The 57,671-nt window shown below is 42.1% G+C and carries 55 protein-coding genes, 1 other RNA gene and 1 pseudogene (2 of these 57 running past the window's edge); 41 read left to right on the forward strand and 16 right to left on the reverse strand.

From position 1 onward, the window contains the following. Positions 1–860: the 3' portion of a KPN_02809 family neutral zinc metallopeptidase gene (ypfJ, locus tag OFN67_RS05625; RefSeq protein ID WP_270868723.1), read on the forward strand. 22 nt of this gene lie to the left of the window's left edge; 860 of the gene's 882 nt are visible here — the last part of the coding sequence; its start codon lies beyond the left edge, outside the window; it ends in the stop codon at positions 858–860. Between the two features lie 68 nt (positions 861–928). Here the strand turns inward: ypfJ and OFN67_RS05630 are convergent, their stop codons facing one another. The 3 genes from OFN67_RS05630 to gltX are packed head-to-tail and all read right to left on the reverse strand — an operon-like array spanning position 929 to position 4,165. Further along, positions 929–2,587, reverse strand: a complete 1,659-nt coding sequence (locus OFN67_RS05630) for a transglycosylase SLT domain-containing protein (RefSeq protein ID WP_270868722.1) — start codon at positions 2,585–2,587, stop codon at positions 929–931. Next, entirely contained in the window at positions 2,584–2,871 is a 288-nt protein-coding gene (locus tag OFN67_RS05635; protein WP_270858206.1) for a YggT family protein, read from the reverse strand. The genes OFN67_RS05630 and OFN67_RS05635 overlap by 4 nt, the downstream gene beginning before the upstream one ends. Beyond that, entirely contained in the window at positions 2,858–4,165 is a 1,308-nt protein-coding gene (gene gltX, locus OFN67_RS05640; protein WP_270868721.1) for a glutamate--tRNA ligase, read from the reverse strand. Before gltX ends, OFN67_RS05635 begins: the two co-directional genes overlap by 14 nt. Positions 4,166–4,289: 124 nt before the next feature. Here gltX and mscL point away from each other — a divergent pair, with 124 nt between their 5' ends. The 6 genes from mscL (at position 4,290) to OFN67_RS05670 (ending at position 9,721) form a co-directional block, all read left to right on the forward strand. Further along, complete coding sequence (mscL, locus tag OFN67_RS05645; protein ID WP_270858204.1) at positions 4,290–4,688, forward strand: large-conductance mechanosensitive channel protein MscL; 399 nt, start codon at positions 4,290–4,292, stop codon at positions 4,686–4,688. Between the two features lies 1 nt (position 4,689). Continuing rightward, positions 4,690–5,328 carry a Crp/Fnr family transcriptional regulator gene (locus OFN67_RS05650; RefSeq protein ID WP_270868720.1) on the forward strand — a complete coding sequence of 213 codons (639 nt, stop codon included), beginning with the start codon at positions 4,690–4,692 and terminating at the stop codon, positions 5,326–5,328. Between the two features lie 12 nt (positions 5,329–5,340). Next, entirely contained in the window at positions 5,341–6,465 is a 1,125-nt protein-coding gene (locus OFN67_RS05655; RefSeq protein WP_270868719.1) for a metallophosphoesterase, read from the forward strand. Then, on the forward strand, positions 6,465–7,358 hold the full coding sequence (gene asd, locus OFN67_RS05660) for an archaetidylserine decarboxylase (RefSeq protein WP_270868718.1): 894 nt from the start codon (positions 6,465–6,467) through the stop codon (positions 7,356–7,358). The genes OFN67_RS05655 and asd overlap by 1 nt, the downstream gene beginning before the upstream one ends. A 63-nt stretch (positions 7,359–7,421) precedes the next feature. After that, positions 7,422–7,859 (forward strand): type II secretion system protein, encoded by a 438-nt coding sequence (locus OFN67_RS05665; RefSeq protein ID WP_270868717.1) that lies wholly within the window; start codon positions 7,422–7,424, stop codon positions 7,857–7,859. Beyond that, positions 7,847–9,721 carry a primosomal protein N' gene (locus OFN67_RS05670; RefSeq protein WP_443101023.1) on the forward strand — a complete coding sequence of 625 codons (1,875 nt, stop codon included), beginning with the start codon at positions 7,847–7,849 and terminating at the stop codon, positions 9,719–9,721. The genes OFN67_RS05665 and OFN67_RS05670 overlap by 13 nt, the downstream gene beginning before the upstream one ends. On the opposite strand, the gene ybeY is transcribed toward OFN67_RS05670, so the two are convergent. Then, the gene (gene ybeY, locus OFN67_RS05675) at positions 9,718–10,137 is read right to left on the reverse strand and encodes an rRNA maturation RNase YbeY (RefSeq protein ID WP_270865130.1); all 420 of its coding nucleotides are present in this window, start codon (positions 10,135–10,137) and stop codon (positions 9,718–9,720) included. The genes OFN67_RS05670 and ybeY overlap by 4 nt on opposite strands. Positions 10,138–10,192: 55 nt before the next feature. On the opposite strand from ybeY, the gene queC reads away from it, so the two are divergent. Then, on the forward strand, positions 10,193–10,870 hold the full coding sequence (gene queC, locus OFN67_RS05680; protein WP_270865129.1) for a 7-cyano-7-deazaguanine synthase QueC: 678 nt from the start codon (positions 10,193–10,195) through the stop codon (positions 10,868–10,870). A gap of 111 nt (positions 10,871–10,981) precedes the next feature. Here the strand turns inward: queC and tsaD are convergent, their stop codons facing one another. Next, positions 10,982–11,989 carry a tRNA (adenosine(37)-N6)-threonylcarbamoyltransferase complex transferase subunit TsaD gene (gene tsaD / locus OFN67_RS05685; protein ID WP_270868715.1) on the reverse strand — a complete coding sequence of 336 codons (1,008 nt, stop codon included), beginning with the start codon at positions 11,987–11,989 and terminating at the stop codon, positions 10,982–10,984. Between the two features lie 161 nt (positions 11,990–12,150). Here tsaD and OFN67_RS05690 point away from each other — a divergent pair, with 161 nt between their 5' ends. The 15 genes and pseudogenes from OFN67_RS05690 (at position 12,151) to OFN67_RS05760 (ending at position 28,393) form a co-directional block, all read left to right on the forward strand. Continuing rightward, positions 12,151–13,101, forward strand: coding sequence for an NAD(P)-binding domain-containing protein (locus tag OFN67_RS05690; protein ID WP_270861987.1), 951 nt, complete (start codon positions 12,151–12,153; stop codon positions 13,099–13,101). After that, entirely contained in the window at positions 13,098–13,808 is a 711-nt protein-coding gene (locus tag OFN67_RS05695; RefSeq protein ID WP_270868714.1) for a tRNA1(Val) (adenine(37)-N6)-methyltransferase, read from the forward strand. Before OFN67_RS05690 ends, OFN67_RS05695 begins: the two co-directional genes overlap by 4 nt. After that, the gene (locus tag OFN67_RS05700; RefSeq protein WP_442868081.1) at positions 13,798–14,160 is read left to right on the forward strand and encodes a YkgJ family cysteine cluster protein; all 363 of its coding nucleotides are present in this window, start codon (positions 13,798–13,800) and stop codon (positions 14,158–14,160) included. The genes OFN67_RS05695 and OFN67_RS05700 overlap by 11 nt, the downstream gene beginning before the upstream one ends. Next, positions 14,139–15,572, forward strand: a complete 1,434-nt coding sequence (locus OFN67_RS05705; protein ID WP_270873985.1) for a tetratricopeptide repeat protein — start codon at positions 14,139–14,141, stop codon at positions 15,570–15,572. Before OFN67_RS05700 ends, OFN67_RS05705 begins: the two co-directional genes overlap by 22 nt. Further along, positions 15,569–16,360, forward strand: a complete 792-nt coding sequence (gene trpC / locus OFN67_RS05710; RefSeq protein ID WP_270873986.1) for an indole-3-glycerol phosphate synthase TrpC — start codon at positions 15,569–15,571, stop codon at positions 16,358–16,360. Before OFN67_RS05705 ends, trpC begins: the two co-directional genes overlap by 4 nt. Positions 16,361–16,370: 10 nt before the next feature. Next, positions 16,371–16,862, forward strand: a complete 492-nt coding sequence (locus tag OFN67_RS05715; RefSeq protein ID WP_270873987.1) for an HIT family protein — start codon at positions 16,371–16,373, stop codon at positions 16,860–16,862. A gap of 2 nt (positions 16,863–16,864) precedes the next feature. Then, entirely contained in the window at positions 16,865–17,860 is a 996-nt protein-coding gene (locus tag OFN67_RS05720) for a bifunctional 3,4-dihydroxy-2-butanone 4-phosphate synthase/GTP cyclohydrolase II (protein ID WP_270873988.1), read from the forward strand. Next, positions 17,857–19,134 carry a DNA polymerase Y family protein gene (locus tag OFN67_RS05725; protein ID WP_270873989.1) on the forward strand — a complete coding sequence of 426 codons (1,278 nt, stop codon included), beginning with the start codon at positions 17,857–17,859 and terminating at the stop codon, positions 19,132–19,134. Before OFN67_RS05720 ends, OFN67_RS05725 begins: the two co-directional genes overlap by 4 nt. A gap of 9 nt (positions 19,135–19,143) precedes the next feature. Then, entirely contained in the window at positions 19,144–19,683 is a 540-nt protein-coding gene (locus OFN67_RS05730; protein ID WP_270861978.1) for a hypothetical protein, read from the forward strand. A 31-nt stretch (positions 19,684–19,714) separates the two neighbouring features. Continuing rightward, positions 19,715–20,533: a prolipoprotein diacylglyceryl transferase gene (lgt, locus tag OFN67_RS05735; protein ID WP_270861977.1), complete on the forward strand. Its 819-nt coding sequence runs from the start codon at positions 19,715–19,717 to the stop codon at positions 20,531–20,533. Between the two features lie 96 nt (positions 20,534–20,629). Continuing rightward, positions 20,630–21,331, forward strand: a pseudogene (locus OFN67_RS05740) (fumarate reductase cytochrome b subunit); the annotation flags it as partial. Between the two features lie 28 nt (positions 21,332–21,359). Continuing rightward, on the forward strand, positions 21,360–23,378 hold the full coding sequence (locus OFN67_RS05745) for a fumarate reductase flavoprotein subunit (protein WP_270868707.1): 2,019 nt from the start codon (positions 21,360–21,362) through the stop codon (positions 23,376–23,378). Next, entirely contained in the window at positions 23,371–24,093 is a 723-nt protein-coding gene (locus OFN67_RS05750) for a fumarate reductase iron-sulfur subunit (protein ID WP_270858184.1), read from the forward strand. Before OFN67_RS05745 ends, OFN67_RS05750 begins: the two co-directional genes overlap by 8 nt. A gap of 113 nt (positions 24,094–24,206) precedes the next feature. Further along, positions 24,207–26,564: a dynamin family protein gene (locus OFN67_RS05755; protein ID WP_270868706.1), complete on the forward strand. Its 2,358-nt coding sequence runs from the start codon at positions 24,207–24,209 to the stop codon at positions 26,562–26,564. Beyond that, entirely contained in the window at positions 26,558–28,393 is a 1,836-nt protein-coding gene (locus tag OFN67_RS05760; RefSeq protein WP_270868705.1) for a dynamin family protein, read from the forward strand. The genes OFN67_RS05755 and OFN67_RS05760 overlap by 7 nt, the downstream gene beginning before the upstream one ends. 15 nt (positions 28,394–28,408) lie before the next feature. On the opposite strand, the gene OFN67_RS05765 is transcribed toward OFN67_RS05760, so the two are convergent. Further along, complete coding sequence (locus tag OFN67_RS05765) at positions 28,409–28,822, reverse strand: hypothetical protein (protein ID WP_270868704.1); 414 nt, start codon at positions 28,820–28,822, stop codon at positions 28,409–28,411. Next, positions 28,815–29,690 (reverse strand): EamA family transporter RarD, encoded by an 876-nt coding sequence (gene rarD / locus OFN67_RS05770; protein ID WP_270868703.1) that lies wholly within the window; start codon positions 29,688–29,690, stop codon positions 28,815–28,817. Before rarD ends, OFN67_RS05765 begins: the two co-directional genes overlap by 8 nt. Before the next feature lie 172 nt (positions 29,691–29,862). Here rarD and OFN67_RS05775 point away from each other — a divergent pair, with 172 nt between their 5' ends. Further along, complete coding sequence (locus OFN67_RS05775) at positions 29,863–31,203, forward strand: class II 3-deoxy-7-phosphoheptulonate synthase (RefSeq protein WP_270868702.1); 1,341 nt, start codon at positions 29,863–29,865, stop codon at positions 31,201–31,203. A 136-nt stretch (positions 31,204–31,339) separates the two neighbouring features. Here OFN67_RS05775 and OFN67_RS05780 read toward each other — a convergent pair whose 3' ends face one another. Both OFN67_RS05780 and ssrA read right to left on the reverse strand, forming a co-directional pair. Further along, positions 31,340–32,098 (reverse strand): metallophosphoesterase family protein, encoded by a 759-nt coding sequence (locus OFN67_RS05780; protein WP_270868701.1) that lies wholly within the window; start codon positions 32,096–32,098, stop codon positions 31,340–31,342. Positions 32,099–32,161: 63 nt separating this feature from the next. Beyond that, positions 32,162–32,522: a transfer-messenger RNA gene (ssrA, locus tag OFN67_RS05785) on the reverse strand. Between the two features lie 103 nt (positions 32,523–32,625). Here ssrA and panB point away from each other — a divergent pair. The 4 genes from panB to OFN67_RS05805 all read left to right on the forward strand — a co-directional run bounded on the left by panB (position 32,626) and on the right by OFN67_RS05805 (position 36,958). Next, entirely contained in the window at positions 32,626–33,420 is a 795-nt protein-coding gene (gene panB, locus OFN67_RS05790) for a 3-methyl-2-oxobutanoate hydroxymethyltransferase (protein ID WP_270868700.1), read from the forward strand. Between the two features lie 28 nt (positions 33,421–33,448). Then, entirely contained in the window at positions 33,449–34,090 is a 642-nt protein-coding gene (locus OFN67_RS05795; RefSeq protein ID WP_270868699.1) for a hypothetical protein, read from the forward strand. A gap of 21 nt (positions 34,091–34,111) precedes the next feature. Continuing rightward, on the forward strand, positions 34,112–35,125 hold the full coding sequence (ruvB, locus tag OFN67_RS05800) for a Holliday junction branch migration DNA helicase RuvB (RefSeq protein WP_270868698.1): 1,014 nt from the start codon (positions 34,112–34,114) through the stop codon (positions 35,123–35,125). An 84-nt stretch (positions 35,126–35,209) separates the two neighbouring features. Further along, on the forward strand, positions 35,210–36,958 hold the full coding sequence (locus OFN67_RS05805; RefSeq protein ID WP_270868697.1) for a phosphoethanolamine transferase: 1,749 nt from the start codon (positions 35,210–35,212) through the stop codon (positions 36,956–36,958). A 300-nt stretch (positions 36,959–37,258) separates the two neighbouring features. Here OFN67_RS05805 and OFN67_RS05810 read toward each other — a convergent pair whose 3' ends face one another. Then, on the reverse strand, positions 37,259–37,909 hold the full coding sequence (locus OFN67_RS05810) for a Crp/Fnr family transcriptional regulator (RefSeq protein ID WP_270868696.1): 651 nt from the start codon (positions 37,907–37,909) through the stop codon (positions 37,259–37,261). 90 nt (positions 37,910–37,999) lie between these two features. On the opposite strand from OFN67_RS05810, the gene hcp reads away from it, so the two are divergent. The 3 genes from hcp (at position 38,000) to OFN67_RS05825 (ending at position 41,984) form a co-directional block, all read left to right on the forward strand. Next, the gene (hcp, locus tag OFN67_RS05815; RefSeq protein ID WP_270868695.1) at positions 38,000–39,631 is read left to right on the forward strand and encodes a hydroxylamine reductase; all 1,632 of its coding nucleotides are present in this window, start codon (positions 38,000–38,002) and stop codon (positions 39,629–39,631) included. A gap of 98 nt (positions 39,632–39,729) precedes the next feature. After that, the gene (locus tag OFN67_RS05820; RefSeq protein WP_270868694.1) at positions 39,730–40,221 is read left to right on the forward strand and encodes an EexN family lipoprotein; all 492 of its coding nucleotides are present in this window, start codon (positions 39,730–39,732) and stop codon (positions 40,219–40,221) included. A 695-nt stretch (positions 40,222–40,916) separates the two neighbouring features. Next, on the forward strand, positions 40,917–41,984 hold the full coding sequence (locus OFN67_RS05825) for an AI-2E family transporter (RefSeq protein ID WP_333720334.1): 1,068 nt from the start codon (positions 40,917–40,919) through the stop codon (positions 41,982–41,984). Here OFN67_RS05825 and OFN67_RS05830 read toward each other — a convergent pair. The 4 genes from OFN67_RS05830 to OFN67_RS05845 are packed head-to-tail and all read right to left on the reverse strand — an operon-like array spanning position 41,978 to position 44,547. Further along, complete coding sequence (locus OFN67_RS05830; protein ID WP_270864443.1) at positions 41,978–42,958, reverse strand: DUF3137 domain-containing protein; 981 nt, start codon at positions 42,956–42,958, stop codon at positions 41,978–41,980. The genes OFN67_RS05825 and OFN67_RS05830 overlap by 7 nt on opposite strands. Then, entirely contained in the window at positions 42,955–43,311 is a 357-nt protein-coding gene (acpS, locus tag OFN67_RS05835; RefSeq protein ID WP_270864444.1) for a holo-ACP synthase, read from the reverse strand. Before acpS ends, OFN67_RS05830 begins: the two co-directional genes overlap by 4 nt. Further along, complete coding sequence (locus OFN67_RS05840) at positions 43,312–43,800, reverse strand: peptidylprolyl isomerase (protein WP_270862590.1); 489 nt, start codon at positions 43,798–43,800, stop codon at positions 43,312–43,314. A gap of 9 nt (positions 43,801–43,809) precedes the next feature. Further along, complete coding sequence (locus OFN67_RS05845) at positions 43,810–44,547, reverse strand: YebC/PmpR family DNA-binding transcriptional regulator (protein WP_270858167.1); 738 nt, start codon at positions 44,545–44,547, stop codon at positions 43,810–43,812. A gap of 136 nt (positions 44,548–44,683) precedes the next feature. Here OFN67_RS05845 and OFN67_RS05850 point away from each other — a divergent pair, with 136 nt between their 5' ends. The 10 genes from OFN67_RS05850 to OFN67_RS05895 all read left to right on the forward strand — a co-directional run bounded on the left by OFN67_RS05850 (position 44,684) and on the right by OFN67_RS05895 (position 56,705). Next, the gene (locus OFN67_RS05850) at positions 44,684–44,893 is read left to right on the forward strand and encodes a heavy-metal-associated domain-containing protein (RefSeq protein WP_442867897.1); all 210 of its coding nucleotides are present in this window, start codon (positions 44,684–44,686) and stop codon (positions 44,891–44,893) included. Positions 44,894–44,899: 6 nt separating this feature from the next. Continuing rightward, positions 44,900–47,068 (forward strand): heavy metal translocating P-type ATPase, encoded by a 2,169-nt coding sequence (locus OFN67_RS05855; protein WP_270873990.1) that lies wholly within the window; start codon positions 44,900–44,902, stop codon positions 47,066–47,068. A gap of 132 nt (positions 47,069–47,200) precedes the next feature. Beyond that, positions 47,201–49,750, forward strand: coding sequence for a bifunctional aconitate hydratase 2/2-methylisocitrate dehydratase (locus OFN67_RS05860; protein WP_270868691.1), 2,550 nt, complete (start codon positions 47,201–47,203; stop codon positions 49,748–49,750). 85 nt (positions 49,751–49,835) lie between these two features. Beyond that, positions 49,836–51,080 carry an ankyrin repeat domain-containing protein gene (locus OFN67_RS05865; RefSeq protein ID WP_270868690.1) on the forward strand — a complete coding sequence of 415 codons (1,245 nt, stop codon included), beginning with the start codon at positions 49,836–49,838 and terminating at the stop codon, positions 51,078–51,080. Between the two features lie 21 nt (positions 51,081–51,101). Further along, positions 51,102–52,805, forward strand: coding sequence for a Na+/H+ antiporter NhaC family protein (locus OFN67_RS05870; protein ID WP_270868689.1), 1,704 nt, complete (start codon positions 51,102–51,104; stop codon positions 52,803–52,805). Beyond that, positions 52,792–53,901, forward strand: coding sequence for a tRNA (uridine(54)-C5)-methyltransferase TrmA (trmA, locus tag OFN67_RS05875; RefSeq protein WP_270868688.1), 1,110 nt, complete (start codon positions 52,792–52,794; stop codon positions 53,899–53,901). Before OFN67_RS05870 ends, trmA begins: the two co-directional genes overlap by 14 nt. Beyond that, a complete protein-coding gene (locus tag OFN67_RS05880; RefSeq protein WP_270868687.1) occupies positions 53,898–54,287 on the forward strand; it encodes a CoA-binding protein in 390 nt (129 codons plus the stop codon). Before trmA ends, OFN67_RS05880 begins: the two co-directional genes overlap by 4 nt. Before the next feature lie 2 nt (positions 54,288–54,289). Then, positions 54,290–55,501, forward strand: a complete 1,212-nt coding sequence (ilvA, locus tag OFN67_RS05885) for a threonine ammonia-lyase (protein WP_270868686.1) — start codon at positions 54,290–54,292, stop codon at positions 55,499–55,501. Between the two features lie 22 nt (positions 55,502–55,523). Next, positions 55,524–56,240, forward strand: a complete 717-nt coding sequence (locus OFN67_RS05890; protein WP_270858159.1) for a DUF4230 domain-containing protein — start codon at positions 55,524–55,526, stop codon at positions 56,238–56,240. Positions 56,241–56,249: 9 nt separating this feature from the next. Beyond that, positions 56,250–56,705, forward strand: coding sequence for a hypothetical protein (locus tag OFN67_RS05895; RefSeq protein ID WP_270868685.1), 456 nt, complete (start codon positions 56,250–56,252; stop codon positions 56,703–56,705). A 1-nt stretch (position 56,706) separates the two neighbouring features. Here OFN67_RS05895 and OFN67_RS05900 read toward each other — a convergent pair whose 3' ends face one another. Continuing rightward, positions 56,707–57,447, reverse strand: coding sequence for a DUF3108 domain-containing protein (locus OFN67_RS05900; protein ID WP_270862601.1), 741 nt, complete (start codon positions 57,445–57,447; stop codon positions 56,707–56,709). After that, positions 57,444–57,671, reverse strand: the 3' portion of a protein-coding gene (pyrF, locus tag OFN67_RS05905) for an orotidine-5'-phosphate decarboxylase (protein ID WP_270868684.1). 459 nt of this gene lie beyond the right edge of the window; 228 of the gene's 687 nt are visible here — the last part of the coding sequence; its start codon lies beyond the right edge, outside the window; its stop codon occupies positions 57,444–57,446. Before pyrF ends, OFN67_RS05900 begins: the two co-directional genes overlap by 4 nt.

The raw sequence follows: 57,671 nt of genomic DNA on the forward strand, positions 1-57,671 counted from the left end.
AAAGCTCAAATATCGACGATATGAGAGCTAGTAGCGGTGGTGGCGGAGGCGGAGTAAATCTCGCGCTTTTGATTCCTGTGGTGAAATTTTTGGTAAAAACGAAATTTGGCAGAATCGTCCTAGCCCTTGGCGTGGTGGCGGCGTTTATGGGTTATAATCCGCTAAATTTGCTAAATTTCACCTCTGCTGGCGGTGGAGCTGCGGCTAGTAAATTCGAAAACAACGAAGCAGCGCAGGAAGCCAAGGATTTTGTTTCTACCGTGCTAAGGCAAACCGAAGATGTTTGGGGCGCGATTTTTGCGAAATACGGCGCGAAATACTCTGAGCCAAGACTACTTTTATTCCACGGCGCGACAAGAAGTGGGTGCGGGTATGCTAGCTCGCAAGTTGGGCCGTTTTACTGCCCGGCTGATACTAGGATTTATTTGGATACGGATTTTTTCTCTGATTTGGCGAAAAAACATCACGCAGCGGGCGATTTCGCGCAAGGCTATGTCATCGCGCACGAAGTGGGACACCATGTGCAAAACCTGCTAGGAATTTTATCTAACGCCGATAAATTAAAGGCCAGAACAAACGAAGCTGGGGCAAACGCGATTCAGGTTAGAGTGGAGCTTCAAGCCGATTGTTTGGCGGGTATTTGGGGACATCATCAATACAAAATTTTAGAAGATGGCGACTTGGAAGAGGCGCTAAATGCCGCTACGATGATAGGCGATGATACCTTGCAAAAAAAGGCGCGTGGGTATGTGGTGCCGGATTCTTTCACGCATGGAAGTGGCGCACAAAGAAAAGAGTGGTTTTACAAAGGCTTTAAAAGCGGTTCGCTAGAAGCGTGCAAAAGCGGATTGGAAAGTTAGTGAATTTGGCGAAATTTAAAATTTCGCCAAATTTTGAATTTTAATAAATCCGCTAAATTTGGTTAAATTTAGCGAATTTTATCACTCTTGCTTGGGATTAAGAGCTTATCTAGCTCCTCACGCACGCTTACTTTTGAATTTGGGTTTAAAATATGCGAGTAAATCACATAATTTGCCAAAACCTTTTTGCCATAATCCCTGCTCTCAGCAAATGTTACTAGCTCCATTGACAAAAACGGCTCGTATTTTCCCCTCTTAAACAAATCTGCGCGTTTTAAAAGCTTGCTCGTAAATCCAAGTCCGCCATTGTATGCGTATGCGATAAAAACGGGGCTAAGTAGCTTGGTTTCGAGTGTGTCGATATGGATATTGGCGAATTTATAGGCGATTTTTGGATCAAACATCATATCTTGATCCCAGCCCTCGATACTAACCTGCTTTTTGGCGATATCGTTTGCCACAAATGGCATAAACTGCATCATACCAAGCGCATACGAGGTCGAAACGGCGCTTGGGATAAAGCGTGATTCTTGGCGGCCAAGGGCTAAAATCAGCGCTTGGCGGTGCAAATCAGTAGTGCCGATATGCTCCATAAATGGCGTTAGATAATAGTTATCGCGCCCGCCATTAGCCTTATTCATTATATACGCCCACTCGCCAAGACTCTCTTTTGTGTCGAATTTCTTCGCAAACTCCAAAAGCTCTGCTTTGCCCATTTTATCGGCTTTGGCCTTGGTACGAACCCAGTTAAATGGGTTTTTGATATCATAGTTTGAAATTTTATCGCGCGCTGGGGTTGGATTTATGATATTTAGGCTTTTATCGCCCAAAATTTCCTTTGCGTAGAGCGAATAGAGGCTATAATAGTTGCTTTTGGCAAGCTCGCGCAAGATATTTTCGTCTTTGCTTAGCAAATATACCCAAAATTTCGCATTGTGCGAGTTATGCACGCTCTCTATCGTAGCTGCTGCGCGCCTAAAATACGCCAAAGCCTGCGCCTCATCGCCATAAGTTACGGCATTTACGCCGAGCAAAAACGCGATTTCTTTATCCACTTTTTGCGGATTAATTCCTAGCATGGATTGGCGCAAATTTGGATATTTGCGCTTGATTACAGCATCTTCTACGACCGTTTTAAAGCCAGAGAGTTGCGCCATATCTGTGATAAAAGCGGGGCTTGCGTTTATGTTTAGTAAGCTCTCGTCGCCCTTAAATTGGTAGTATGAAAAATAATTTTGCGCATTACCGCTCTCTTTAAAATACTGCGCCGGCGAGCCTGAATTAAAGCCTTTTAGCAAATTTATCGCACTCATCGCGCCCAAATTTCCACTATTTTCAAATTTGCTAATTAACGCCGAGCGAGTTTTGGGGCTTAGCTTTGCCACAAATGCTGGATAACTTCTAGCCTTTTGGCAGGTTAAATTTGCGTCTAGTATATTCGCGCTCGTTACCCCTGCGCACTTATCTGGCTTTGGCAGAGCTTTAAACGCGCCTAAAATTTTATCAAGTTCCTTTTTTATCTTGCCACGATAACGGTAAATTCCAGCCTTTCTAAGGGCTTTTAGCTCGTTTTTGTCGTATTTGGTTTCTGTGGCTAGGCGGTAAATATAATAATCTTTCGCCAAAGATTTTGGCTCGTTTTTTATCTCTTCGTAGCTTTTGACATTTGCTGCGGCAAAACTCGCGCAAAGTGCCACCGCTAGGCTAAATTTAAATAAAATTTTCAAAAAACACTCCTTTGTAAGGCATAAATTATCGCATTATCAATCACGCTAAGGCCGATTAAAATCACAAGCGGGGCGAAATCAAACCCGCCAAGCGTGGTTGGGATATACCTGCGCACGAGCTTGAAAGCCGGGGTTGTAAGCTTATAAATCGCTTGGACAAATTTATTAAACGGATTTGGGCGTATGAAGCTAAGCACACACGCGACAAATACAAGCAAAATGTAGGCTTGTATGGCGTAGTGCAGAGTGATTAAAACGCCGTAAATTAGGCTATTTGCTAGCATTTAGGATTTCCTTGATTGATGATTTTATGAGCGGGTAAAGTTCATTTAGTTCTGGTCCGTGATGCGCGCCTGTAAGAAGCAATCTAAGTGGCATAAAAAACGCCTTACCTTTGAGAGCGGTTTTTTCCATAAGGATTGTTTTTAACTCGTTAAATTCGGCTGGAATTTGGGCTAAATTTAAAATTTCATTTCGCAAAATTTCAGCGTTTTGGCTAAATTCGCTTGGAATTTCTTTTTGGCTAAAAATTGCGCTTATTTTTGCTTTGATTTCTGGGATTAGGCTGGATTCTTGGGTGTAAAATTTCACTAACTCTACCTTGCTCTCATCTACGCCAAAAAGCTCGCAAATGCGCTTAGCGCTTGCCCTTTTGATATGTTCGCGGTTGATAAATGCAAGCTTGTCGATGTCAAATTTCGCCGGAGCCTTTGAAATTTTAGCGATATCGAAAAACTCCACCGCTTCTTCGATACTAAAAACCTCGCACGGGGTTTTATTTCCAAGCAAAACCAAATAATTCGCAATCGCCTCAGGCAAAAATCCAGTATCTAGCATCCATTTTACGCTACTTGCGTCGTCGCGTTTGGACATTTTCTTGCCATCAGGCCCCAAAATAATCGGCAAATGCGCGTATGAAATCTCGTCTGTGTATCCCAAACACTCCCTAATCCAGTTTTGTTTCGGGGTGTTGCTGACATGATCCTCGCCCCTGATCACAAATGTTACACCCTCTAACATATCATCAGTGGCGCACGCAAAATTATATGTCGGGGTTTTATCCGCGCGCATAATGACGAAACTATCGATATTTTCTGGTTCGAAGCTAATCTCGCCTTTGATAGCGTCTGTGAATTTCAAAACTCTGGTTGGTTTTTTAAGTCTAATTGTAAATGGCTTTGGATTGTCTATGACCTCAGCGTCACTTAAATGCTCACAAGTCCCGTCATAGCGATACGCTACGCCTTTTTCTTTGGCTTTTTCTTTTTTGGCAGCAAGCTCTTCTTCGCTACAAAAGCAGCAAAACGCCTTACCCTCTTGCAGAAGCTTAGCGGCGAATTCTTGGTGAAATTTTAAATTTTTGCTTTGATAATATAGCGTTTGCCATTTGATACCAAAAAGGGTTAAAATTTCCATTATATCTTTGTCTTTGCCCTCGATATTGCGGGCAGTATCGGTATCCTCGATACGCAAAATAAATCCACTTTTATCTTGAAGCGAGCGGATATAGTTAAAAATCGCGGCGCGTAAATTTCCAATGTGCATATCGCCTGTGGGTGATGGCGCAAATCTATACATAAATTTTCCTTTTCTTTATTAAATTTCAAAATTTGCCATTATACTTTTTTCTACCTAATAAAAAGCAAAAAGTAAGCAAAATTAGGTTATTATCTATCCTTTTATTTCCCAAAGGAGGCTTTTAATGAGCTTTATTCAAGAATTCAAAGAATTCGCAATGAAAGGCAATGTCATCGATATGGCAGTGGGTGTGGTCATCGGTGGAGCCTTTGGCAAGATCGTAACTTCACTAGTAGGCGATGTCATTATGCCAATCGTCGGAGTTATCACAGGTGGTATGAATTTTACCGATTTAAAAATCGTTTTAAAAGAGGCTGTGGGTGAAACACCAGCCGTGACGATAAATTACGGCTCGTTTATCCAAACAGCGGTTGATTTTATCATTATCGCATTTTGTATTTTTTGCGCGATTAAGGCGATTAACAAGCTTAAAAAAGAAAAACCAGCCGAGCCCGAGGCCCCAGCTGAGCCAAGTGAAGATATCAAACTTCTAAGCGAAATCAGGGATTTACTAAAAAAATAATATGGAAATTTTGAAATTTATCCCTTTTTTTAAGGGGCTTGATGAGGCCAAAATCGAGCGATTAGCGCAGATTAGTAGCAAAAAGGCTTTTAAAAAGGGAGAAATTTTATTTTATGAGGGCGATACAAGCTCTCATTTAATCATCTTGCTTAAAGGCACAATCGAGATTTACAAAACAGCCCCTAGTGGCAAGGAAATCTATATCCACGAAATCCGCCCGATGTCTTTCGTGGCTGAGGCTGTAAATTTCGAAAATATCCCCTATCCAGCCAGCGCGCGCTTTGCTAGCGGTGGCGAGGTTTTAAAAATAGATTATGAAAAATTTGTCGAAGAGTTTTTGAGTGAGCCTGAGATTTGCATTAGCATTATAAAATCAATTTCGGCGAAGCTTAGGGCACTAGAATTTGCGTTTGAAAACAGCGTCGTGCTACCTAGCGAGGCAAAAATATCAAAGTTTATCATCGAAAATTTTGATATTTTTACCAGCTCAAAACACATTAAAATCGCCAAAATTTCAAATATCACCCCAGAGACATTTTCTCGCACGATTACGAAATTTAAAAAATCTGGCGCGCTTTTGGTCGATAAAGACGGCGAAATTTCGGGCTTTGATAGAGAAAAATTAGAAAAATTTATCTGATTTGGAGTAAGAGTGAAAATCCCATATATTTTTCCGATTGTAGCCACGACGCTCTTTGTTTTTTTGAATTTATACATTTACAAATCAATCTCAGCTAGATTTGAAATTTACGATAAATTCAAAAAAATAAAGCCGTTTTTGATAGTTTTTTGCCTATTTTTGGTGATTTTCGAGGGTATGTTTTTTACTAGAAGTGTTTTTGCTGGCGCGCTAAAAGATGAAATTTTATACAAAATTTGCGTCGTTTGCGTGGCTAGCAGCTTTTCGCTTTTCTTTTTGTGCCTAGCCTATGATATTTTAAATGTGAGCGCAAAATTTGCCAAATTTAGCGAGAGCAGGCGCAAATTTATTAAAATTTGCGTAGATGTAACCTTTGTAATAATGGCGTTTAGCTACCTTTTTAAGGGCTTTTACAATGCGCTTAAAATTCCAAAAATAAATGAAGTGGATATAAAAATCAAAAATTTGAGCCAAAATTTAAATTTAGCCGTGGTGAGCGACATACACTTGGGCGAGTTTTTAAAAAAAGATTTTTTAGAAGTCATAGTGGCGCAAATAAACGCCACTAACCACGATGCTGTGTGTATCGTGGGCGATATGTTTGATTTGCGTTCTCACGAGCTTGGCGATATTTTAGAGCCTTTGCGCGAACTAAAAAAGCCTGTGTTTTTTGTGACAGGAAATCACGAGTATTACAGAGGCGCAAAGGGGCTAATCGAAGCTTTGGAGCGCGAGGGCGTGAGGGTTTTGCAAAACGAGAGCGTGGAGTTTATGGGGGTAAATCTGCTTGGCACGCACGATTTAAGCGGTGTGAGATTTAATGAATTAGAGCCGAATTTCAGGGCAGCCCTAAAAATGGCAGATCCAAATAAACCTAAAATTTTGCTCGCTCATCAGCCAAAATTTATAAATTTACATGTAAAAGATGAGGTGGATTTGTGTATTTGCGGGCACACGCACGGCGGGCAAATTTTCCCATTTAGCCTGCTTGTAGCACTCGATCAAAAATATGTCCATGGGCTATATAATGACGGAGCGAAGCAAATTTATGTGAGCAGTGGGGTTGGATTTTGGGGGCCTCCGATGAGGATTTTTGCCGACGCAGAAATCGCGCTACTAAGACTAAGGAGAGAGTGATGAAAAAGCTAATTTCACGCTGTTTTGGGGCTGTGGCTGGGGTAAAATTTCCGCGCCCTGTGCAGAAGTTTATAAATCAAAAATATATCGACGCTTTTGAGATTGATATGAGCGAATTTTTAGGCGCAGGTGATTACGATAGCCTAAATGCGCTATTTACGAGGCGTTTGGTGAGGGAGCGTGAAATTTGCGCCGAGCCTAGCGCGTTTTTGAGCCCGAGCGATGGGGTGATTTTTGAGTGCGGACGCACGAGTGATTTTAGCGCGTTTAGCATAAAGGGGCATAAATACGATATTTGGGAGCTTTTGGGGCTTAAATCTTGGGCTGGGGATTTGCAAAAGCAAAATTCCGAAATTTTTATTAGTTTGCTAAATTTAGATGATATGAAAACTTCCAGAGATTTTAAAATGTCGGCGGATTTGACATACACAAATATCTATCTAAGTCCAAAAGACTATCATCACTATCACGCTCCATGCGATCTTAGCGTCATTGGCGCGCTATATATCCCGGGCGAACTTCACAGCGTGGCAAAAAAATATCTGCTAAAAGTGCCAAATCTCTATGCTAAAAATGAGCGCGTGGTTTTGCTCTGTAAAATGAGCAATGGCGGGCTTTTGTGGCTGGTTTTTGTAGGGGCGCTAAATGTAGGTAAGATGAAATTTGACTTTGATAGCAGGATTCAAACTAACGCTAAGGCTAGGGAAATTTTGAATTTTGATTATAATAAATTCGATTATGGCGAGGGCGTGAGCTTTAAAAAGGGCGAACATATCGGAAATTTCGAGCTTGGCTCTACGATAGTGATGATTGCCGAGAAGGATTTTTTGGAGTTTGAAATTTCGCAGGGGCAAAGGGTAAAATTTGCGCAAAAAATCGCTAGCTTAAAATAATTTAAAGCTAGCTTAATTTAATTTTAGCTATACTTAAATCTATTTTAAATCAAAGGATTTAATATGAAAAACGCATTTACTATGATTGAGTTGATTTTTGTTATCGTTGTGCTTGGCATTTTAGCAGGTGTTGCTGTGCCTAGACTAGCTATGACCAGAGATGATGCTACGGTCGCAAAAATGAGAGGCGATTTGGCTTCGATTAGAAGCGGAATTTCGCTAAAAAGAGGCGAAGAGCAATTAAAAGGCAAGAGCGCATGGCCTGATTTAAACAGCAGTGGCTCTGATATGTTTGGCAATGTTTTGCAAAATGACTTAACTGCAAGCACTGGCAAAAACGGCTGGAAAGTTAAAACACGAAATAAAACTTATGAAGCGTGTGTAGCTGGAAAGTGCGTAGATTTTACATATTATCAAGTAGCAGATAAAGCTAAAAATATAAAAGCTGGCACATTTGATTGTGATCATTCAAAACCAACTTGTCAAGCATTAGCAGAATAAGCTTGTATTACTATGAAATCGCGGTTTTAGGGGCAAGACTAAAACCGCTTACCTATTTTTCAAATTCACAAATTTCACCATACCAAATAGTCCAAATTTCCGTAAAAAACGCCCAAAAACGCGGTGTAGTTTTGCGCGAAGTGCCAAAACCTGAGTTTTGCACGAAAGAAATCAGCGAAATTTTGCCCCTAAATTTCACGCCGTTTCAGGTGGAGTTGGCGCAGTTTATTTCGCATTTTTATATCTGCGAAATCGGCGTGGCATTTGGGGTTTTTGAGCCAAATTTGGGCATAAATTGCGCGCCTTGCGAAAAGCCAAATTTCACAAAAACGCCAAATTTGACCCTAGAGCAGACAAAAGCTCTAAATTTTGCCAAGCAAAATGCCGTTTCGCTGATTTTTGGCGATACGGGAAGTGGCAAAAGCGAGGTTTATATCTCGCTCATAGCAGAAATTTTAAACTCTGGCAAACAAGCACTATTTTTAATGCCAGAAATCTCGCTCACACCGCAAATGACGAAGCGCTTGCAAGGGTATTTCGGCGAGGCTCTTGGCGTGTGGCACTCCAAAATCACCCCCGCTAAAAAACGCCAAATTTTAGCCGATTTTTTCGCAGGCAAAATTCGCCTTATCGCAGGCGCGCGCTCGGCGCTGTTTTTGCCGTTTCATAATCTTGGCGCAATCATTGTCGATGAGGAGCACGATGATAGCTACAAATCAGCCTCCGCTCCACGCATAAATGCCCGAGATCTCGCGATTTTCGCCGCGCACAAATGTGGCGTTAAAACCGTGCTTGGCTCAGCCACGCCCTCTCTTACGAGCTTTGCGAAACAGCCAAATTTCAGGCTCAAAGGCACCTATCACGCCACGCACAAACGCTACATTTACGACGAGAGCGAAACTTCCCTCACGCCAAAAATAAAAAAAGAAATCAGCGCAAGTCTAGGCGCAAATCGCCAAATAGTGGTGTTTTTGCCCACACGCGCAAATTTCAAATATATGGTTTGCAAGAGTTGTGGCGAGATTATCAAATGCCCGTTTTGCTCGGTGGGTATGAGCTATCACGAAAAGGAAAAGGCGCTAAAATGCCATTATTGCGGATACAGCGCATTTTACAAACAGCCTTGCGCTAAATGTGGCAAAAGCGTAAGCGAGGCCAAAAAAATGGGCACTAGCGAGCTTTTAAAGGAGCTAAAAGCAAATTTCCCTGAGGCAAAAATCGCTAAATTTGACCGCGATGAGATTACAACCCAAAGAAAGCTAGAAACCCTACTAAACGACTTTAACGCCCATAAAATCGACATTTTGGTAGGCACGCAAATGCTTAGCAAGGGGCATGATTACCATGGCGTGGATTTGGCGGTGATTATGGGGATTGATGAGCATTTGAACTACCCTGATTTTAGGGCGCGCGAAAAGACCCTAGCCCTTGGCATGCAAGTAGCAGGTAGAGCCGGCAGGAAGGGCGAAGGCAGGGTCGTGATACAGACTCTGCAAAGGGCGTTTTTCGAGGATTTTTTGCAGGATTATGACGCGTTTTTAGAAGAAGAAAGCGAGGATCGAGATCCGCTATATCCGCCATACACTAGGCTTTTGCGCGTTTTAATCTCACATAAAAACGAGGTAGAGGCGGCTAAAATTTGCGCTAGCGGGCTTGAAATTTTACACAGCGCGCTAAAAGCCAAAAAACTAAATGGTTTGCAAATCATAGGGCACGGCAAAGCTGGAATTGCGCTGATTGCGGGCAAATTTCGCTACGAAATACTGCTTCGTGCCGCCACGCACACACCACTTTTAAAGGCTGGCGCACTTTTAGCGCATTTGCCCGTTGAGATCGATATGGATCCGATTAATTTTTCTTAAATTTCATCTGTGCGCACGATTAGGCTTTTTGGAAGGTTAAATTTAGCGATGATTTCGCACTCTTTTTCGCGCATTTGCCCGTTATCGATTTCGTGATCAAAGCCTAAGATATGAAGCAGTCCGTGCGTAAATAAAAGCGCGATTTCATCGCTATTTGAGTGCGAAAATTCTAACGCTTTTTGCTCTACTAAATCCAAATTTATCACAACAGAGCCTATCGGGGCAGTATTCGCACCACCTGGCACAATTTCGAGCGGAAAACTAAGCACATCGGTGGTTTTATCGACCCCCCGCGCGCTTTTGTTGATTTCGCGCATTTCCTCGCTTCGCACGAAGACTAGTTCGACCGCACCCGCGCTAAGCGTAGTTAAAATTTCGTCCAAAATTTTTGGGTAATTTTCTTCACAAAGTATCAATTTCAAGCCCTTTAAATCAAAATTTGCCTATAATTCTACCAAAAAAGGATTAAATTTGAAAAAAGCTTTATGTATCATCAGTGGCGGTATGGATAGCGCGACTTGCGCGTATATCGCTAAAAATTCAGGCTATGAGGTCATTGGAGTGCATTTTGATTATGCTCAGCGCACGCAAGATAAAGAGCGCGAGTGTTTCGAGAGAATTTGCGATGATTTAGGCGCACAGAGGCGATACACGCTGGATGCTAGATTTATCGCACAAATCGGCGCAAACTCGCTAACTGATACGAGCCTTAGTGTGCGAAAGGGCGCAAACATCGACAAAAACGAGATCCCAAACACCTATGTGCCGTTTCGAAACGGCGTGTTTTTGAGTATCGCGGGCGCGCTTGCTGAGCGTGAGGGGTGTGAGGCGATTTTCATCGGCGTGGTGCAGGAGGATAGTAGCGGATATCCTGATTGTAGCGCAGAATTTATTGCAAAAATGCAAAGCGCGATAAATGCGGGCACTTCGCCAAATTTTAGCGTGGAGATTAAAACGCCTTTGGTGCATTTAAACAAGGGTGAGATTGTGGCGCGTGCGCTTGAAAACGGCGTAAATTTGGGGCTTACTTGGAGCTGTTACACAAACTCGCACAAGGCTTGTGGCGTGTGCGATAGCTGTCAATTGCGTCTAAATGGCTTTGCAAAAGCTGGCGTAAAAGATCCAATCGAGTATGAAATCGAAATTTAAAATTCCTTGCGCTAAATTTGCTGTCATTGCGAGCAAAGTGAAGCAATCCAGTAAAATTTAGAGCAAAATTCTACTTAAATTTAGGATTGAACGATTTTTAAAATTTAATTTTTACTCAAATGCGGAGTTTAAATTTAGGCTTGGGATAATTTGCAAATTTTGCGGTGCGATAAAGCTTTGTTTGCGGTATTTCTCCAAACCTGCGCGCGCTATCATCGCAGCATTATCCGAGCAAAATTTCAGTGGCGCAAATAAAAGTTCGCACTCGTGCGCGTCGCCTAAATTTGCCAAATTTTGCCTCAAATGCGTATTCGCACTAGCCCCACCCACGACGCCAAAACGCCTAAATTTGCGCTCATTAAAAACCCGAGAGAGTTTATCCATGATATGCTCGCAAGCACTTTTTTGAAAGGCGTAGGCGATATCGCACTTATCTTGTCCCGCTAGTTCGCCATTTTGGGATAGTTTTTCGATTTGCACTCGAACTGCATTTTTAAGGCCTGAGAAGCTGTATTGTAGGCGTTTATCGCCCTTTAAAGGCACTGGAAAGCTAAATTTTGGCTTGCCATTTTTGGCTAAATTTTCGATTATCGCACCACCCGGATAGCCAAGTCCTAGCATTTTGGCGCATTTGTCAAATGTCTCACCAAAGCTATCATCGCTGGTGCTTGCAAGCACGCTGATTGCGCCTCTGGCGTCAATATCAAGAATCATCGTGTGCCCGCCACTTACCAGCAAAACTCCAAGCGGAAATTCTGCTTCTTTGTCCAAAAATAGCGAATAAATATGCCCGATTAGGTGATTTACGCCAATTAGTGGCAAATTTAGCGCAAGGCTAAGCGTTTTTGCCATATTCACGCCCCCTATCAAACTCACGCTAAGGCCCGGTGCGTGCGTTACGGCGACGGCTTTAAGAGAGCCAAAAAAGGGCTTTGCGCGCTCTAAAATGCTAGGAAGGGCCTGCGTATGAAGCCTAGCGGCGAGTTCTGGCACGACACCGCCGTATTTGGAGTGTTCGAGTTCTTGGGAGATTTTTTCGTAAAACTCTAATGCGAAATTCGAGCTGTTTAACACAGCAATCGAGCTGTCATCACAGCTACTTTCAATGGCTAAAATCATTATTTTCCTTTAAATTTTTTCTAAATTTACCATTTTTGGGCTAAGTTTTGGGTAAAAATAAAACAGACTAATTAAATCTTTAAAATTTTAATAATTTTTACCATTTATAAATAAATTTTGATTATAATCAAAGGTTGTAAAATTTAACACAAAGGAAAAAAATGATAAATGTTTATGATGTAGTTGTCATCGGTGGCGGTCCTTGCGGAATCGCGGCCGTGGTCGAGGCCAAAAGAAAAGGCGTAGCCAAGGTGCTTTTGCTAGAAAAAGGCGATAATCACTCTCAAACAATCAGACAATTTTACAAAGATAAAAAACGCGTAGATAAAGAATACAAGGGCATGGATAGCGAAACAAAAGGCACGATTAGCTTCGAGACTGGCACGAAAGAGAGCGTGCTAGATTATTTCGATAGCTTGCTAGATCATGGCGATATCGATATTTACTTCAACAGCGAGGTCGAAAAGGTCGAGAAAAAAGAAGGCGGGCTATTTTGTATAACCACAGCCTCAGCTGGCTTTGTAGCGCGCAATGTCATCATCTCAATCGGCCGTATGGGCAAACCAAACAAACCAAGCTACAAAATCCCGCCTTCAATCACACAAAGGGTAAATTTCAACCTCGATAAATGTAGCGTCAATGAAAAAGTCCTAGTCGTGGGCGGTGGCAACTCAGCCGCTGAATACGCACTCTCGCTATGCAAAACAAACACCGTTACCCTATGCTACCGCAAAGAGAGCTTTACAAGGCTAAATGAAATCAACGAAGAAGATATCAAAAAAGAGGCCAGAAACGGCGACATTATCCTGCGCCTTGGCCTTGATATCGAAGCGCTAGAAAACGAAAGTGGCAAGGTGCTAGTGAAATTCACAAACGGCATGGAGTTAGTTTATGATCGCATAATCTATGCAATCGGTGGCACGAGCCCTGTGGATTTCCTTAAAAAATGTGGCGTAGAATTCGACGAAAACGGCGTGCCAAGCGTCGATGAGAGGTGCGAAACAGCCACAAAAGGGCTTTTTGTGGGTGGAGATTTGATCACTAGAAACGGCGGTTCGATCGTCGTAGCCTTCAACCACGCTCACACAATCGTAGAAAATCTGCATTTATGAGACTTTTCCAGCTAAAAAGTGGGTATCGCTACACTAGCGATACCATTTTTTTATGGAATTTTATCTGCGAAAACTGGCTTAACTCTCGCGCCACAAATTCTCTTAAAATTTTAGATGTTGGGGCAGGATGCGGGATTTTGGGGCTGATGTTGAAGCGGGATTTTCCAAATTTAGATTTAAGCTTGCTTGAAATCCAAGAGCAAAATTTAGAAATTTTGCGTAAAAATTGCGAGCAAAATTCATTGCAAGCTCAAATTTTACACGACAATTTCGCAAATTTTAAAAGCGAGCAAAGATTTGATTTAATCGTTTCAAATCCGCCATTTTATAGGGAAAAAATCCTAACCAGCCAAAATTCGCACATCGCGCTAAGCAAAAGTGCCACAAGCCTAAGCCTTAGCGATTTCGTGCGTGTTAGCAACACTCATTTAAAGCCAAAAGGCGCGCTGATTTTTTGCTACGAGGCGGGCAAAATCGCGCAAATTTGCGAAATTTTGCAAAATTACAAGCTAAATTTGACAAAGCTTGCTTTCATCTATCCTAACGAAAACAAGCCCGCCAAACTCGCGCTTTTTTTGGCGCAAAAAAGTTCGCGCTCACTTTGTGAAATTTGTGCGCCGATTTATACATTTCTTAATGGTGAAAAAAGTAAAATAACGGCTAAAATTTATGAAAAAGCTGATTTAGAAAGTGTCGATATTGAGTGAGTTTGACTATACCTTCGATAGTAGCGCCTGCGAAAGCTGCGGCGGCAAGTGTTGCACGGGCGAGAGCGGATATATTTGGATAAATGACGCAGAAATCGAGAAACTCAGCGAATTTATGGGGATAGATAAGGCAAATTTTATCCGCGTATTTTTGCAGCGCGTTGGGAATAAATTTAGCATAAAAGAAAAACCATACCTTGACGGTATGGCGTGTGTGTTTTTCGACGAAAAGCACCGAAACTGCGGGATTTATGAATACAGACCAAATCAGTGTCGAACCTTTCCATTTTGGGAATATTTCAAAGAGCATAAAGATGAATTGGAGAAAGAATGTATTGGGGTAAAATTTTAACCGCTTTTTTGGCTCTTGGTGCCCTAAATTTGGGCGCTAGTGAAACCAAAAGCGACGCGATAAAAGATATGAATAAAAGCTCGGTTATCACAAATACTGCGCCGGTACCCGAGCAAAACGCTAGCGAAAATGTAGCGCAAAAGGCCACTACACCGCAAAAGCTAAAAGAGGCGATGAAGGCTTACGATGAGGCTGAGCTAAATTTCGATCTACTAACTGCGCTAGAACTAGCCAATAAAGATCCGCAAAGCGCGATGAAGCTTTACGAAAAGGCCTTTTTAAAGACAAATTCGCAGGTGTATTTGCTAGAAGCCTTAAAGCTTGCGTTTTTCTTAAAAGATAGCAAAGCAACGGCGCGCTACCTAGCTTTGGGCGATAAAATTTTGGCTGATGATAGCGAGTATTTGCGCGTAAAAGTGGGGTATTATATGGGGCAGGGAGAGATACTCAAAGCCAACACTACCGCGCTTCATTTAGCAAATTTAGAGGTAAATTCGAGAAATTATTCGATTTTGGGCGCGACATATTATGCTATGGATAATTTCGCCCTAGCCAAGCAGTATTTCGAAAAGGCCTACGAGCTGGAAAAATCAGAGGAAAATTTAATCCGCCTTAGCGATGTTCTTTTAAATAGGCTTGATAGTAGCGACGCTGCGGTGCGTATCATGGAGACGCATAGGCGAATTTACGGGTGCGCTAGCGGTATGGTGTGCGAGGTTTTGGCCGATGTGTATCGTATGCAAAAAAAATACTTCGAGGTCGCCAAACTCGATGAGGCGCTGTATGAGAGCAAAAAAAATACAAAATTCCTAGACGATATGATTGGGATTTATTATTATATGAAGGAATTTGATAAAATCATCGAAATTTTGCAAAAATACGATTATAAAAAAGATCTCATAATGGACGCTTACGCCCAGAAAAAGGACTTCGCCACAGCTATGAGATTAGCGCGCGAGGAGTTTTTGAAAACCGAAAATTACGATTATTTGGCGAACGAGGCGATTTATCTGTATGAATCTTTTGGCGATAAAAAAACAGCCGCTCAGATCAACGAAGTCGTGGCGAAATTTGAAAACATAGCTAGCAAGCTAAAAGATCCGGTGCATTTGAATTACTACGGATATATTTTAATCGATCATGATTTGGATATCAAAAAGGGCATTGATTATGTCGAGCGCGCCCTAAAAGACGAGCCAAATTCGGTTTATTATATAGACTCGCTAGCATGGGGGTTTTACAAGCTTGGCGAGTGCGAAAAAGCCAAAGAGTGGATGGATAAGATAAAAGACGATGAGTTTTACACCAGCGACGAGGGCAAGGGGCATGTAAGCGCGATAGAGAGATGCGTGATAGACAAAAATATCCAAAAAATAGGCGAAATCGCAGGCGGAATAAAGGCGCAAAAATGATTTTAGATGAAATTTTAGAAAAAACGCGCAAGGATTTGGCTAGGCGCAAAGAAAAATTTAGCTTTGATATGCTTGGTCGCACGCTAAGTGCTAATCCCATGATACCGCGCGACGCAAAAAACGCGCTAAAAAGCACCCCGGATAATCCACTCCGCATAATCGCTGAGGTGAAAAAAGCAAGCCCTAGCAAGGGCGTCATCAGAGAGGATTTTGATCCGCTTAAAATCGCTATGGAGTATGAAAAATCAGGCGCGAGCGCATTTTCTATTTTGACTGAGCCGCACTATTTTAAGGGCGATATTAGCTACATTTCGCAAATCAGGCGCTACACAAACACGCCGATTTTGCGCAAAGATTTTATAATCGATGAGTATCAAATCCTAGAAGCGCTCGTGTATGGGGCGGATTTTGTGCTATTAATCGCAAAGGCTTTGGAGCAAAAAGAGCTTAAAAGACTTTTGGAATTTGCTAGGCATTTGGGGCTTGAAGCGCTTTTTGAAATTCACGATAAAGATGATTTAAAAAAGGCGATTTTTGCAGGGGCTGATATAATCGGCATAAATCATCGAAATTTGCAGACTTTCGAGGTTGATTTGAGCTTATCGGCAAATTTAATCCCGCTTATCCCAAATGGCAAAATCATAGTGGCTGAAAGTGGGCTAGGCTCGCACGAACAGCTACTCGAATTAAGCGCACGCGGGGTCGATGCGTTTTTAATCGGCGAGAGTTTTATGCGTCAAGATGATGTCGGCGCGGCGCTTAGAGCAGTGAAATTTGGCGAAAAATAGGGGGGAAAATATGGATTATATTTGCGCGCCGTGGAGAAGTGATTATTTCACCGAAAAACGCAGCGGTTGCCCATTTTGCGCAGCCGCGAAAGCCAAAGAAGGAACAGAGTGCGTAGGCGTGGTATTTCGCGCTAAATTTTGCTTCGGGCTTATGAATTTATATCCATACAATCCTGGGGCTTTTATGGTGATTCCTTACGAGCATACTGATAATATCGAGAATTTACCGCTAGAAGCGTGGTTGGAGATGAGCGAATATGTCCAAAAGGGCGTGCGAGTGCTAAAAACCGCTCTTGGCGCAAAGGGGGTGAATATCGGTATGAATCTAGGCTCCGCTGCTGGGGCTGGGATAGCCGAGCATGTGCATTATCATCTAGTTCCGCGCTGGGAGAGAGATACGAATTTTATAACAACTATCGCAAATGTGCGCGTAAATGGCGTCAGCTTCGCCCCGCTTTATGAAAAGATAAAAGCTGGATTTGAAAATTTGAATAAGGATTAAAAATGGTAAGTGTAGAACAAGCTATACAAGATATGAAAAATGGCAAGATGATTGTCATGGTCGATGATGTTGATCGCGAAAATGAGGGCGATTTGATTTTCCCTGCGACTTTTACGAGCGCAGAGAAGGTAAATTTCGCTATCACGCACGCTCGTGGCGTGGTTTGCGTCGCACTGGACGAGGAAATCGCCAAAAGGCTAGATTTGCCCCTAATGGTCGATAAAAACACATCCTCGCACGAGACAGCCTTTACTATCACAATCGACGCAAAAGACGCAACCACGGGCGTTAGTGCGTATGAGCGAAATATGACAATCGAGCTTATGGCGCGCCCAAACTCCACCCCAAGCGACTTCGTGCGCCCTGGCCACATAAATCCGCTCATCGCTAAAAAAGGCGGAGTGCTCGTGCGCACAGGCCACACCGAGGGCTCTGTGGATTTGTGCAAGCTCGCTGGAATCGCGCCAAGTGCGGTGATTTGCGAGATTGTAAAAGAAGACGGCACAATGGCAAGGCGCGATGATTTGGAGAAATTCTGCGAAAAATTTGGCATAAATATGATTTCAATCGCCCAAATCGTCGAATACAGATTAAAACACGAAACTTTGGTTAAATTTGGCGAGTTTAGCGAGGGCAAAATTTGCGGTAAATCGTGCAAAGTTTGCGAAATCACAGACCACGATGACAACGCTCACAAAGTCTTTATTTTCGGCGAAATTGGCGAAATTTGCAATGTAAAATTTCATAAAATTTCAACCGATTTAGAATTTATGCAAGATGAAAATTATGATGATTTTATGCAAAATTTAGAAATTTTAAGCACGAGCGGTGGTGTGATTGTGGCGCTAAATTCGGCTTCGCACAAGGGCGATTTTAAAAGCTATGGTATCGGAGCGCAGATTTTAGCGCACCTTGGGATTAAAAAAATCAAAATTCTGTCAAATTCCAGCCCGAAAGAATACGCTGGACTTAGTGGATTTGGGATAGATATAGTTTGATAGCGCATATCGATTTAGACTGCTTTTTCGTATCTGTCGCAAGGCTGATAAATCCCGCTCTTAGCGGAGTTCCCGTCGCAGTTATCGGCGGAAATAATGAGGAAATTTTCGCTAATAAAGACGAGGGCTTTGGGGCGAAATTTCACTTCGATGAGAGCGCGCAAAATTTTAAAATTCAAGCCCAAAAAGAGCAAAATTTGCAAAATTTTGCCGATGAGCAAAAAAGGCTAAAATCTTTGCAAAAAGGGGTGGTTTTAAGCGCTAGTTACGAGGCTAGAAAATTTGGCGTGCATTCAGCCCAACCCCTAAAAATGGCGCTTCTAGCCTGTCCAGAGCTAGTGCTGGACGCGGCAAAGCACGGCGTGTATGGCAAGATTTCAAACCAAATTCACAAATTTTTGCTAAATTTCACGCCAGAAATCGAAAAATTTAGCGTTGATGAGTTTTTTTTGGATTTGCGTGGCACGAAATACAACGAAAACGCGCGCGAGTTTGCGCTCTTTTTGCAAAGCGAAATCAAGGCGAAATTCGGGCTTCCTAGCAGTGTGGGGTTAAGCGAGGCGAAATTTATCGCCAAGCTTGCCACCGATTTAGCCAAGCCTTTTGGGGTGCGCGAAATACCCATTTCGTGCCTTAAAACCGAGCTTAGAGATGTCGAAATTTCAAAATTTCCAGGCGTGGGAAAATCTATGCAAAAAACGCTCGCAAAATACGGCATTAAAAGTATCGGCGACGCGTGGGGACATAGGGAAATTTTCGAAAAAATGGGCAAAAACGGCGAGCAAATTTTCGCTCAAATCAGTGGCGATACGAGCGAGCGGGTGCAGGTTAGCAGGGAGCGCAAAAGTATCGGTCTTGGGCGCAGTTTCGAGCCGTGCTTCGATAGGGACGAGATCAAAAGGCGCATTAAAATCCTCTCTCGCCACCTAGCTAGCGAGGTTTTAGAGGGTGGGCTAAATCCACTTACTTACGAGGTCAAAATCCGCTACAAATCGCGCGATGAGAGCTCTAAAAGGCTTAGTCAGCACAGGCCTTTTAGCCTAGATTTGCTCGATGAGACGGCGCTTTTGCTTTTCGAGGCTATTGATGTGCATAGGGGCGATGCGATAATTCATGTGTCGCTAAATTTGTCAAATTTTGGCGCAAATAGCGCAGAGTGTGCGACTCTGCTTTTCGATGAAATCGATAAAAAACGCCAAAGTTTGGATAAATCAATGAATCAAATTTGGTCAAAATTTGGTGTGGAAAAAATTAAAAAAGCTAGTGAAATTTAAGGAGAAAAGATGAAAGTAGGGGAACTTTATTCGGTTATGTGTATAATTTTCGCGACGAATTTTAAGGGCGCGATAAGCAAGGAAAATTTCGAAAAACTTGCTAGCAAATGGATTATAATCAACGAAAATGAGGAAAACAAAAAAGGTCAAGAGCTTTGGGCTAGGGTTAAAAATAGCGATTATGAGGCTATTTGCGCTGATTTTGAAAATCTCAAAGAGGCCTTTGATATGAGCTATTTTAAGCTAATAAGTGCGAGTGAAGTGAGTATTTTTTACGAAAGATGTCGCTTCAAAAAGCCATTTGCGGATTTGCCAGATACACACGCTGCAAACATGCTAGGGCTGTTGGCGATGATTTTCAAGCAAGATACAAACGAGAAATCACACAATATTTTGGGCGAGTATTTGACGAATTTTATCATGCCAAGCCTGCGTGGGCTAGCTGGACATTTGCAAATCAATGCTAAAAGCGATTATTACAAGGCGTTTGGGTATTTTTTGGCGGATTTTTGCGTGGTTGTGAAAAATAGCTTGGGGCTTAAAATTTAGCCAAATTTACAAATTTAATTAGGGGCGAGAGTTGGAGTTTTGGAACCACATTTACGAAAAATTTGACCCAGTTGCGTTTAGCGTCGCCGGTTTTAGCGTGCATTGGTATGGCATAATGTATGTTTTGGCGCTGCTAATCGCACTCTTTATGGCCAAATGGATTGCTAAGCGCGACGGGCTGAAATTTAGCAGTGCGGTGCTAGATAATTATTTCATCTGGGTCGAAATCGGCGTGATTTTGGGCGCTAGACTCGGATATATCGCGATTTATTCAGGCGAGGCGCTGTGGTATTTCACTCACCCGTGGCAAATTTTCAACCCCTTTTATAATGGCGAATTTATCGGAATTCGCGGTATGAGTTACCATGGGGCGGTGGTTGGATTTATCATCGCCACAATAGTGTTTTGTCGCCGCCACGCCCAAAACCAGTGGGCACTACTCGATCTTGTCGCGCTCAGCGTGCCGCTTGGGTATTTTTTCGGGCGGATTGGGAATTTTTTAAACCAAGAGCTAATCGGGCGCGCAACCGATGTGAGCTGGGGGATTTTCGTAGATGGTGTGCTTCGCCACCCTAGCCAAATTTACGAAGGTTTGCTCGAAGGAATTTTGATTTTTGTGATTTTATTTTTTAGCAGGAAATTTAAGAAATTCGACGGCGAACTGATTTGCAACTACGCTATTTTATACACATTTATGCGCTTTGTGAGTGAATTTTTCAGAGAACCAGACGCTGGGATTGGGTTTGTAATCGCTGGGTTTTCAATGGGGCAAATTTTATCGCTCGTTATGTTTTTGGCGGGCGTTATATTAAAAATTTCTTTGAAATTTCAACTAATAGGGCGTAATTAACTTTACTTAAAGTTAAAAAATACTATAATGTCCTGTTAAAGTTAAATTTACAAATTGTTAGTAATTTAACTAACTAATTTTCTATAAGGAGAGCTCATGAGCGAGCAAATTGAAGGCTTCTTAGGTATCCGCACGGATCGCACAAAAAGCCGTATGCCAGCGCGCCTAGACTTAATCCAAAGTATCAGTGGTGGAATTTTGGGTCTATTTATGTGGGTGCATATGATGTTTGTTTCTACTGTATTGTTCGGTGGAGACTTTTTTACCAAAGTTGTTGAATTCTTAGAATTAAGATTTTTGAGCGACAGCCCTTCTATGAGCTATATTACATCTTTCTTAGCTCTTGCTGTATTTATCATTTTCTTTATTCACGCTGCGCTAGGTATGAGAAAAATGCCAATCAATTTCCGCCAATGGCAATCATATCGTGCTCACATGAAACGCTTCAAACACGAAGATACTTCACTTTGGTGGGTTCAAGCAATCACTGGCTTTATTATGTTCTTCTTGGGTGCTGCACACCTTATTTTCATCATCACAAACTCTGATAAAATTTCAGGTGATATGTCAGGTGCTCGTGTAGTAAGCCATTTTATGTGGTTGTTCTACCTAGTATTGCTTTTCGCTGTTGAACTTCACGGTAGCATTGGTTTATACAGACTATGCGTTAAATGGGGTATTTTCGAAGGTCCTGATGCAAAAGAAAGTCGTAAAAAACTTAAAAAATTAAAATGGATTGTTTCAGCTTTCTTCTTAATTTTAGGTCTTTTATCTTTGGCTGCATTTATCAAAATCGGTGTAAATTTATAAAATAGGGAATTGAAATATGAATGTTAAATATTATGATGCATTAGTTATCGGTGGTGGGCTTGCAGGCCTACGCGCTGCGGTAGCTGCTGGCGAAAAAGGGCTTAGCACAGTAGTTTTAAGCCTTATTCCTGTTAAACGCTCGCACTCAGCAGCAGCACAAGGTGGTATGCAAGCAAGTCTTGGTAATTCTAAAATGAGTGAAGGCGATAATGAAGATGTGCATTTCGCTGATACCGTAAAAGGTAGCGACTGGGGTTGCGATCAAGATGTAGCTAGAATGTTTGCTCAAACAGCTCCAAAAGCTATTCGTGAGCTAGCTGCGTGGGGCGTTCCATGGACTCGTATCACAAAAGGTAAAAGAAGCGCGATTATCAACGCTCAAAAAACAACAATCGAAGAAAAAGAAGAAGTTCATGGTCTAATTCACAGCCGTGACTTTGGTGGAACAAAAAAATGGAGAACTTGCTACACAGCTGACGCTACTGGTCACACTATGCTTTTTGCTGTTGCAAACGAGGCATTAAAACACAATGTCGATATCCACGATAGAAAAGAAGCAATCGCTCTAATCCACGAAAACAACCGCTGTTATGGCGCGATTGTTCGCGATTTAGTAACTGGCGAGCTTACAGCTTATGTTGCAAAAGGCACACTAATCGCAACTGGTGGTTATGGTCGTGTATATCGCCACACAACAAACGCTGTTGTTTGTGAGGGAACTGGTGCCGCTATCGCACTAGAAACAGGCGTAGCTCAATTAGGAAATATGGAAGCAGTTCAATTCCACCCAACTCCAATCGTTCCAAGTGGTATCTTGCTAACTGAGGGTTGCCGTGGTGATGGTGGTATCTTGCGTGATGTCGATGGATATCGCTTTATGCCTGATTATGAACCAGAGAAAAAAGAACTAGCTAGCCGCGATGTTGTTTCACGCCGTATTATGGAACACATCAGAAATGGTAAAGGCGTTCCTAGCCCTTATGGATACCATGTTTGGCTTGATATTTCTATCTTGGGTCGCGAGCATATCGAGAAAAACCTTCGCGATGTTCAAGAAATTTGCCAAATTTTCAACGGTATCGATCCTGCTGATACAGAGACTTACACAGATGAAAATGGTCGCAAAAGAGGCAAAGGTTGGGCTCCAATCCTTCCAATGCAACACTACTCAATGGGTGGAATCAAAACAAAAGCAACAGGCGAAAGTCCAACACTAGCAGGTCTATTCTCAGCTGGTGAGGCTGCATGCTGGGATATGCACGGATTCAACCGCTTGGGTGGAAACTCAGTTTCTGAGACAGTTGTCGCTGGTATGATTGTAGGTGATTACTTCGCAGATTTCTGCGCAAGCCACGAAATCGATATCAAAACAACTTCAATTGAAAAATTTGTAAATAAATCACAAGTTTACCTACAAAGCCTACTTGATAAAGATGGCAAATACAATGTATTTGAGATCAAAAACAAAATGAAAGATATCATGTGGGAACATGTTGCGATTTTCCGCACAGGCGAGGGCTTGGCAAAAGCTGTAAAAGAGCTAGAAGAGCTTTACAAAGAATCAACAAATGTTAAAATTTCAAACAAAGAGCTATTTGGAAACCCAGAGCTAGAAGAGGCTTATCGTGTTCCTATGATGCTTAAACTTGCACTTTGCGTTGCAAAAGGCGCACTAGATCGCACAGAGAGCCGTGGCGCTCACTACCGCGAAGACTTCACAAAACGCGATGACGCAAACTGGCTAAAACGCACACTAGCGACTTGGAAAGACGGCGATACATTGCCAACTCTAACTTACGAGCCACTAGATATTATGAAAATGGAAATCCCACCAGCGTTCCGTGGTTATGGCGCTAAGGGTAATATTATCGAGCACCCAGATAGTGCTAAACGCCAAAAAGAAGTTGATGACATTAGAGCAAAAATGGAATCAGAAGGCAGAGGACGCTATGAAATCCAAGAAGCACTAATGCATTATGAGTTGCAACCAAAATATAAAGCACCAAATGAAAGAGCAGGTATAGGATATGAGTAGAAAAATCACAATTAAAGCGTTTAAATTTAATCCGCTAAGCAAGGTTTCTAAACCTCACTTTGCGACTTATGAGCTTGAAGAAACAGATGGTATGACACTATTTATCGCACTTAATGTCATCCGCGAAAAATTTGACCCAGAGCTAAGCTTCGACTTCGTATGTCGTGCTGGTATTTGCGGTAGCTGCGGTATGTTAGTCAATGGTAAGCCAGCACTTGCTTGCCGCACACTGACAAAAGACTATCCAGAGGGCGTTATCGAGCTTATGCCACTTCCTGTATTCAAATTACTAAAAGATTTGAGCGTAGATACAGGTAACTGGATGAACGCGATGAGTAAGAGAGTCGAGAGCTGGATCCACACTGACCATGTAACTGACATCTCTAAATTAGAGGAAAAAGTCGAACCAGAAGTAGCACAAGAGGTTTTCGAGCTAGATCGTTGTATCGAGTGCGGTATCTGCGTGGCAGCATGCGGAACTGCGATTATGAGAGAGGATTTTATCGGTGCTGTTGGTATCAACCGCGTAGCTAGATTTAAAATCGACGCTCTTGATAACAGAACAGACGATGATTTCTACGAGTTAATCGGCGATGATGACGGCGTGTTTGGTTGTATGAGTTTGCTAGGTTGCGAAGACAACTGCCCTAAACACCTTCCATTACAATCTCGCATTGCTTATATGCGTAGAAAACTTGCTGCAAAAGGCAAATAATCCTATGACGCTTGCAAAATTTTTGCAGGCGTCTTTCTACTTTTATAAAATTTTGAAATTTTATTGCAAAACTTATCAAATTTCTAACCATTTCAACCCAAAAAAGGTAGTTTATGAATAATTTTATGAGTAAAATTTGGGGTTCAAAGAGGCTTTTTATCGATGAGAGCCTAACTCGCACTATGCCTAGTGATATCGCTGCGCTTATGCTATGCACAAATTCGCAAAATTTCGAAAAATTTAAATCGTTGCAAAGTTTTAGAGAAATTTTAAAAGAGCTTGGTGAAGAGATTGGAATCTATGCGATTCAGTCCCTGCAAATCGGCGCAATCAACGCGATTTGCAAGCTTAAAATTTCCAAATTAAGCGTTTTGATGATGGTTGAAAATTTAAGCAAAGAAGGAATTATTAGCAAAAGCGAGTATGATGAAATTTCAAAATTTTTGCTTCAACTTCAAAGCGATTTGAGCGAAAACGAAGCCTCAAATTCGCCCACAAATTTCGCATTTTACGGCAAATTAGAGAGTTTGGATATTATTAGCGATGAGCTAAAAGCACTTTTGAGCGCCAAAAGCGAAGATGAACTTGCAAATTTGGTTTCAGGCACAGACACTGGCACGGGTGCAAATTTAGGCGCAAATTTGAGTGCGAGTTCGGATACTAGCGCGAGCGAAAATGCGAGCGAAAATGCGAGCGAAAATGCGAGCGAAAATGCGAGCGAAAATGCGAGCGAAAATGCGAGCGAAAATGCGAGCGAAAATGCGAGCGAAAATTCAGATACAAACCCAGGCGCAGGTTTTCTCGTTTGCGCGAGCGAATTTGAAAATTCACTCTTTGAGCGCACAAACGCCGCCAAATCAAACGCCAAAGATGCGAATTTCACACTCTCGGTTACTGGCGTAATCAACGCTGGGAAATCCAGCATGCTAAATCGCCTTTTGGGATTTGATATTTTAGGGACTTCAAATATCCCTGAAACGGCGAATTTAACGCTTCTTAAAGGTAGCGATAAGCCTTATGCTAAGGTCAAATTCTACGATGATGAGGAGCTTGAAATTTTGGGTTTTGCGCAGGAATTTCGCTCGAAATTTCAAAACCAAAGCGAAGCCATAATCGAGCCAGAAAAACTGCAAGAATTCACCTCTGCCAAGTATGAAATTTCAAAATTTATCAAATTTATCGAACTTGGTATAAAAAGCGATTTTCTAAGCGATAAAATCACCGTCGTCGATACCCCAGGTCTGGACGATAGCGTGGTTTTGCGCGAGGAGCTGACGAAAAACTTTATGTTTTCAAGCGACGCGATAATCCACCTAATGAACGCCTCTCAAAGCTCGACCAAAAAGGATATGAGCTTTATCGCAAGCACCCTAAAAAGCTCGAAAAATAACTCGCTAATTGTCGTCTTAACTCACGCTGATTTGCTTAGCCAGACCGAGCTAATCGACGCACTTAGATACGCTAGGGCTAGCATTTGCGAGGAGCTTGGGGCGTTTGGGTTCGATGAGGGGCTGATAGAAAATGTGAGCTATTTTTGCATAGACAGCCACAGCGGACGGGGCATTGGCGAGTTGAAATCTCATCTTTTCGAGCGATTTTTCGGCGAAAATTCAGCCAAAGCAGATGAAATTTTATCCTCATACAAAAAAGAGTTATCACTGATTTGCGAGGCGTATTTGGCTGATTTGCAGGAGCAAAACGCCGATTTTAGCGCGAATAAAAGCGAACTAACCCAAAAATGCGAGAATATAAACGCCGAAATTAGCGCGCTAAATGCAAATTTAGCTAAGCTAAAAAACGATTTAACCGGCGCGATTAGCAAGCTTAGCTACGATGATAGCACGCTTTTTGCGCCGCTAAAATCAGCGATTTTGACGATTAAAGACAGGGTTTTAACCGACATAAATTACTCGAAAAAAAATAAAAAACAGATCGATTTTTCTAGGCTAGAAGTCATCGCAAACTCTGGCGTCAAAGATGTCATCACGGACATTTTCCGCTCGTTTTCGCAAAAGATTTCGCGCGATATTTCTGATATCAAAGAGCTTTTAGGAAGCGATTTTAGCGAGGTAAATTCGCTTAAATTTGACACGAAAAAATACATGGACGAAAATTTCGCCCAGCCAAATTTCGCTAAATTTAACGAAAGCCTGCGTGAAATCGTGCGCAAAAACAGCGATTTTGGCGCATTATCAGCGAGTTTTGACGCGCTATTTAGCGAGTTTTTCGCCAAGCTAAATTTAAAATCTAGCTTCGAAAATATCGCCAAAACCTGCACCGCAGAGTTTAAAGAAAATATCCTAGCCCTTTTTGCTAGCAAAAAATCTAGCCTAGATTTGCGCCAAAGCGAGCTTGAAAGCGCGCTTAAAGCAGGCGATGAAAACGCTGAGCAAATCGCCAAAAACGCGCGATTGGTGCGAGAAAAAATAAATTTGGTAAATGGATTAATTAAAAGGATCGAGCAATGCTAAGGGAATTTATCAGCGAGTATAGGGCGAAATTTTTACCCAGCACGAAGCAGGGATTTTGGGGCGATATGAGCAGGGCTGTGAGCGAGCTAAAAGACCCGAGTCTGCACCCTAGCGCGCATTTAAGCAAGGTTTTAGATGAAATTTTGCTCGTCGAGTCTGAGCCTCTTAAAATCGCGGTTGTAGGGCAGTTTAGCAGCGGTAAATCGACATTTTTAAACACCTTGCTTTCTAGCGAAGTTTTGCCAACTGGCGTCGTGCCGGTTACTGCCAAGGCCACTCACATTAAATACGCCCCTTATGAAATGATGAGCGTAGCGTATAAAAACGGCTACACCCAAACCTTAGAAAGCTCGCAAATTTCGGATTTCGTCGATCAAAGGCGGGAGCTAAAAGATATCAAAAACATAAATATGTTTTTGCCGCACGAGCTTTTGAAAAAGATAAATTTCATCGACACCCCAGGGTTAAATTCGCGCTCGAACGCCGATACTAGGGAGACATTGGAGATTTTCGACGAGGTTTTTGGTGTGCTTTGGATTTCACTCATCGACAACGCCGCTAGAAAGAGCGAAACAGCTCAAATTTCGCTTTTGCCAAAATTTTTAAGCAAAAACTCCATTGCGATTTTAAGCCAAAAAGATAGGCTTGGCGCCGAAGAAATCGAGCGTGTGCATAATTACGCCAAAACGATTTTTGGTGCAAATTTCGCTTCTATCGTGCCAATCTCATCAAAGCTAGAAAAAGCTGGCGATAGCCAAAACAGCGGGTTTAGCGAGGTTAGAGAGTTTTTAGACGGGCTTGATAAAAACCGCATTAGCTTTGCAAAATCTAGGCTAAATTTCATACTTGCCGAGCTTAAAAACGAGCGGGCAGGGTATTTGGAAATACATAAAATTTTAGAAAATATTATCGCTTCAAACAAAGATAAAATCGCCGAATTTTGCGCCAGCGAGCGCGAAATTTACAAAGAGGAATTTAGCAAAATTTACGCTTCGATTAAAGAGACCTCGAAATTTATCGCTAAAACCATGCAAGAAGCCCTAAGCTCGAAGCAAAACGAGTATTTCGTGAGCGCGACGCAGACGAAAAAGAGCTTTTTTGGCACGCAAACCTCGAAGGGATACGAAAAGGTAGCCTACGAGGCGCCGTATTTCAACACCGACGCCGCGCTTTCGAAGCTGATTTACAACGACGATAGGCTAAATGTGATTTTTCGCCGTTTCAAAGGCGAGCTAGTCAAAACGCAAAACGCCATGAGCGAGGCGATAGAGCGCATTTATGCGGGGTTTGAGAGGGAAATTTTGCTATTTAAAGGTAGGTTTGAAAACTACGAGCGCCAAAGCGATTTAGCCTCTATCATAGAGGCTTCAAACATCGCTAAAATCGCAAGCGAAGTCTATGGGCTGTTTTTAAAAGACGGCGAGAGAGCTGTTTTTCAAATCTGTCAAAAAATCGCGCTGTTTTTCGAGCAAATTATGATAAAAATCGCCTCAAACTACACAAACGCCGTAACCCTAAGCGCGAATTTCATCGCAAACAAAATCGCGAAATCAATCAGCGATTACGAGGAAGAACCGGGACTTTATCAGCTTTTTTATCCATCTTATGAGGACTTTGAAAAGGCGGTTTTAGGGGGACTTCATTACTATGAGTTCGAAAATGACTTCGTAGGGTCTAGCTCGTTTGTGGATAAAATTTACTCAGATTTTAGCGCGCAGATTGCGCAAATTTTCGAGGAAAATTTAGCCAAAATCGCGGATTTTAAAGCCACGCAAGAAAATGCGCTTGCGATTTTTAGCGCACTTGAAAATTTGCAAAGTCAAAATTAGTCTAAATTTCTAAATTTAGACTAATTTCGCAAACTCACTTCCTAGTTTTTCGCGCCAATTATCGGCGATTTTTTCGCCATCTTTGGCGTATTTTAAAATCACACCCTCGCATTTTTGCAAAAATTTAAAGAGCTTTTCCTCCCAAATTTCGGGGCTTTGATTATTTTTGTGCATGGTTTGGATAAAGACTAATTCCTTGCTAAGATTTGCGATTTCATCGAGTGCTTCGTCCCTTTGGCTCTCGTCTTTTAGCTCTAAATTTTGCAAAGCTAAAATTTCGCTATCAAGTATGTCGCAAAAGCTCAGATATTTGGCGTTATTTGGCACTTCCTCTATCATATCGGCGCGTGAGGCTACGCGCATTACCTGCGAATAAACGATAAAACCTACTATCAAAAAAACCGCCAAAATCAGCGTTATATTAACCATTTTTCCTCCTTTTTAAGCTATCAAATCCCACTATCGCAAGCCCTAGCCAAATGAGCGAAAAGCTGAAAATTTTGTAAAAACTAAGCTCCTCGCCGTATAAAAACACAGCGATTAGCATGCTCATCGAGGGGCTAAGATACTGCATAAATCCGATTGTAGAAAGTGGCAGATACACAGTCGAAATCGCAAAAGTAATTAGTGGTAAAACCGTGATAACTCCGCTAAATGCGAGCAGTGCGCTGGTGCTATGCGCCCCAAATGCGCTAGTGCCAGAATACGCACAAAACCCCAAATACGCGCACGCAAGCGGGAGCATGAGCGTGGTCTCGCAAAACAGCCCCTCGAAGCTAGGTACGGCGATTTTTTTGCGAATTAATCCGTAAAATGCGAAACTTGTCGGCAAAATTAGCGATACAAATGGCAGTCTGCCAAGTGCGTAAATTTGCACGCAGATCGCCAAAAACGCCAAAAATAGCGAAATCCTTCCTGCTAGGCTTAGCCGTTCTTTTAGAAAAATTGCGCCTAAAAGCACCGATAATAGGGGATTTATGAAATACCCTAGACTCGTGGATAAAATATCGCCCAAATTTACCGCCCAGATAAAAATGCCCCAATTTATGCTAATCAAACAGCCTGTGCAAAGAAGTGCTAATGCCTTTTTGCGATCTGATAACAAAAGCGAGATATTTTTTAGCTTTTTTGTAAAAAACAAAAATAAAAAAAGCAAAACAAAGGACCAAAAAATTCTGTGCGCTAAAATTTGTGTGGCATCTACATCTTGGATAAATTTGAAATAAATCGGAAAAACACCCCACATAAAAAAGGTCAAAAACGCAATTATTAGCCCTTTTGTGCGGTCGTCTTTCATAAAATTCCTTAAATTTGTGATTGATTTAAAAGGCTTGCATTTTAAAATTTAATTGATTAATAACTGCTTATTTTTGGCGTGAAATTTAGGAGTAAATTTATATTTTTGAAATGAAATTTAGTCATATTTAGGTATAATGGCAAAATTTTTAAAACCAAAAAAAGGAGAATTTATGAGTTGGGATAGATCGTCTTGGAAAAATTTCAATATCTTACAGCAGCCCACATACCCTGATATGGGCGCAGTCGAGGCCGTCAAAGAAAGGCTTTATAACTTCCCGCCACTAGTTTTTGCTGGCGAGGTCAGATCTTTAAAAAGCGATCTTGCCAGAGCCACAAGGGGCGAGGCGTTTTTGCTTCAAGGTGGAGATTGTGCTGAGAGTTTTGCAAATTTTAGCGCAAACAATATCCGCGATATGTTTAAGGTAATGCTCCAAATGGCGATTGTAATGACCTTCGCCGCTGGTAAGCCTATCGTAAAGGTCGGACGCCTAGCAGGTCAGTTTGCCAAACCTCGCAGTAGCGATTACGAAGAGGTCGGCGGTGTGAAGCTTCCTAGCTATCGTGGCGATATCATAAATGGCTTTGAGTTTAATGAAGCTGCGCGCGTGCCAAATCCAGAGCGTATGATCGAGGCATATCACCAAAGTGCGGCTACGATGAACCTTTTGCGTGCGTTTTCACGCGGTGGTCTAGCCAACCTGCACGAGGTGCATAAGTGGAATTTGGGCTTTTTGAAAAGGGCTGAGTTGCAGGCGAAATTCAACGCCCTAAGCGATTCTATCTCAAATGCGCTGAAATTTATGGACGCATGCGGCATAAATACGCAAAGTGCGCCAATGCTAAATGAGACGAAATTTTACACTTCGCACGAGGCACTTTTGCTAAATTACGAAGAGTGCCTTACGCGCATAGACAGCACGAGCGGGGATTGGTATGACTGCTCGGCGCACATGGTTTGGATAGGCGAGCGCACTAGGGGAGTTGGTGATGCGCATGTGCATTTTATGAGCGGGATCAAAAACCCTATCGGCGTAAAAATCGGACCAAACGCTAGTGCGCAGGATATTTTGCGCTTAGCTGATGCGCTAAATCCAGAAAACGAGGCTGGCAGGCTAAATATCATTATCCGTATGGGCGCGGATAAAATCGGCGATAGGCTGCCAAAAATACTGCGCGAGCTAAAAAGCGAGGGCAGGGAAATTTTATACAGTATCGATCCTATGCACGGAAACACCGTCAAAGCGGGCAATTACAAAACGCGCGAGTTCGATATGATTTTAAAAGAGGTTCAAAGCTTCTTTGAAATCCACAAGGCTGAGGGGACGAAAGCTGGCGGAATCCACCTAGAAATGACAGGCCAAGATGTCACAGAATGCACAGGCGGGGCGTTTAATGTGACAGAAGAGACGCTAAAAGAGCGCTACGAAACCCAGTGCGATCCGCGCCTAAACGCAGATCAAGCGCTCGAACTTGCCTTTGTAATCGCTGATAATTTAAAGGCAGTGGATTAAAATTTCGAAATTTAAATTTTGCCTATAAGCCAAATTTGCCATTTTTGGTGAATTTGGCTTTTTTATTTTGTGGTGGATTTGTAAAAATGAATTGTTGTTATTTGTTATGGATTAATTTATAACTTGCGAAGCGAGGTTAAATCACGCACAAATGCTTGATTTTCTCGCCCTCAAATTTCAGCTCCACTATATCGTGCCAAAGTGTGACAAACTGGCTATTTACGCAGAAAAGTTCTTCGTGAAAGTGTCCGAAAAACCACTTTTTAAATTTGATTTTGCGATAAATTTCTTCTAACAAATCGCCGTTTGGATCGTGGAAATCTAGCGCAAACTCATTTAGGGCTAGCACCTTTGGCGCAATAGAATTCGGCGCAGTGTGCGAAAGCACCAAATCCACGCTAAAATCGTGCTTGGCTAGGTTTTTGTAAGCCTCGTTTAGCTCAGCCTCGCTGATATTTTCGCCCTCCCACCACGATATGTTTTGCGTGCGATACTCCCTGTCTATACTCGCCGCACCGCCCATACTAAGGACTTTGTGCCCTGCAAGCTCATAAACCTGCCCCCGCATAAGATGATACACGCTTTCGCTTATTTTATGCACTTTTCCGCCGTGAAATTCGCTAATTTCATACGAATTTAAGCGATTGAAATTTTCGTGGTTGCCGTCTATAAAAAGTGTCGTGTAATTTCGCTCATTAAGGTATTTTAGCCAACGAATTTCATCTTTATCTGGTTTGCTCTCCCAAATAAAGCCAAAATCTCCTGCGATAATGAGAAAATCATCTTTGCAAAGCTCTTTTTCAGTTTTGTATCTAAACTTTTCAAACCTTTTCATTTCGTCGCTAAATCCGCCCCAGCCGCCGTGTGTATCGCCTGTGATGAAAATCCTAGCCATGTTTTGCCTTTAAATTTGTGAAATTTTGTAAATTTTATGAAAATAACTTAAAAAAAACTTAAATGGTGGAGGTGTGCGGGATCGAACCGCAGTCCAAAAACAAACGACCAAAGCCTCTACATGCTTAGCAAAAGTGAAATTCTCGCCCCGGCTTGCTCACTTTCCAAAACAACTCGCCAAAGCAAAGACTAAATTTCGCCCCGCGCCTCGTCAGAGCGCGAAACTACGCTATCTAGGATTACCCGCTACCGCGCTTAGATAGTATGGGCGCAGTGCAGGGCTCGACTGCGATTACGCTACTTTTGCGTAAGCAGGAGCAAAATTTTTGTTATTTGCGTTTAATTTTAATTTGGATTTTATACGCTATATCCGAAGCGGCATGCCACCTTGACCAATCCATTTCTGTCGAAGCCAAGTCACCCCCAAAAGGAAGTCGCACATTTTACTTCAAAAATTTTATATTGTCAAATTTGGGTTAAATTTGCCAAATTTAGGCTATAATCGCAAAAAATTTTTAAGGATTAAATATGGCAAAAATCACTATAAATGACCTTTATAAAATGAAAGAAAACAGCGAAAAAATCGTTATGATCACAGCATACGACGCACTTTTTGCAAAAATTTTTGATAACGAAGTCGATATGGTTTTAGTAGGCGATAGCCTAAATATGAGCTTTGGCGGACACGCTGAGACTATCGGCATAAGTGTCGATGAGATGATTTATCACGCAAGAGCTGTTAGGCGCGGTCTAACGCACCCGTATTTGGTCGTGGATATGCCGTTTTGTTCGTGCGCTACGCCCCAGCTTGCCCTTAAAAACTGCGCCAAAGTCTATGAAAAAACAGGTTGCGACGCCGTTAAAATCGAAGGCGGAAAGGATTTTGCTGCTACCGTCGAGCTTTTAAGCAAAAACGGCATTGCCGTGATGAGCCACATAGGGCTGCGCCCGCAACTTTCTCGCTTTCAAGGTGGTTACAAGGTAAGCGGTCGCGAGAAAAATGCCCTAAATTCGCTTATTGATGATGCAAAAGCCGTGCAAGACGCTGGTGCAGTTTTGCTTCTGCTCGAAGGCACAGTTCTGGGCGTGGCTAACGAAGTAATGAGCGTCGCAAATGTCCCTGTTATCGGTATCGGCGCAGGGTCGTGCGACGGACAGGTGCTAGTGTGGAGCGATATGCTAGGGTTTTTTGACGAATTTAAGCCAAAATTTGTAAAACGCTATCTAAACGGCGCCGAACTCGCGCGAGAAGCTGTGAAAAACTACGCCAACGATGTAAAATCGGGCATTTTCCCAAGCGAAGAATTTGAGTATTTGAAATAATGTTTTAGTATTATTGGAGCAATTGATTATGGAATATAATTTTTTAGATTTGATGTATGAAATTTTACAAAATTATGAGGGTTTTGAAATAATAGATGATGGTAGAAGCGATTATCTTTATGTAAAGTATTTTGATAAAAGTTGGAAAATTTCTCCTCATACTTTTCAATACAAAGATTTTATGCAGGCAAAGCATTTAAACGAAAAGCATGTAGAAAAATATAGATTAGCTCTTTTTAAATCATTGGGTATAGAACCAAAATTAAAAAAAAATGTTGTAAATGGAATACAAACGCATTTAAAACCTACAAAAAATTCTCAAAATGAGAAATTTTTAGTTTTAGATAGAACGCTGTTAAAACAACAAATTTATGATATTTGCAAAGAAGCTTTTATGGAATTTGCTAATAGTAGCGAATTTAAAGTAATTTTTAATGAAGCAATTAGCAAAGGTGTAAGAAAAAAGGTTTTAAACGAAAGTAAATCGGATTGGATTAAGGGCGATAAAGAAGCTGGGAAGTTTTTAGGCGTGGATTATAGGACACTTAGATATAGGCGCAAAACTGGCTACTATACAGAGGGCGTAGTTTGGAAAAAAGCGAACTATAAACTAAGTCGTGGTAGTATTTTATGGAATAAAAACGCCCTTTTAAAAGAAATGGATTATTAAATTTTTAAATTTGAGAAAATCATGGACAGAATCGTAGAAATAGAAAAATTAAAACTAGATGAAGCGTCGGAAATTTCGCTAAGACCGGCGAATTTCGAGGATTATATCGGGCAAGAAAAAATCAAATCGAACCTAAACATAGCAATCACGGCCGCCAAAAAGCGCGCCGAGTGCCTAGATCATGTGCTGTTTTATGGACCACCAGGGCTTGGCAAGACCACGCTTGCGCACATTATCGCCTCGCAAATGGGAGCTAATATCAAAGTAACCGCCGCTCCAATGATAGAAAAAAGTGGCGATTTGGCCGCGATTTTGACAAATCTCGAAGAGGGCGATGTGCTTTTTATCGATGAAATTCACCGCCTCTCCCCAGCGATCGAAGAGGTGCTGTATTCTGCGATGGAGGATTTCCGCCTTGATATCATCATCGGCTCAGGCCCAGCGGCGCAAACCATTAAAATCGATATTCCGCACTTTACACTCATCGGTGCGACCACGCGCGCAGGCATGATTTCTGCGCCTTTGCGAGATCGCTTTGGTATGCAGTTTCGCTTGCAGTTTTATACCACCGAAGAGCTAGCTAAAATCGTAAAAATCGCCTCAATCAAACTCGAAAAAGAGTGCGAAAAAGACGCTAGCTTAGAGATCGCGCGCCGTAGCCGTGGCACGCCACGCATTGCGCTTCGGCTTTTGAAGCGAATTCGCGATTTTGCCGAGGTCAAAGATGAGAAAATCATCACCAAAGAGCGCGCGAACGAGGGTTTGGACGCGCTTGGGGTCAATGAGCTTGGATTTGATGAGATGGATTTGCGATACCTTGCGATTTTGGGCGAAGCGGGCAAGAGAGCCATGGGGCTAAGCACCATCGCAGCGGCACTTAGCGAGGACGAGGGCACGATCGAAGATGTCATCGAGCCGTATTTACTCGCAAACGGCTATATCGAAAAGACAGCCAAAGGGCGTATTATGAGTGTGCGCGCAAAATCAGCCCTAGGATACGAAACCAGCCCCGATGAACAGGGACTTTTTGATTGAATTTAAAATCCGAATAAATTTAATAAATAGTATTTTGTAAGTTACACACGGCGAAATATTGTAATTTTGGTAAAAGGAGGGAGATTGAAAGATTTAAATTTTATAAATTTACGAGTAAATTCACTTAATTTTTTCGTGCTTTTTGCGCTTTCGTATATGCTATTTGTATCACTTGCGTATGTCCTAGCTAAGGGTATGCCAGTCGCAATAAATATAGTTAAATTTTTCTTTATAGATATGATTTTTGTGAGTGCTTTCATCGCCATTGGGGGGGGGCTTTGGCGCGATGAAAGGGCGTTTTTTAAGAAATTTTGCTTTATCTTTTTACTCATAAGCATTCCGCTGTTTTTAAATTTTACCACACCTTCTTTGCTAATAAATCGTAGTCCTAGTCTAAATTTCGCCTTTTTTGCTATTTTGGCTTTTGTTTTACTTATAGTTTTTAGATTGATTAAATTCAAAATAGCACGAATTTTGCTCTTTGTTTTGATGATAATTCCTAGTGTATTTTATCTGGTGTATTTTTCGCAAACAGGCGGAGTTTTTAACGAATACTCGCTTATAGCGATACTCCAAAGCGAACCAGGCGAAGCCATAGAATACCTAAACACGAAATTTAACCTTTATTTGCCCTTAATCATTGCTTTTTTTATTTTGTCGTATTTTGTCATTTTTTCTAAATTTGAGCGATTAAATTTCGTTAAATTTGATTTCGGCGCAGTATTAAAGGTAGCTATATGCGCGCTTTTGGCATTTGATATTTTTACTAAATTTAATTTTAGAAAAATGCAAATTTACGCTATATCGCTAGATAAAGCAAGCGAATTTTTGCAAAGCCTAGACAAATTTAGCCAAAACGAAAGTGAGCGAATTAACAGCGTAAAAAATTTAAAATTTAGCGACGAAAAGGCTCTTTATGTCCTTGTCATCGGCGAAAGCCAAAACAAAAATCACATGAGTGTGTATGGTTACAAGCACGATACTACGCCATTTTTGCGCGAATTTGCAAAGCAAGGCAACTCGGTATTTTTCACAAATGCCTTTTCAAATCACAGCTTTACAATTCATGTGCTTTATCAGTTTATGACAGCGCGAAATCAATACAATGAAATCCCGCAAGAAAAGGCTATTAGCCTAATAGAACTGGCAAAAATGGCAAATTTTGAAACTATATATATCTCAAATCAAGCAAAACACGGCATTTATGGCTCGCCACTTTCTATGCTTTTTGCTAGCGCAAATCAAAAATTTTGGCTCACTGCACTAGGCACAGATAGATTTCATCGCCCAGAAGAGCCTTATGATGAGAAAATTTTGCCAAAAATCGATGAGATGAAATTCGGGGATAAAACGCTTCTTATCTTGCACCTTATGGGCGCACATTGGAAATATGAAGCAAGGTATCCAAAAAATTTCGCAAAATTTGAATCAAAATACGACAATGCGGTAATTTATAATGATTTTATTGTGCAAAAAATCTATGAAAAAGTGAGCAAAATGCCAAATTTCAAGGCGCTTGTGTATTGCGCTGATCACGGCGAGGATATGCTTTATCAGCATGATAGCTCAAATTTTACTATGGATATGGCGCAAATCCCGTTTTTTGCGTATTTTAGCGATGATTGGATAGGCGAGAATTCGCAAAAATTCGCACAAATCAAAGCCAATGCAAACGAGTATTTTACAAATGATTTGATATTTAATTTCATAAGTGGCATTATGGGGATAAAATCATCACTCAATGAGCCGTATAATGATATTTCCGGCGAATTTTACGACGCAAATAAAAGTCGTTTTAAAACGCTTCATGGAAAACGAAAAATTTTAGAATAGTTTTAAATTTTGCATAAAAATATTATAATGTCTTTCTCAAAATTAATTTAAAAGGCAAATTATAAAATTTATAAATTTTTGCGCATTAGCGATACTAGGCGCAGTGTTTTTAGGCTGCGAAAGCGAAAAAAGCGTGGATTATTACGGGGCAAATTTAAGCGCAGCCAAAGGGCGCATTATGAGCGTGCGCGCAAAATCGGCTTTGGGATACTAAACCAGCCCCGATGAGCGGGGACTTTTTGATTGAATTGCGTTAAATTTGCAAAATTTAACGCAAAATTTTGCAAATTTTAAAAAATTTCAAATATCAAAATTCAGGCGAAATTCGTTTTTATCATAGCTTATTAGCCCGTCTTTCGCCATTTTGCTAAGTTCGTTTGACATAGCGCTTCGATCAACGCCTAGATAATCAGCCAGCCCCTGCCTAGAAAACGGCACACAAAAGCTGGTGCTTGCGTTTTTGAGTGCTTGCTCACCAAAATAAGAAAGCAATCTCTCTCGTATAGTCTTGGGCGCAGTGTGCATCATACGGGCTGAGAGATTTAGGTTTTTGTTGCTTGAAATTTTAAACAGATTATAGATGATTTTGTGATGATAGGGGCAATTTTTGGCACAAGAAGTTAGAATTTTGCGCAAATTTAAAAATAAAATTTCACTTGGCTCTGCGCTTACGACATCGCATTCTAGGGGTTTTGCGCTTATGGCGTAGTTTGCGCCAAATATATCGCCTCTGGTAATACGCCCAAAAATATTGCTATTTCCACGCAAGAAATTTACGACAATATCTACGCTCCCGCTTAGCACGAGCCCGATTTTTGCAGTGGTGTCCCCACAGCGAAAGATTATCTCATCTTTGGCGAATTTCGCCCTTTGTGCTTCCAAGCAAGGGAGCAAATCTGCAATCTCATCTTCGCTTATGCCGTTAAAAAGTATGGTTTTGGATAAATTCATAAATTTTGCCTTTTTGTTGTTATAACAACAGAAATTAATTTTGCATTATATTATAATGCGCCTTGAATTTCAAATTTCAAAGGAGAAATTATGGAAAATATGTTTTGTTTTCAGTGTCAAGAAACAGCCAAAAACACAGGCTGCACGATTAGTGGCGTATGTGGTAAAAAACCAGAAGTTGCAGCTATGCAAGATCTGCTAGTGTGGGTTACAAAAGCTCTTTCTAGCGTAGCTTGTGCGCTAAGGGCGCAGGGTAAAAGCGTAGCAAAAGAGGTAAATCACAGAGTAACGATGAATTTATTCGTAACTATCACAAACGCAAATTTCGATAATCCTGCGATTATCGCAATTATCAAAAAAACCCTAGAAATGAAAAAATCGCTTATCGCAAATTTAGGCGATTGTTCAAATTTGCCAAGCTTTGCCCTTTGGGAGGGAGAGGAGAGCGAATTTGCACAAAAAGCAAGAGAAGTCGGAGTTTTAAGCACGGCCGATGAGGACAAACGAAGCCTAAGAGAGCTTACCACTTATGGATTAAAGGGGCTTGCTGCGTATATGAAACACGCAAATGCCCTAAATAAGGAAGATGAGAGCATTGATATTTTTATCCAAGAGGCTTTGGCAAAAACCCTTGATGATAGCCTAAGCATTGATGATTTAATCGCTCTTGCCATGGAGACTGGCAAATTTGGCGTATCTGGCATGGCTTTGCTAGATAGCGCAAATACAGGCGCTTACGGCAATCCTGAGATTAGCGAAGTAAATATCGGCGTAGGAAAAAATCCCGGAATTTTAATCTCAGGGCATGATTTGCGCGATTTAGAAATGCTATTGGAGCAGACACAAGGCAGTGGCGTAGATGTCTATACACACTCTGAAATGCTTCCAGCTCATTACTATCCGTTTTTCAAAAAATATCCGAATTTCATCGGAAATTACGGTAATGCGTGGTGGAAGCAAAAAGAGGAATTTGAGAAATTTAACGGACCGATTTTAATGACTACAAACTGCGTCATAATCCCGCCTGAGAGCTACAAACACAGACTTTGGACGACAGGTGCTGTGGGCGTGGAGGGTTGCCCCCACATTAAGGGCGAACACGGCGAAAATAAGGATTTTGGCGCTATAATCGAGCAGGCCAAAACCTGCGCCCCACCGACACAAATCGAAAGTGGTAAAATCGTAGGCGGTTTTGCTCACGCACAGGTTTTCGCCCTAGCTGATAAGGTCGTAGAAGCTGTAAAATCAGGCGCAATCCGCAAATTTGTCGTCATGGCTGGGTGCGACGGACGGGCGAAATCTAGGGAGTATTACACTGAGTTTGCAAAAGCTTTGCCAAAAGACACCGTGATTTTAACCGCAGGTTGTGCGAAATACAAATACAATAAGCTTAGCCTTGGCGATATAGGTGGAATCCCGCGTGTCCTAGACGCTGGTCAGTGTAACGATTCATACTCACTTGCGCTAATTGCTTTGAAATTAAAAGAAATTTTCGGTCTAAATGATATAAATGAGCTTCCTTTGGCATTTAATATCGCTTGGTATGAGCAAAAGGCGGTTATCGTGCTTTTAGCGCTTTTATATCTTGGCGTGAAAAATATCTACTTAGGCCCTACACTTCCAGCGTTTTTATCGCCAAATGTGGCAAAGGTATTGGTCGAAAACTTCGGCATTGCGGGCATTAGCTCGGTTGAGGCCGATATGAGATTGCTTGTTGGATAAATAATAATAGTTCTCCTTTTATGCTCGCCGTTTTGGCGAGCAAATTTTAACCCCAAATTCGCTATAATCTTTCTTCAAATTTCACAAAAAGGCTAAAAATGAAATTCATAAAATTTTGCACTATTGTGGCGTTTTGCGCCGTTTTTTTAGGCTGCGAAAGCGAAAAAAGCGTGGATTATTACAGGGCAAATTTAGAGGTCGCCAAGGGTGTCGTGGCGCAGTGCAAAGGCATAAAAAACAAATCCAAAAAAACAGCCAAAGAGTGCGCAAACGCGAGCACGGCGCTTTCGCAAGTGGCGGCGAAAATGGATTTAGAAGCAAATCGTGCCAAGCTTAGCATAGGAGCGATTGTGCAGGATTTCACCACGCATTATATCGCGCAGGGCGAGTTTGGCGCGCCTGCTTCTATGAGTGGCGTCTCGATTCCTTTGCGTGTGGGAAGCGTGGTTTGTGCGGAGTTTGAGCGCAAAAGCGGAGATGAAATGTGGCTTGTGATAAACCGAGATGATGAGTTTTGCGCCGTGATTTATAATGAGTTTAGACAGGGCGAAATTTCAGTGGCAAATTCGGCTAAAATCATTGTAAAATAGGCAAAATTTTAAAATTTTGCTTCGCAAATTCGCAATACTGCACCGAAATTTTTAAATTTTGTTTAAATGTCATTGCGACGAAGCAATCTACAAAAATTCCAAAGAATTTTAAAATTTTAGCAAAATTTAAATTTTTCTAGATTGCTTCGTCAATGCTTCACATTTCCTCGCAATGACAGCGATTTTATGTTTTGGTAATTTTTGCTCGTAGATTGCCGCGCTAACTTCGTTCGCTCGCAATGACAAATCAAACCAAATTTCGCCCATAAGTGTCATTGCGAGGAGCAGAAAAAAGCGTCAAGACGCTTTTTGCGACGAAGCAATCTACAAAGTTTAAATTCAAAAATAGAGCAAATGGCAGAATTTCGCCGAATTTTGAATTTCAAATTTTCAAATTTCATTTTAAAAATACTGCACCAAAATTTTGCAAATTCAAAAATTCTAAATTTTAAACCCCTTTAAATTTCCCTAGATTGCTTCGCTTCGCTCGCAATGACACTTAGAAGTAATTTCGGCGCAGTATTTATAGTCTGTGGTAGCGAATTTGAAAGAATTTGGCGTAAAATTTGAAATTTAAAAATTAAATTTATAAAATACCCCTTTTGAAATTTAAAGGATAAAATTTGGCAAATAACGAAAATTTAGACGCACTTTCGCACTCACGCCCTAATATCGTCGATTCTAAGGGCGAACCGCTGGGCAAAGCTAGGGCGAAAAACGCAAAAACGAGCAAGATTTTTTTCATCGGCATAATTTTATTTCTGTTTTGTTGCGTGATTTATCTGTTTTCGCCGTTTTTGCTGGCGATTGCGATTGGGGTTTTGATTTCGATTTCGACATCTGGTTTGCATGTCAAAATCCTCTCATTTGTGCGCGGCAAAAAGGTCCTAGGCTCGCTTCTAACGACGCTGGTGCTGTGCGTGGTGCTATTTGTGCCATTTATCTATGCTGGCACGCAGATTACGAAAAATATCGCGCATTTTGACATTTCTAGCCTAAATTTAATGGTCGAAAACGCTAAAAATATGGATATTCAGCTCCCAAAGGCACTAAATGGATTTGAGGCGCAAATCAAGGAATTTTTGGGCAATCTAGACATCGCAGCCACCGCCAAACAGGCGTTTTCATACTTTTCTGTGGCGGGCAAATCGAGCCTAAAATTTATCGCCGATATGGTGTTAATCATCATTTTTTGCTTTTTTGCATACCTTTATGGCGCCGATATTGCGGGATTTATCAAAAAAATCGTCCCTGTCAAAGCCGAGCAGCTTGATTATATCTTCGCAGAGACCGCAAACACCATGAGCGTGGTGCTATACTCGACGATTTTTAACGCCGTTTTGCAGGGGCTTTTGTTTTCGGTGATTGCTGGAAGCTACGGATTTGACCCTGTGCTAATGGGCGTGATTTTTGGATTTTGCTCGCTAATCCCTGCAATCGGTGGCGCGCTCGTGTATGTGCCTACCGCGCTAATCGTCTTTATCGGGGGTTCGACGAGCGGTGCGCTTATCATTTTGATTTATTGTGTGGTGATGATTTCGACGATTGCTGATAGCTTTGTAAAGCCACTTGTGATTAAATTTATCAACTCGCGCCTTGTCAAAAATCCTGCCAAAATCAACGAAATTTTAATCTTTTTCTCAATGCTAGCTGGGATTTCGACCTTTGGGTTTTGGGGTGTGATACTAGGCCCTGCGATACTGACGCTGTTTTTAAGCGTGCTAAGCCTGTATGATTATCTCAAAAGCGCAGATTTTCAGTGATTAAATTTGCGATTTTTAGGATAGATATTTAGCGTTAAATTTAGCTCATCGATTATGCAAAGCAAGGCTAAAATTTCGCTTTTGTAGTATTTGGCAAGGTCGAAATCTGGGGTGTATAAAATATATGGCTCGAATAAATCTTTGCCGTTTTCCATAAAAACATAAAATTTATTCTCGCTAAATGCGGAGCTTACAATGCCAAAATTGGGATTTTTGGCAATTTGGGTTAATCTTTCCATGAAGCTTAGGCTTAGTAGATAGCGTGTTTCGATTTTATCGGTGGCAGATACTGTGAAAATATCGTTGAATTCGACATTATCCAAAATTTCGCCGTTGTGAAAAAGTTTGATTTTTTTATTTTCGATTTTTAGATTAAATTTAAAATCTTTGTAAAATTCGCACATAAAAATTGCCCCTTTTAGGCTAGTATATGTGTTATCTTTGCAAAATTCGGCAAGCTCAAACTTCACACCCTTGTATTCGCCACTGATGAAATCTTCCTTCATCGTGTAATCATACCGATAAACGCCCGAGTTGGTTATGTTGATTTTTGCGTGTCGGTAGCTAAAATTTGGGTTTATATCTTTTACGATTTGATTGATGAAATTTTGCTTGAAAATTTCCTTGTAATCACCAAAAAACACTTCTGCTCTGCAAAAATGCACGCACGATAAAAAAATTAACACAGGGAAAATTGCGGCGAATATGAGTGAGTTTTTTGGGAAGACTTCACTGAAATAAAAGGTTGAAAAAGGACCGATTATGCAGGTAAAAAGCCAAAAGCAAAACTCCATTGCAAGGAGTTTTTGGCATTTTTTGTGCGCTTTGCGAGTGGCTCGTAAGACCTCGCCAAAGTCCTCTTTTAGCCAAATTTTGTCGAATTTTGGGCGATTATTTTTGATGATAGAAAATATATCAAGTTCGAATTCTATCGCTTTGCAAAGCCATACAATAAGCTCTAAAATAGCTTTCATTTTGTGTTTATTGCTACTACGGCAATCGCGACGCCGTTATCGTGCGTAATCGAAAGCGACGAAGCTTTTATGCGGAATTTCTTTTTTAGTTTTTTTGTGAATTTAAAATTTGGCGCGCCAAATTTGTCTTTGTAAATTTTGGCGTCTTTGAAGCTAAATTTCGCTCCAATACCCACGCCAAGCGCCTTAGATAGGGCTTCTTTGGCGGCATACGCCCCAGCGATACTCTCATCGCGCACGAAAATTTCCCGCTCGCTCTTGCGCAAAATTTTGCACAAAAACTTCGCGCCGTATTTTTCGCGAAGTCTTACGATACGGGAAATTTGGGTAATATCCGTGCCGATTTTTAGCATTTATAAAGTTTCTTTGATCTCGATATCTAGGATTTTATCGCCGGCTCTAATCGCGTCAAGCACGGCTAATCCTGCATTATCCACGACCTTGCCAAATACAGTATGCACGCCGTCAAGGTGCGGTTGCGCGCTGTGGCAGACGAAAAACTGGCTTCCGCCTGTGTTGCGTCCAGCATGCGCCATGCTTAGCGAACCACGCTCGTGGCGGTGTTTTTGACCTACGCACTCGCAGTTTATGCGCCAGCCAGGACCGCCTGTGCCAGTGCCGTAAGGGCAGCCGCCTTGGATTACGAAATTTGGGATAACGCGGTGGAAATTTAGCCCCTTATAAAAGCCTGAGTTTGCAAGTGTGGCGAAATTTGTTACAGCCTGAGGTGCCTCGTCTGCGTATAATTCTAGCGTCATATCGCCTTTGTCTGTGTGGATTATGGCGAATTTTAGCTTTGATAGCGCGCTTTCGTCGATTTCATAGACTTTTAACTCTTCCATTTTTGCTCCTTATTCGATATTTGTGTAGATTGCTTGCACATCGTCGTCGTCTTCGAGGCGGTCTAGTAGCGCGTCGATATCGGCGATTTGCTCGTCGCTGAATTCGTGTTTATCGTTGGCGATGAATTTCAAATTTCCGCTAATTAGCTCCAAACCTAGCTTTTCGATACCCTCATTTAGAGTGCCGAAATTTTCGTATTCGCCGTAGATGATTAGCGTTTTTTCGCTCTCGCCTTTGTCGTTTTCGAACTCATTTACCTCGATTTCGCTTAGTCCGAAGTCGATTAGTTCGAGTTCTAGCTCCTCGATATCTGCGCCATCTGGGAATTTCGTCTCAAAAACTGCCTTGCGAGAAAACATAAATTTCAAACTTCCGCTTGGCAAAAACTCGCCCTTGCCTTTGTTGAAGGCTGATTTTATGTTTGCAACCGTGCGAGTAGGGTTGTCTGTGGCGCACTCGACGATGACAAGCGCGCCGTGTGGGGCTTTGCCGTCGTAAAATACGGTCTTAATCTCCGCGCTATCCTTACCGCTGGCGCGTTTAATCGCCGCGTCGATATTGTCCTTTGGCATATTTTGCGCCTTTGCAGTCGCGATTGCAGCGCGAAGTTTGGCGTTCATTTCAGGATCTTCGCCACCCTCTTTGGCTGCCATTGTGATTGCCTTGCCAAGTTTTGGGAAAAGTTTGCTCATTTTTCCCCATCTAGCCTCTTTTGCCGCTCGTCTATACTCAAACGCTCGTCCCATAAATTATCCTTAAAATTTGGTATAAAAAGGCTGATTATAGCAAATTTGGCTTAAATTTAGGGGTAGTGGATTTAGGATTGACAAATGTTGTAAATTTTGATATATAATCGCAAAATAATTTTTTCAAGGAGCGAAAATGTCTTTTAAACAAACTATGAAATTTAGCGCACCAAAAATCATGTGTAATGGCTGCGCAAACACTATCAAAAACGCCCTAGCTGAGGAGTTTGGCGAGATTAGCGTAGATGTAGAAAACAAGGTCGTAAGCGTAAATTTAAGCGTGGATGAGGTGGAAAAATTCCTTAGCGAAATGGACGATTTGGGATTTAGCGCAACCAAAATTTAATCGCAAATGTCACAAAAATTTAACCTAAACATAGTCGGAATGACCTGCGTGAATTGCTCGAACGCAATCGAGCGAGTTACACGCAAGATTGAAGGCGTAGAAAGCGTAAATGTGAGCTTCACAGCTGGGGTCGGCGAATTTGAAGTCGCAAATGAAGCTGTCCTTGACGCCGTAAAAGCAAAAATCACAAAACTAGGCTATGAAATCGCCACAAACTACGAAGAGCTGGAAGCCAAAAAAGCGCGAAATTTAAAAAATATGCTTTTTAAATTCGTTTTAGCCGTGATTTTAGCGTGTTTTATAATGCTAATTGAGATGAAATCAAATTTCAGCTTCGCCGTAAAAGCTTCGATTTGCGCTGTGCTGGGCGCCGTCGTGCTTGGCTTTTGTGGCAAAAATTTCTTTTATCACGCGATAGGCTCACTTAAAAACAAAAACTACGATATGAATGTGCTAGTCTCGCTTGGCTCGTCTGCGGCGTATTTGTATTCGCTAGGAAGTGCGATTTTCGTCCATTTTAAGGGCGGAAACGAGTGGGCGAATTTGTATTTTAGCTCATCAGCGATGATAATCGCTTTCATATTGCTAGGAAAATACCTTGAAGAGCGAAGCAAACTAAAAGCGAACGATTACATTAAAAAACTTATCGATTTAAGCCCAAAAAAGGCGGTTTTGATTAACCCAGACGGCACGACAAGCGAAATTTTGGCTAACGAACTAAAACCGGGCGATAAAGTTTTAGTCAAAAACGGCGCGCAAATCCCGGGCGACGGCATAGTCATAAGTGGCGCGGCTGAAATCGATACGAGCTTGATAACGGGAGAGAGTTTAGCCGTTTTTAAAAAGGTCGGCGACACGGTAAATGCGGGGTGCGTGAGTGTCGCAGGAATTTTACAGGTCGAAATCACCAAATTTTCGCACCAAAGCGTTTTGGCTGAAATCAAAAATTTACTCAGCGAAGCAGGAAGCAAAAAAATGCCGATTTCTCGCTTTGCCGATAAAATCGCAAATATCTTTGTGCCAAGCGTGATTTTTATCGCCGTTTGCGTGTTTGTGATTTGGCTAATCGCTGGAAAAGCCCATATCGGCTTACTTTGCGCGATTTGCGTTTTGATTATTTCATGCCCTTGCGCTTTGGGTTTGGCTACGCCCATTGCGATAGTTTGTGCTATTTCAAATGCCGCTAAAAACGGCGTTTTGGTAAAAAATCCGGAAGTTTTAGAAATCTTAAAAGATACGAAAATCGCCGTTTTTGACAAAACAGGCACACTTAGCAGGGGCGAAATTTCGGTAAATTTTACAAATTTAAGCGATGAAAATCTAGGGTTAATCGCAAGCGTGCAAATGCTTAGCGAACACCCGATTTCAAAAGCGATTGTGAAATTCGCAAAAGAAAAAGGGCTTAAATTTGCTAAATTTGAGGGAGAATTTGAGAGCCTGCTGGGTCGTGGTATAAAGGCGCAAAACGGCGAATTTACGCTACTAGCGGGAAATAAAGAGCTTTTAAATGAAAACGGCGTGGAATTTGAAACACCAAAAAATGCAGACGAATTTTTATCTAACGGCTTTGGCGTGATTTTTGTGGCTATAAATGCCGAATTCGTGGGTTTTGTGGCGCTTAGCGACATTTTGCGAGATGAAGCGAGTGAGTGTATAAAAACGCTAAAAAATCAAGGCATAAAAACCATAATGCTAACAGGCGACAACGCCAAAACGGCGAATTTCATCGGCAAAAGTTTAGGCATAGATAAGATCATCAGCGAAGTTTTGCCAAGCCAAAAATACGAATTTATCGCAAATTTAAAAAACGGCGAAAAAGTCCTTTTCGTAGGTGATGGCATAAACGACGCTCCGTCTCTTAAAACCGCCGACATAGGCGTTGCGATGAACTCAGGCAGCGACATCGCCAAGGGTGCCGGAGATATAATCTTTATCAAAAATGACTTGCGAAATTTGGCTTATTTGATAAATTTGTCGCAAAAAACCATGACAACGATAAAACAAAACCTTTTTTGGGCGTTTTTTTACAATCTCATCTGCATACCTGTGGCGGCTGGAATTTTATATCCTTTATGGGGAATATTACTAAAACCGATGTTTGGCGCAGCGGCAATGTGTTTTAGCTCGGTAACCGTGGTGCTGAATTCGATTAGACTAAAATTTGCGAGAATTTAAAATTTAAATTGTTTTGAATTTTGCTAACGCAAATTTCTTGCAATGAGTGCAAATTTAAAATTCCTGCGAATTTAACTATTTAATCAAATTTATTGTAAAATTGTCCGAAATTTTACCAAAAAGGGGCAAAATATGGACTTTTTACAAAACTACGAATCCAGCGTAAATGAGCGCGCGAAGCTAGGTATCCCGCCACTAGCACTTAGCGCCGAGCAAACCAAGCAGCTATGCGAAATCCTAAAAACAAATCCAAGCGAAAAATTAATCGAAATTTTAAAAACACGCATTAATCCAGGCGTCGATGATGCTGCTAAAATCAAGGCCAAGTTTTTAGGCGAAATCATAAACGGTGAGTGCATCGTGGCTGGTATTAGCAAAGATGAGGCTTTTGCGATGTTGGAGCGCATGCTTGGCGGATACAGCGTGATTGAGCTAATTCGCGCATTACAAAGCGCAGATGAAGCCACCGCAAAGGGCGCAGTAGCGGCTCTTGGCAGGACGATTTTCGTGCATGATTATTTCGCAGAGGTCGCAAGGCTGGCAAAAGAGGGCAACTCTCACGCAAAAGCCGTGCTTCAAGCGTGGGCGAATATGGAGTGGTTTAAGGCGAAAAAACCTCTGAGCGAGTGTATCAAAGGCGTGGTTTTCAAGGTCGCTGGCGAGACAAACACAGATGATTTAAGCCCTGCTAGTGAGGCTTTCACGCGTTCGGATATCCCGCTTCACGCTCTAAGCATGCTTAGCAAACGCCAAGCCGGTAGCCTAGAAAAAATCGCCCAGCTTAAAAAAAGCGGTAGGCAGGTCGTGTATGTGGGCGATGTCGTGGGCACTGGAAGTAGTCGCAAAAGTGGCGTGAATTCCGTGCAGTGGCATATCGGCGAGGAAATTTATGGTATCCCAAACAAAAAAACAGGCGGTGTAATCATAGGCTCGGTCATCGCGCCGATTTTTTTCAATACAGCCCAAGATAGCGGTGCTCTGCCAATCGAAGCGAGTGTGGAAAACCTCGAAATGGGCGATGAAATCGAGATTTATCCATACAAGGGCGAGATTGTCAAAAATGGCGAGGTCGTTTGCAAATTTAGCCTGAGCCCAAATACGATTTTTGATGAATACAAAGCCGGCGGGCGAATCCCGCTAATCATCGCAAGAGGCCTTTGCGCTAAGGCTAGAAAAGAGCTAGGCTTAGGCGATGATGAGATTTTTACTAGACCAGAGCAACCTAAATTTGACGAGAGCGCAGGTTACACTCTCGCGCAAAAAATCGTCGGCAAAGCCTGTGGCATGGAGGGCGTGAGAGCTGGTATGTATGTCGAGCCACTCACGCTAACTGTGGGTTCGCAAGACACCACAGGACCTATGACGCGCGATGAGATTAAAGAGCTTGCTAGCCTTGGATTTGGCGCAGATTTCGTGCTCCAAAGCTTTTGCCACACAGCAGCCTATCCTAAGCCAAGCGATACTATCACGCACCGAACACTTCCGCCGTTTATGAGTAGTCGTGGTGGCGTGGCACTGCGCCCAGGGGACGGAGTAATCCACTCATGGCTAAATCGCATGGTGCTCCCTGATAGCGTAGGCACGGGCGGAGATAGCCACACGAGATTTCCAATCGGCATTAGCTTTCCAGCAGGTAGCGGGCTGGTGGCGTTTGCGGCAGTTACGGGAAGTATGCCACTAAATATGCCAGAATCCGTGCTTGTGAGATTTAAGGGCGAGTTGCAAGAGGGAATTACTCTTAGAGATTTAGTCAATGCAATTCCTTACTATGCGATTAAAAAAGGCTTATTGAGCGTCGAGAAAAAGGGCAAAAAAAATATATTTGCGGGCAAAATTTTAGAGATTGAAGGGCTTGAAAATTTAAAGGCCGAGCAGGCTTTCGAGCTAAGCGACGCTAGCGCTGAGAGAAGTGCAGCAGCGTGCGCAATCGCGCTAAATACCGAGAGTGTGTGCGAATACATACGCTCAAATATCGCTCTAATCGACGCTATGATAAAGGCTGGTTATCAAAACAGCGACGCGCTAGCTAGAAGGGGCGAAAAAATGAAAAAATGGCTAGAAAATCCGACGCTTCTAAAAGCCGATGAAAACGCAAAATACGCAGAAGTGATTGAAATAGATTTGGGTGAGATTACAGAGCCGATTTTAGCCTGCCCTAACGACCCTGATGATGTCGCAACGCTAAGCGAAATTTTAGCCGATGAGACAAGGGCGAAAAATATCGATGAGGTTTTCATCGGAAGTTGTATGACAAATATCGGACATTATCGCGCCGCAGCGCAGATTTTAAAGGGTAGCGCGCAAACACCAGCCCGCCTTTGGATAGCACCGCCTACGAAAATGGACGAGGCAAAATTAAAAGAAGAGGGCGTGTATAGTGTATTTGGCGCGGTAGGAGCGCGCACAGAGGTGCCTGGGTGCTCGCTGTGTATGGGAAATCAAGCGCGCGTAAAAGATAATGCGGTCGTGGTCTCAACTTCGACTAGAAATTTCGATAATCGCATGGGTATGGGTGCTAAGGTATATTTAGCCAGTGCCGAACTAGCCGCTGTTTGCGCGATGCTAGGCAGAATTCCTAGCGCGAGAGAATACAAAGAGATAGTGCGCGAGAAATTAAGTGGCAAAAATAGCGAAATTTATCGTTATTTAAATTTTAACGAGGAAGAAAATTTCGCGCTCTAAGCCACGAATTAGCGCGTTTTGCGCTAATAAGTTTAAATAAGCAAAATTTCGCTAAAATGGCGGGTTAAATTTGACAAGGTTGGTTATGCAAAGAATTTTGATTTTATGGATATTTGGCGCAATTTGTGCTTTTGGGGCTACCTGCGCCGATATCGAGGCGTATCCGAAAGCCTATTTTGCCACTACGCCAAGCCCTAGCGAACTTTTGCTGAGCGATTATGATTGCAAGGGCTCGCTTGTAAAGGCTCCATTTTTGCGAAATTTGCAAAATTTAGCTAGGACGATTAGGGGCGAGAGTATCGAGTGCGTGGGAAACGAAGCTAGCATAAATGAGAAAAAATTCCAACGCATCTTAGCGCAGGCTGGTATGGATAGCGAGGGATTTTTGCGCGAGGCTAAGCAGAAAAATTTAGGCGCAGCGTATGCAAATGCGCTAGAAATTTTAGAATTTTACTCTGAGCAAAAATTTATAAATTTCATAAATTTCAAAAATTTTATCTCTGAGATAAATTCGGCAAAAACGGCATTACAAAGCCATTTTAGCGCAAATTTATCCCCAAACGAGGCTAGTGAGATTGCGGATTTGGTGCTTAGCGAATTTGCTCTATACGCGGCTAAAAATCGCAGTATCGACGCGTATAATAAGCTCGAATTAGCCCTTAAAAACAGGGTAAATATAGATGAGTTTAATGTGCTTTTAAGTAGCGACACTTACAGCACAAGCGACCTTAGCGGTGCGCTAAATTTGGCACTTTTGCTAGGATATGATACGAAATTTATCGACGCACTTATTATGCGTGGGGCAAAGATAAACGACGGGGACGATAGCGCGCTATTTTACGCTATGTCAAATTTACAAAATGCTAAATTTCTAATCTCCAAAGGCGCGCAAGTATCGCACAAAAATCAACTTGGCCAAACCCCGATTTTCTACGCTGTGGCTAGCAAAAACTACGAAATGGTAAATTTCATGGTCTATAACCACGCAAGTGTCAATGTCCGCCAAATCGGCTCTACCGAAAAGGGCGCGCTAGCTTCGCTTGGCGGGTATTCAGACGCGTGTGCGTTTAATGATTTGGGTGCTAGTTTGCTAATGTATTCGGCGCTACATGGAAACAAAGAAATCACCGAGCTTTTGGTCAAATCCGGCGCAGATGAAAAAAGAGTAGATGAGGCCGGGCTAAATGCGCTTGATTACGCTATTTTTGGTGGCGATGAAAAGATCCAAGAATACCTCAAATCTATCGGACTTAAACCTAGTGTAAGCGCGAATAATGGGGATTTCATGGGAAGCATGGCAGAGGAAAATTTCGAAGATATAGCGAACTAATCTAATACAAAAGGGAAATTTATGTTTAGGATTTTATTTATTTTTTTGCTTCCGTTTTTTGTCTTTGGCGCGGAGCTTAGCCCAGCTGAAAAAAATGCAAGCATTTATGGCGCACTGACGCTGATTCCGCCACTTGTGGCGATTGCTCTTGCATTTATCACCAAAGATGTCATTTTATCGCTGTTTTTGGGCGTGTTAAGCGGGACATTTCTCATCGGTATGAACGATAATGGCGTGCTATCTGGCTTTGTCGTAGCATTTACTGATCTTTGCTCGCGCGTGGTTGCCTCCATGGCCGATGCGTGGAATGCGGGAATTTTGCTTCAAGTTATGTGTATCGGAGGCTTAATCGCGCTAGTTACCAAAAGTGGCGGCACCAAAGCCCTTGCTATGTGGCTTGGGGCTAGGGCGCACACTGGGGTTAGGGCGCAAATTTACACTTGGTTTATGGGAATTATCATTTTCTTTGACGATTACGCAAACGCCCTTATTTTGGGACCTATCATGCGTCCTTTGATGGATAGATTTAAAATTTCGCGTGCGCGCTTTGCCTTTATCATCGACGCGACAGCTGCGCCGATAACTGGAATTGCGCTGATTTCGACTTGGGTCGGGGTTGAGATTTCGGCGATTAAGGAAGCGTATGCGCAAATCGGTGTCGAGGATATCAACGCATTTACTATTTTTGTGGAGACAATCCCGTATAGATTTTATAATATTTACATGCTTTTCTTTGTCGTGGCAAGTGCTGTGATGATGAGGGAATTTGGCCCTATGTATCGCGCCGAAATGGCGTCTCGCGCTGGCAAAAATGGCGGACGGGACTTTAAAATCGCAAATTTAGAAGATCAAGCATTTAGCCCAAAAGAGGGTATCGAGCCACGCAAGATTAATGCTTTAATTCCGCTTGGAGCGATGATTGTGCTAAGCGTGATTGGGTTTTATGCAAACGGACTTGGCGCGCTTGGCGAAGAGGAATTAAAGGCTGTGCAAGCAGATCCGTTTTCCTTTGTTTCTATTAGAACGGCATTTAGCGGGGCTGACGCTTCTGTGGTGCTGTTTCAAGCGGCTATGTTTTCATCAATAATCGGCATAGTTTTGGGGCTGTGGCAAAAAATTTATGGTATCAAAGAGGGAATTGAAATTTGGATTGGGGGCTGGAAAACCATGCTCACAACCGTTTTAATCCTGCTTTTTGCGTGGTCACTAAGCTCTACGATAAAAGAGCTTGGCACCTCAAAATACCTTGTGGATTTGCTAGGCGAGAGCACCCCTATGGCGCTACTTGCGCTTGTAATTTTTGTGCTAAGCTCGATTATTTCATTTTCGACCGGCACTAGCTTTGGCACTATGGGTATCGTAACCCCACTCGCTGTGCCACTAGCTGCCTCTGTGGGGGCGAAATACGGCCTTAGCGGCGATGAATTTCATGCTTTTATGTGTTTAAATATCAGCTCGGTTTTTACAGGGGCGATTTTTGGCGATCACTGCTCACCGATTTCAGATACCACAATCCTCTCCTCAATGGGCGCAGGTTGCGATCATATCGAGCATGTCAGCACGCAGCTACCTTACGCTATCGTCGTGGGTATCATCAGCGCACTTTGCGGGTTTTTGCCAGCTAGCCTTGGGGTAAATGTCTGGGTCTGCCTAGTCTTTGGGCTTGGCGTAACCGTGCTTGCGATACGAATTTTAGGCAAAAAGGTAAGCGGTGAAGTGCGATAAATTTGGTATTTGTGGAAGTTGCGTTTATGATTTGCCTTACAAAGAGCAGTTAAATTTAAAAAAAGAGCGCATAAGCGCGGAGTTTGCGCCGTTTTATACTGGCGAAATCGAGGTTTTTGCCTCCAAAGAAAGCGCATTTCGCTCGCGGGCTGAATTTGGGATTTTCCACGAGGGCGAGAAGCTTCATTTTAGCATGCGGGGCAGGGATAAAGAGCGTGTTTTCGTGCAAAACTGCCCTATCGTAGATGAAAAAATCCAAAGCTTTATGGATAGAGTTTTGCCGATTTTACAAAATGATGAAATTTTAAAATTTAGACTTTTTGGGTGTGAGTTTATCGCCACGAAAAATGATTTTTTATGCGTGCTTTTATATCACCGAAATGTCGTAGAAATCGAGGCAAATTTGGCAAATTTAGCCAGAAATTTAGGGCTAAATTTAATCGCTAGATCGCGCGGGAAAAAGCTTGTTTTTGGCAGGGAAAATTTAGAAGACGAGTTTGAAATAAAGGGGCAAGCTTATCGCTACACTTTCGAAGCTACGGCGTTTTCGCAGCCAAACAGAGGCGTTAATGAAAAGATGATTTCGTGGGTGCTAGGCGCAGTGGGCGATGAGAAAACGCCTAAAAAAGATCTGCTTGAAATGTATTGCGGACATGGGAATTTCACAATCCCGCTAAGCGCGAAATTTCGCCAAATTTTGGCAAACGAGATTAGCAAAAATAGCATAAAAAACGCACTTTTAAACGCGCAAAAAAACGGCGCCAAAAACATAAAATTTGTGCGCCTAAGCGCAGATGAGCTAATGAGTGCATTTGGGGGCGAGCGCGAATTTACCCGCTTAGAGGGGGTAGATTTGCAAGGCTATGAAATTTCGCATATTTTGGTAGATCCACCGCGCGCAGGGCTTGAAGCAAGCGTGCTAAATTTCATCAAAGATTACAAAAACATAATCTACATTTCGTGCAATCCGCAAAGTTTAAAGCAAAATTTAAGCTATCTTTGCAAAACGCATAAGGTGGAGAAATTCGCGATTTTCGATCAGTTTGCGCACACTAATCATGTCGAGTGTGGAGTGATTTTAAAGGCGTTAGCGTGATAAGTGAAATTTTAAGAAATGCCAAAAATATCGCTATTGTGGGGCTTAGCCCAGATGAGAACAAGCCAAGCAACCGCGTGGGGCAGTATTTAGCCGCGCAAAATTTTAAAATTTTTCCGATTTATCCTAAATTTGATGAAATTTTAGGCAGGAAGGTTTATAGAAATTTAAAAGAAATAAATGATAAAATCGACATTGTCGTTATGTTTCGAAAAGGCGAGTTCGCAAATGCGCTTTTTAGCGATGTTTTGGCGTGTAAAGCCAAAACGCTTTGGTTGCAACTTGGCATTTTTAACGACAGCGTGGCTTTTCTCGCGCAAAAAAATGGAGTAAATTTTATCCAAAACAAGTGCATAATGATAGAGCATAAAAATTTGAAAGGCTAAAAATGGTAGATTTAAATAAAATAGTTCAAGCAAAGCGCACAATAGCGGCTTTTGTGCATAAGACACCCTTCGCTTTCGCGCCAAAGCTAAGCGAAATTTACGGGGCGCAAATTTATCTAAAAAACGAGAATTTACAACGCACGGGCGCATATAAAATTCGTGGCGCATACAACAAAATCGCTCATCTTAGCGAAGATGAAAAGAGCCGTGGCGTAATCGCAGCGAGTGCGGGCAACCACGCGCAAGGCGTGGCTATGAGTGCGCAAAAATTTGGCGTGCGCGCCGTAATCGTCATGCCAGAGGCGACACCACTTTTAAAGGTCAGTGGCACCAAGGCTTTGGGGGCTGAGATTATCCTAAAAGGCGATAATTTCGACGAGGCTTACGCTTATGCGCTCGAATACGCCAAGGAAAACAACCTTACCTTTGTCCATCCTTTCGATGATGAGCTAGTCCAAGCAGGACAGGGCACAATCGCGCTTGAAATGCTAGAAGATGTCGCAGATCTCGACTATATCATAGCGCCTGTGGGCGGTGGCGGACTAATTAGTGGCGTGGCAAGCTGTGCTAAACAAATCAATCCTGATATAAAAATCATCGCCGTTGGCGCAAAGGGCGCGCCTGCTATGCACGATAGCTTCGTAGCCAAAAAGGCGATAAACTCCAAAAGCGTGCGCACTATCGCCGATGGTATTGCGGTGCGTGATACTAGCGAGATCACGCTAAAACATATTTTAGAAAGCGTCGATGAGTTTGTCCAAGTCGATGATGAGGAGGTCGCAAGCGCGATTTTGTACCTGCTAGAAAATCAAAAAATCATCGTTGAAGGTGCTGGTGCTGTGGGCGTGGCTGCGCTGATAAATCATAAATTTAGCTTTGAAGAGGGCGCTAAAATCGGCATTATTTTAAGTGGTGGAAATATCGATGTGCAGATGCTAAACATCATCATCGAAAAAGGTCTTATCAAATCTCACCGCAAAATGACGATAAATGTTACGCTCGTGGATAAACCGGGCTCGCTAACCAAGCTTACAAATGTTTTGCGTGATGCGAACGCAAACATCGTCAAAATTGACTATGATCGCTTCTCGACCGAGATCGAATACGGCGATGCGCAAATTACAATTACGCTAGAAACTAAGGGCAAGGCGCACCAAGAGGAGATTGCGTGGGCGTTAAAAAGCGCAGGATATGATTTCAAAGAGCTGTTTTAGGCGAAATTTGAAAGGATAAAATTTGGAAAATTTGGCTTTTATCTTAAATTTTTTAATTTTTGTGATTTTGGTTTATATGTTTTTGCGTATGAAAAAATCTGGCGCAAACGCCCCTAAAACGGAGATTAGCACGGATATTACGCGCCTAAAAAGCATAGGCGAGCTAAGCGTGTTTAAAATTTATTCCAAAGAGATCGTTACACGCAAAGAAAATGTCGCTGACGGCTTCCTTGGCTCGCTAGTTTCGCCATTGATGACGAAAAAACAGATTGCGATTATTTTCGAGTTTGAGATAGATTTCGTCTATGACCTGCTAAGCCCTGAATTTAGCATAATTCCGCGTGGCGAGGACAAATACGAGATCAAAATGCCACCTTGCAAATACAAATATTCGATTAAGGATATGAAAATTTACGATGAGCAAAACTCCAAACTTTTGCCGTTTTTGCTGCCTGATTCGCTAAATGGTATTTTTGGATCTAGCTTTGATGAGAGTGATAAAAACCGCCTAATCGACGACGCGAAAAACGAGGTTAAGGCACTCTCGCTTAAAATCATAAACGATTTAGGGGGCAAAATCCACAAATCCGCAACTGACACACTCGAAACCATAGCAAAAAGTTTTGGCGCCAAAGAAATCGGCTTTGTCTTCCAAGACAAGGCATTAGAGACAATCGATATCAATCCAAGCGATATTTCTATCGCAAGCTCGCTAAAATCGCAAATCGAAGAGAAATAAGGGCGAGCGTTGCAGGCTTACGAGGCGCTGTTTAAGCTGTATTTTTCGTATTATACTAGCTTTAAGCGCAAAATTTACGCTAAATTCGAGCGATTTATCACTCCAATTCGCCTAAGCAGGGAGAAAAAACGGCTCAAAGCCAAGGGCTATTTCGTGCCAGACGAGCTTTGGGCGGGCTTTTTTGCTGAATTTAGCTTTTGCAAATGCTTTATCATAAAAAAAATCCTTTTTCCGAATTTTTACGCTATCAAAAATAGCTTTAAATGGCAGATACAAAACGCGCAAATCGCCTTTAAAATCGGGGTTTTTGCATACGATGAGATAGCGTGGATTTTCATACCACAAAGCTACGATAAAACGAAAAAAAATGATTTGGAAATGGTGCTAGATTTGCTAGCAAAATTTCCGCAAATTCGCTACGAAAAGCTAGAAGAGGGCATTAAAATTTTCGGATATGAATTTTAGGCTAAAATTTAGCCTCAGTTAGCTTAGCATGGATATCGCCGAAAAACAAAACATCTTTTAAAATCACATTTTCTGCGATTTCTTGGCGATTTAGCGAGAGGTAGAGTTCGCCCTTTTTGCTAGAAAAAATCTTTTGATTTATAAAAACGATAAATGGGTTCGAGCTCGTCTGCAAGGCGTTTTGGATAGCTTTGGCGTGTTTGCCACGCGGGATTTGCACATCTATGCGCCCAGTTTCGTTTTTGGCTCCGGCTGCGGTTAGAAAAAACATATCGCCTTTGTGTGGAATTTTGCCGAAATTAAAAAACACGCTTAACAGGTCGTTTGTGGCAAAATATGGCAAAATTTTGTCGCTACTAGGACGCAAATCGCCGTTTTCGCCCTTAAATTTCTGCTCTCTAATGCGTTTGTTATTGTAATCAAATGTGAAAATTTGGCGCGTGTTTATGGTTTTTTTGCCCTTTTTGCGCTCGACTTCGTGGCGGTAAATTTTGGGTTTTAAAATCTCGCCCACAACGCTTCCTTTGGAGTAAAATTTCTCTCTTCTATCCCCGCTTAGCGAGCCGGCGATCCCATAAGCCCTCGCATTTAGCGTGATTTCGTAGGTTTTGGCGGTTTTGACTAATTTAGCATCAGCATGCCCCACGACGCCAAAAACGCCGTAAGAAATATCGTAGTGCGCCTCGATAGTTTCGCCAAATACTGCGCCGAAAAAGAAAAAAAGAAATGCTAAAACTCTCATAAGCTAGCCAAAATTTGATTTACGATTTGTTCTGGATTTTGCGCTTGATAAATCGGGCGACCAACCACGATAAAATCGGCGTTTGCGCTTTTAGCGTCGCTTAAATTCGCCACGCGCGCTTGATCGTTTGCGCTCTCGCCAAAAGGTCGCACGCCGGGGCAAAGCGTGATAAATTCGTCGTTTGTGGCGTTTTTAATCGCGCTTGATTCAAAAACCGAGCAGAC

Origin of the sequence: Campylobacter sp. JMF_11 EL3 (genome assembly GCF_027736965.1) — a bacterium.
GTDB lineage: Bacteria > Campylobacterota > Campylobacteria > Campylobacterales > Campylobacteraceae > Campylobacter_B.

What these genes read in the sequence shown, in the direction of transcription:
- OFN67_RS05635 (WP_270858206.1), bottom strand. Translation starts at nt 2,871, where the DNA reads ATGCTAGCAAATAGCCTAATTTACGGCGTTTTAATCACTCTGCACTAC.
- gltX (WP_270868721.1), bottom strand. Translation starts at nt 4,165, where the DNA reads ATGTATAGATTTGCGCCATCACCCACAGGCGATATGCACATTGGAAAT.
- mscL (WP_270858204.1), top strand. Translation starts at nt 4,290, where the DNA reads ATGAGCTTTATTCAAGAATTCAAAGAATTCGCAATGAAAGGCAATGTC.
- OFN67_RS05650 (WP_270868720.1), top strand. Translation starts at nt 4,690, where the DNA reads ATGGAAATTTTGAAATTTATCCCTTTTTTTAAGGGGCTTGATGAGGCC.
- asd (WP_270868718.1), top strand. Translation starts at nt 6,465, where the DNA reads ATGAAAAAGCTAATTTCACGCTGTTTTGGGGCTGTGGCTGGGGTAAAA.
- OFN67_RS05665 (WP_270868717.1), top strand. Translation starts at nt 7,422, where the DNA reads ATGAAAAACGCATTTACTATGATTGAGTTGATTTTTGTTATCGTTGTG.
- tsaD (WP_270868715.1), bottom strand. Translation starts at nt 11,989, where the DNA reads ATGATTTTAGCCATTGAAAGTAGCTGTGATGACAGCTCGATTGCTGTG.
- OFN67_RS05690 (WP_270861987.1), top strand. Translation starts at nt 12,151, where the DNA reads ATGATAAATGTTTATGATGTAGTTGTCATCGGTGGCGGTCCTTGCGGA.
- OFN67_RS05695 (WP_270868714.1), top strand. Translation starts at nt 13,098, where the DNA reads ATGAGACTTTTCCAGCTAAAAAGTGGGTATCGCTACACTAGCGATACC.
- OFN67_RS05705 (WP_270873985.1), top strand. Translation starts at nt 14,139, where the DNA reads ATGTATTGGGGTAAAATTTTAACCGCTTTTTTGGCTCTTGGTGCCCTA.
- trpC (WP_270873986.1), top strand. Translation starts at nt 15,569, where the DNA reads ATGATTTTAGATGAAATTTTAGAAAAAACGCGCAAGGATTTGGCTAGG.
- OFN67_RS05715 (WP_270873987.1), top strand. Translation starts at nt 16,371, where the DNA reads ATGGATTATATTTGCGCGCCGTGGAGAAGTGATTATTTCACCGAAAAA.
- OFN67_RS05720 (WP_270873988.1), top strand. Translation starts at nt 16,865, where the DNA reads ATGGTAAGTGTAGAACAAGCTATACAAGATATGAAAAATGGCAAGATG.
- OFN67_RS05730 (WP_270861978.1), top strand. Translation starts at nt 19,144, where the DNA reads ATGAAAGTAGGGGAACTTTATTCGGTTATGTGTATAATTTTCGCGACG.
- OFN67_RS05745 (WP_270868707.1), top strand. Translation starts at nt 21,360, where the DNA reads ATGAATGTTAAATATTATGATGCATTAGTTATCGGTGGTGGGCTTGCA.
- OFN67_RS05750 (WP_270858184.1), top strand. Translation starts at nt 23,371, where the DNA reads ATGAGTAGAAAAATCACAATTAAAGCGTTTAAATTTAATCCGCTAAGC.
- OFN67_RS05755 (WP_270868706.1), top strand. Translation starts at nt 24,207, where the DNA reads ATGAATAATTTTATGAGTAAAATTTGGGGTTCAAAGAGGCTTTTTATC.
- OFN67_RS05760 (WP_270868705.1), top strand. Translation starts at nt 26,558, where the DNA reads ATGCTAAGGGAATTTATCAGCGAGTATAGGGCGAAATTTTTACCCAGC.
- OFN67_RS05765 (WP_270868704.1), bottom strand. Translation starts at nt 28,822, where the DNA reads ATGGTTAATATAACGCTGATTTTGGCGGTTTTTTTGATAGTAGGTTTT.
- rarD (WP_270868703.1), bottom strand. Translation starts at nt 29,690, where the DNA reads ATGAAAGACGACCGCACAAAAGGGCTAATAATTGCGTTTTTGACCTTT.
- OFN67_RS05775 (WP_270868702.1), top strand. Translation starts at nt 29,863, where the DNA reads ATGAGTTGGGATAGATCGTCTTGGAAAAATTTCAATATCTTACAGCAG.
- OFN67_RS05780 (WP_270868701.1), bottom strand. Translation starts at nt 32,098, where the DNA reads ATGGCTAGGATTTTCATCACAGGCGATACACACGGCGGCTGGGGCGGA.
- panB (WP_270868700.1), top strand. Translation starts at nt 32,626, where the DNA reads ATGGCAAAAATCACTATAAATGACCTTTATAAAATGAAAGAAAACAGC.
- OFN67_RS05795 (WP_270868699.1), top strand. Translation starts at nt 33,449, where the DNA reads ATGGAATATAATTTTTTAGATTTGATGTATGAAATTTTACAAAATTAT.
- ruvB (WP_270868698.1), top strand. Translation starts at nt 34,112, where the DNA reads ATGGACAGAATCGTAGAAATAGAAAAATTAAAACTAGATGAAGCGTCG.
- OFN67_RS05810 (WP_270868696.1), bottom strand. Translation starts at nt 37,909, where the DNA reads ATGAATTTATCCAAAACCATACTTTTTAACGGCATAAGCGAAGATGAG.
- hcp (WP_270868695.1), top strand. Translation starts at nt 38,000, where the DNA reads ATGGAAAATATGTTTTGTTTTCAGTGTCAAGAAACAGCCAAAAACACA.
- OFN67_RS05820 (WP_270868694.1), top strand. Translation starts at nt 39,730, where the DNA reads ATGAAATTCATAAAATTTTGCACTATTGTGGCGTTTTGCGCCGTTTTT.
- OFN67_RS05830 (WP_270864443.1), bottom strand. Translation starts at nt 42,958, where the DNA reads ATGAAAGCTATTTTAGAGCTTATTGTATGGCTTTGCAAAGCGATAGAA.
- acpS (WP_270864444.1), bottom strand. Translation starts at nt 43,311, where the DNA reads ATGCTAAAAATCGGCACGGATATTACCCAAATTTCCCGTATCGTAAGA.
- OFN67_RS05840 (WP_270862590.1), bottom strand. Translation starts at nt 43,800, where the DNA reads ATGGAAGAGTTAAAAGTCTATGAAATCGACGAAAGCGCGCTATCAAAG.
- OFN67_RS05845 (WP_270858167.1), bottom strand. Translation starts at nt 44,547, where the DNA reads ATGGGACGAGCGTTTGAGTATAGACGAGCGGCAAAAGAGGCTAGATGG.
- OFN67_RS05850 (WP_442867897.1), top strand. Translation starts at nt 44,684, where the DNA reads ATGTCTTTTAAACAAACTATGAAATTTAGCGCACCAAAAATCATGTGT.
- OFN67_RS05855 (WP_270873990.1), top strand. Translation starts at nt 44,900, where the DNA reads ATGTCACAAAAATTTAACCTAAACATAGTCGGAATGACCTGCGTGAAT.
- OFN67_RS05860 (WP_270868691.1), top strand. Translation starts at nt 47,201, where the DNA reads ATGGACTTTTTACAAAACTACGAATCCAGCGTAAATGAGCGCGCGAAG.
- OFN67_RS05865 (WP_270868690.1), top strand. Translation starts at nt 49,836, where the DNA reads ATGCAAAGAATTTTGATTTTATGGATATTTGGCGCAATTTGTGCTTTT.
- OFN67_RS05870 (WP_270868689.1), top strand. Translation starts at nt 51,102, where the DNA reads ATGTTTAGGATTTTATTTATTTTTTTGCTTCCGTTTTTTGTCTTTGGC.
- ilvA (WP_270868686.1), top strand. Translation starts at nt 54,290, where the DNA reads ATGGTAGATTTAAATAAAATAGTTCAAGCAAAGCGCACAATAGCGGCT.
- OFN67_RS05900 (WP_270862601.1), bottom strand. Translation starts at nt 57,447, where the DNA reads ATGAGAGTTTTAGCATTTCTTTTTTTCTTTTTCGGCGCAGTATTTGGC.